59 protein-coding genes (1 of these 59 cut by a window edge) are annotated in these 55,210 nt (G+C 72.4%); 30 read left to right on the forward strand and 29 right to left on the reverse strand.

All coding sequences use genetic code 11. The features are described 5' to 3' along the window. Positions 1-42: 42 nt before the first annotated feature. On the reverse strand, positions 43-414 hold the full coding sequence (locus tag VF330_RS09020; protein WP_330851051.1) for a DoxX family protein: 372 nt from the start codon (positions 412-414) through the stop codon (positions 43-45). 109 nt (positions 415-523) lie between these two features. Here VF330_RS09020 and VF330_RS09025 point away from each other — a divergent pair, with 109 nt between their 5' ends. Beyond that, positions 524-895, forward strand: coding sequence for a helix-turn-helix domain-containing protein (locus VF330_RS09025; RefSeq protein ID WP_330851052.1), 372 nt, complete (start codon positions 524-526; stop codon positions 893-895). Here VF330_RS09025 and VF330_RS09030 read toward each other — a convergent pair. Continuing rightward, positions 892-1,479, reverse strand: a complete 588-nt coding sequence (locus tag VF330_RS09030) for a TetR/AcrR family transcriptional regulator (RefSeq protein WP_330851053.1) — start codon at positions 1,477-1,479, stop codon at positions 892-894. The genes VF330_RS09025 and VF330_RS09030 overlap by 4 nt on opposite strands. A gap of 89 nt (positions 1,480-1,568) precedes the next feature. Between VF330_RS09030 and VF330_RS09035 the strand changes: the two genes are divergently transcribed. Further along, positions 1,569-2,297: an SDR family NAD(P)-dependent oxidoreductase gene (locus tag VF330_RS09035; RefSeq protein ID WP_330851054.1), complete on the forward strand. Its 729-nt coding sequence runs from the start codon at positions 1,569-1,571 to the stop codon at positions 2,295-2,297. Here the strand turns inward: VF330_RS09035 and VF330_RS09040 are convergent. Further along, positions 2,294-2,593, reverse strand: coding sequence for a hypothetical protein (locus VF330_RS09040; protein ID WP_330851055.1), 300 nt, complete (start codon positions 2,591-2,593; stop codon positions 2,294-2,296). The genes VF330_RS09035 and VF330_RS09040 overlap by 4 nt on opposite strands. Positions 2,594-2,781: 188 nt before the next feature. After that, positions 2,782-3,951 (reverse strand): serine/threonine-protein kinase, encoded by a 1,170-nt coding sequence (locus VF330_RS09045; protein WP_330851056.1) that lies wholly within the window; start codon positions 3,949-3,951, stop codon positions 2,782-2,784. A gap of 490 nt (positions 3,952-4,441) precedes the next feature. Here VF330_RS09045 and map point away from each other — a divergent pair, with 490 nt between their 5' ends. Next, positions 4,442-5,221, forward strand: coding sequence for a type I methionyl aminopeptidase (gene map, locus VF330_RS09050; protein ID WP_330851057.1), 780 nt, complete (start codon positions 4,442-4,444; stop codon positions 5,219-5,221). Positions 5,222-5,267: 46 nt separating this feature from the next. Here the strand turns inward: map and VF330_RS09055 are convergent, their stop codons facing one another. Both VF330_RS09055 and VF330_RS09060 read right to left on the reverse strand, forming a co-directional pair. Beyond that, positions 5,268-6,068: a GAF and ANTAR domain-containing protein gene (locus VF330_RS09055; protein ID WP_330851058.1), complete on the reverse strand. Its 801-nt coding sequence runs from the start codon at positions 6,066-6,068 to the stop codon at positions 5,268-5,270. Positions 6,069-6,319: 251 nt separating this feature from the next. After that, complete coding sequence (locus VF330_RS09060) at positions 6,320-7,168, reverse strand: LysR family transcriptional regulator (RefSeq protein ID WP_330851059.1); 849 nt, start codon at positions 7,166-7,168, stop codon at positions 6,320-6,322. Positions 7,169-7,238: 70 nt separating this feature from the next. Between VF330_RS09060 and VF330_RS09065 the strand changes: the two genes are divergently transcribed. Both VF330_RS09065 and VF330_RS09070 read left to right on the forward strand, forming a co-directional pair. Beyond that, a complete protein-coding gene (locus VF330_RS09065; protein WP_330851060.1) occupies positions 7,239-8,012 on the forward strand; it encodes an NADPH-dependent F420 reductase in 774 nt (257 codons plus the stop codon). A 115-nt stretch (positions 8,013-8,127) separates the two neighbouring features. After that, on the forward strand, positions 8,128-9,045 hold the full coding sequence (locus VF330_RS09070) for a TauD/TfdA family dioxygenase (protein WP_330851061.1): 918 nt from the start codon (positions 8,128-8,130) through the stop codon (positions 9,043-9,045). A gap of 58 nt (positions 9,046-9,103) precedes the next feature. Here the strand turns inward: VF330_RS09070 and VF330_RS09075 are convergent, their stop codons facing one another. The 4 genes from VF330_RS09075 to VF330_RS09090 are packed head-to-tail and all read right to left on the reverse strand — an operon-like array spanning position 9,104 to position 11,768. Beyond that, positions 9,104-9,589: a glutathione peroxidase gene (locus tag VF330_RS09075; protein WP_330851062.1), complete on the reverse strand. Its 486-nt coding sequence runs from the start codon at positions 9,587-9,589 to the stop codon at positions 9,104-9,106. A 14-nt stretch (positions 9,590-9,603) separates the two neighbouring features. After that, positions 9,604-10,434, reverse strand: a complete 831-nt coding sequence (locus tag VF330_RS09080; protein WP_330851063.1) for a PaaX family transcriptional regulator C-terminal domain-containing protein — start codon at positions 10,432-10,434, stop codon at positions 9,604-9,606. 8 nt (positions 10,435-10,442) lie between these two features. Continuing rightward, the gene (locus VF330_RS09085; protein WP_330851064.1) at positions 10,443-11,312 is read right to left on the reverse strand and encodes a fumarylacetoacetate hydrolase family protein; all 870 of its coding nucleotides are present in this window, start codon (positions 11,310-11,312) and stop codon (positions 10,443-10,445) included. Positions 11,313-11,345: 33 nt separating this feature from the next. After that, positions 11,346-11,768 (reverse strand): RidA family protein, encoded by a 423-nt coding sequence (locus VF330_RS09090; protein ID WP_330851065.1) that lies wholly within the window; start codon positions 11,766-11,768, stop codon positions 11,346-11,348. A 40-nt stretch (positions 11,769-11,808) separates the two neighbouring features. Here VF330_RS09090 and VF330_RS09095 point away from each other — a divergent pair, with 40 nt between their 5' ends. The 4 genes from VF330_RS09095 to VF330_RS09110 are packed head-to-tail and all read left to right on the forward strand — an operon-like array spanning position 11,809 to position 17,169. After that, positions 11,809-12,291, forward strand: a complete 483-nt coding sequence (locus VF330_RS09095) for a cupin domain-containing protein (protein WP_330851066.1) — start codon at positions 11,809-11,811, stop codon at positions 12,289-12,291. Beyond that, positions 12,288-13,187: an acyl-CoA thioesterase gene (locus VF330_RS09100; protein WP_330851067.1), complete on the forward strand. Its 900-nt coding sequence runs from the start codon at positions 12,288-12,290 to the stop codon at positions 13,185-13,187. The genes VF330_RS09095 and VF330_RS09100 overlap by 4 nt, the downstream gene beginning before the upstream one ends. A gap of 26 nt (positions 13,188-13,213) precedes the next feature. Then, positions 13,214-14,821 (forward strand): AMP-binding protein, encoded by a 1,608-nt coding sequence (locus VF330_RS09105; RefSeq protein WP_330851068.1) that lies wholly within the window; start codon positions 13,214-13,216, stop codon positions 14,819-14,821. Next, positions 14,818-17,169, forward strand: a complete 2,352-nt coding sequence (locus VF330_RS09110; RefSeq protein ID WP_330851069.1) for a bifunctional salicylyl-CoA 5-hydroxylase/oxidoreductase — start codon at positions 14,818-14,820, stop codon at positions 17,167-17,169. Before VF330_RS09105 ends, VF330_RS09110 begins: the two co-directional genes overlap by 4 nt. Positions 17,170-17,183: 14 nt before the next feature. Here the strand turns inward: VF330_RS09110 and VF330_RS09115 are convergent, their stop codons facing one another. Together VF330_RS09115 and ppk2 are read right to left on the reverse strand one after the other, a co-directional pair. Next, on the reverse strand, positions 17,184-17,363 hold the full coding sequence (locus VF330_RS09115) for a hypothetical protein (RefSeq protein WP_330851070.1): 180 nt from the start codon (positions 17,361-17,363) through the stop codon (positions 17,184-17,186). A gap of 37 nt (positions 17,364-17,400) precedes the next feature. Further along, a complete protein-coding gene (ppk2, locus tag VF330_RS09120; RefSeq protein ID WP_330851071.1) occupies positions 17,401-18,366 on the reverse strand; it encodes a polyphosphate kinase 2 in 966 nt (321 codons plus the stop codon). Between the two features lie 75 nt (positions 18,367-18,441). Between ppk2 and VF330_RS09125 the strand changes: the two genes are divergently transcribed. Then, positions 18,442-18,702 carry a DUF3253 domain-containing protein gene (locus VF330_RS09125; protein ID WP_330851072.1) on the forward strand — a complete coding sequence of 87 codons (261 nt, stop codon included), beginning with the start codon at positions 18,442-18,444 and terminating at the stop codon, positions 18,700-18,702. Positions 18,703-18,717: 15 nt separating this feature from the next. Here VF330_RS09125 and VF330_RS09130 read toward each other — a convergent pair whose 3' ends face one another. Beyond that, positions 18,718-20,184 carry a catalase gene (locus VF330_RS09130; protein WP_330851073.1) on the reverse strand — a complete coding sequence of 489 codons (1,467 nt, stop codon included), beginning with the start codon at positions 20,182-20,184 and terminating at the stop codon, positions 18,718-18,720. Continuing rightward, on the reverse strand, positions 20,184-20,618 hold the full coding sequence (locus tag VF330_RS09135) for a Fur family transcriptional regulator (protein ID WP_330851074.1): 435 nt from the start codon (positions 20,616-20,618) through the stop codon (positions 20,184-20,186). The genes VF330_RS09130 and VF330_RS09135 overlap by 1 nt, the downstream gene beginning before the upstream one ends. A gap of 126 nt (positions 20,619-20,744) precedes the next feature. Between VF330_RS09135 and VF330_RS09140 the strand changes: the two genes are divergently transcribed. Both VF330_RS09140 and VF330_RS09145 read left to right on the forward strand, forming a co-directional pair. Continuing rightward, complete coding sequence (locus VF330_RS09140) at positions 20,745-21,419, forward strand: type 1 glutamine amidotransferase (protein ID WP_330851075.1); 675 nt, start codon at positions 20,745-20,747, stop codon at positions 21,417-21,419. After that, entirely contained in the window at positions 21,416-22,093 is a 678-nt protein-coding gene (locus VF330_RS09145) for an MOSC domain-containing protein (protein WP_330851076.1), read from the forward strand. The genes VF330_RS09140 and VF330_RS09145 overlap by 4 nt, the downstream gene beginning before the upstream one ends. Before the next feature lie 10 nt (positions 22,094-22,103). Here VF330_RS09145 and VF330_RS09150 read toward each other — a convergent pair whose 3' ends face one another. Continuing rightward, positions 22,104-22,742, reverse strand: coding sequence for a MarR family winged helix-turn-helix transcriptional regulator (locus VF330_RS09150; RefSeq protein WP_330851077.1), 639 nt, complete (start codon positions 22,740-22,742; stop codon positions 22,104-22,106). Between the two features lie 173 nt (positions 22,743-22,915). On the opposite strand from VF330_RS09150, the gene VF330_RS09155 reads away from it, so the two are divergent. From VF330_RS09155 to VF330_RS09180, 6 genes are all read left to right on the forward strand, one after another. Continuing rightward, the gene (locus VF330_RS09155) at positions 22,916-23,509 is read left to right on the forward strand and encodes a protoglobin domain-containing protein (protein ID WP_330851078.1); all 594 of its coding nucleotides are present in this window, start codon (positions 22,916-22,918) and stop codon (positions 23,507-23,509) included. A 4-nt stretch (positions 23,510-23,513) separates the two neighbouring features. Beyond that, entirely contained in the window at positions 23,514-24,074 is a 561-nt protein-coding gene (locus VF330_RS09160; RefSeq protein ID WP_330851079.1) for a redoxin domain-containing protein, read from the forward strand. A gap of 59 nt (positions 24,075-24,133) precedes the next feature. Then, the gene (locus tag VF330_RS09165) at positions 24,134-24,673 is read left to right on the forward strand and encodes a peroxidase-related enzyme (RefSeq protein WP_330851080.1); all 540 of its coding nucleotides are present in this window, start codon (positions 24,134-24,136) and stop codon (positions 24,671-24,673) included. 129 nt (positions 24,674-24,802) lie between these two features. Continuing rightward, positions 24,803-25,255 (forward strand): hypothetical protein, encoded by a 453-nt coding sequence (locus VF330_RS09170; RefSeq protein ID WP_330851081.1) that lies wholly within the window; start codon positions 24,803-24,805, stop codon positions 25,253-25,255. 14 nt (positions 25,256-25,269) lie between these two features. Next, on the forward strand, positions 25,270-26,442 hold the full coding sequence (locus VF330_RS09175) for a sensor histidine kinase (protein ID WP_330851082.1): 1,173 nt from the start codon (positions 25,270-25,272) through the stop codon (positions 26,440-26,442). Continuing rightward, positions 26,442-27,086 (forward strand): response regulator transcription factor, encoded by a 645-nt coding sequence (locus VF330_RS09180; protein WP_330851083.1) that lies wholly within the window; start codon positions 26,442-26,444, stop codon positions 27,084-27,086. The genes VF330_RS09175 and VF330_RS09180 overlap by 1 nt, the downstream gene beginning before the upstream one ends. On the opposite strand, the gene VF330_RS09185 is transcribed toward VF330_RS09180, so the two are convergent. Next, a complete protein-coding gene (locus tag VF330_RS09185) occupies positions 27,079-27,537 on the reverse strand; it encodes an RDD family protein (protein ID WP_330851084.1) in 459 nt (152 codons plus the stop codon). The two genes, VF330_RS09180 and VF330_RS09185, sit on opposite strands and share 8 nt — an antisense overlap. Before the next feature lie 258 nt (positions 27,538-27,795). Here VF330_RS09185 and VF330_RS09190 point away from each other — a divergent pair, with 258 nt between their 5' ends. The 8 genes from VF330_RS09190 (at position 27,796) to VF330_RS09225 (ending at position 36,356) form a co-directional block, all read left to right on the forward strand. Continuing rightward, the gene (locus VF330_RS09190; protein ID WP_330851085.1) at positions 27,796-30,093 is read left to right on the forward strand and encodes a DUF7617 domain-containing protein; all 2,298 of its coding nucleotides are present in this window, start codon (positions 27,796-27,798) and stop codon (positions 30,091-30,093) included. 141 nt (positions 30,094-30,234) lie between these two features. Beyond that, complete coding sequence (locus tag VF330_RS09195; protein WP_330851086.1) at positions 30,235-31,473, forward strand: MFS transporter; 1,239 nt, start codon at positions 30,235-30,237, stop codon at positions 31,471-31,473. 36 nt (positions 31,474-31,509) lie between these two features. Further along, complete coding sequence (locus VF330_RS09200; RefSeq protein WP_330851087.1) at positions 31,510-31,923, forward strand: hypothetical protein; 414 nt, start codon at positions 31,510-31,512, stop codon at positions 31,921-31,923. Positions 31,924-31,995: 72 nt separating this feature from the next. Further along, a complete protein-coding gene (locus VF330_RS09205) occupies positions 31,996-32,625 on the forward strand; it encodes a DJ-1/PfpI family protein (protein WP_330851088.1) in 630 nt (209 codons plus the stop codon). Between the two features lie 184 nt (positions 32,626-32,809). Next, on the forward strand, positions 32,810-33,262 hold the full coding sequence (locus VF330_RS09210) for a hypothetical protein (protein ID WP_330851089.1): 453 nt from the start codon (positions 32,810-32,812) through the stop codon (positions 33,260-33,262). Positions 33,263-33,298: 36 nt separating this feature from the next. Then, the gene (locus tag VF330_RS09215) at positions 33,299-34,126 is read left to right on the forward strand and encodes an alpha/beta hydrolase (protein WP_330851090.1); all 828 of its coding nucleotides are present in this window, start codon (positions 33,299-33,301) and stop codon (positions 34,124-34,126) included. Further along, positions 34,123-34,836 carry a class I SAM-dependent methyltransferase gene (locus VF330_RS09220; RefSeq protein WP_330851091.1) on the forward strand — a complete coding sequence of 238 codons (714 nt, stop codon included), beginning with the start codon at positions 34,123-34,125 and terminating at the stop codon, positions 34,834-34,836. Before VF330_RS09215 ends, VF330_RS09220 begins: the two co-directional genes overlap by 4 nt. After that, positions 34,833-36,356, forward strand: coding sequence for an FAD-dependent oxidoreductase (locus VF330_RS09225; protein WP_330851092.1), 1,524 nt, complete (start codon positions 34,833-34,835; stop codon positions 36,354-36,356). The genes VF330_RS09220 and VF330_RS09225 overlap by 4 nt, the downstream gene beginning before the upstream one ends. Here the strand turns inward: VF330_RS09225 and VF330_RS09230 are convergent. From VF330_RS09230 to VF330_RS09245, 4 genes are all read right to left on the reverse strand, one after another. After that, the gene (locus tag VF330_RS09230; protein ID WP_330851093.1) at positions 36,353-37,204 is read right to left on the reverse strand and encodes a MerR family transcriptional regulator; all 852 of its coding nucleotides are present in this window, start codon (positions 37,202-37,204) and stop codon (positions 36,353-36,355) included. The genes VF330_RS09225 and VF330_RS09230 overlap by 4 nt on opposite strands. After that, positions 37,201-37,488 (reverse strand): WhiB family transcriptional regulator, encoded by a 288-nt coding sequence (locus VF330_RS09235; RefSeq protein ID WP_330851094.1) that lies wholly within the window; start codon positions 37,486-37,488, stop codon positions 37,201-37,203. The genes VF330_RS09230 and VF330_RS09235 overlap by 4 nt, the downstream gene beginning before the upstream one ends. Positions 37,489-37,617: 129 nt before the next feature. After that, complete coding sequence (locus VF330_RS09240) at positions 37,618-38,604, reverse strand: DUF5914 domain-containing protein (RefSeq protein WP_414675361.1); 987 nt, start codon at positions 38,602-38,604, stop codon at positions 37,618-37,620. Next, positions 38,594-39,520 carry a phytoene/squalene synthase family protein gene (locus VF330_RS09245; RefSeq protein ID WP_330851095.1) on the reverse strand — a complete coding sequence of 309 codons (927 nt, stop codon included), beginning with the start codon at positions 39,518-39,520 and terminating at the stop codon, positions 38,594-38,596. Before VF330_RS09245 ends, VF330_RS09240 begins: the two co-directional genes overlap by 11 nt. Before the next feature lie 144 nt (positions 39,521-39,664). Here VF330_RS09245 and VF330_RS09250 point away from each other — a divergent pair, with 144 nt between their 5' ends. Beyond that, a complete protein-coding gene (locus tag VF330_RS09250) occupies positions 39,665-40,753 on the forward strand; it encodes a polyprenyl synthetase family protein (protein WP_330851096.1) in 1,089 nt (362 codons plus the stop codon). A gap of 19 nt (positions 40,754-40,772) precedes the next feature. Beyond that, positions 40,773-42,233, forward strand: a complete 1,461-nt coding sequence (gene crtI, locus VF330_RS09255) for a phytoene desaturase family protein (protein WP_330851145.1) — start codon at positions 40,773-40,775, stop codon at positions 42,231-42,233. 231 nt (positions 42,234-42,464) lie between these two features. On the opposite strand, the gene VF330_RS09260 is transcribed toward crtI, so the two are convergent. From VF330_RS09260 to VF330_RS09270, 3 genes are read right to left on the reverse strand one after another with little or no spacing between them, the layout of a single operon-like run. Then, the gene (locus VF330_RS09260) at positions 42,465-42,938 is read right to left on the reverse strand and encodes a MarR family winged helix-turn-helix transcriptional regulator (protein ID WP_330851097.1); all 474 of its coding nucleotides are present in this window, start codon (positions 42,936-42,938) and stop codon (positions 42,465-42,467) included. 26 nt (positions 42,939-42,964) lie between these two features. Then, positions 42,965-44,980 (reverse strand): xanthine dehydrogenase family protein molybdopterin-binding subunit, encoded by a 2,016-nt coding sequence (locus VF330_RS09265; protein ID WP_330851098.1) that lies wholly within the window; start codon positions 44,978-44,980, stop codon positions 42,965-42,967. Beyond that, the gene (locus VF330_RS09270; protein WP_330851099.1) at positions 44,977-45,447 is read right to left on the reverse strand and encodes a (2Fe-2S)-binding protein; all 471 of its coding nucleotides are present in this window, start codon (positions 45,445-45,447) and stop codon (positions 44,977-44,979) included. Before VF330_RS09270 ends, VF330_RS09265 begins: the two co-directional genes overlap by 4 nt. Before the next feature lie 100 nt (positions 45,448-45,547). Here VF330_RS09270 and VF330_RS09275 point away from each other — a divergent pair, with 100 nt between their 5' ends. Next, positions 45,548-46,534, forward strand: coding sequence for a hypothetical protein (locus VF330_RS09275; protein WP_330851100.1), 987 nt, complete (start codon positions 45,548-45,550; stop codon positions 46,532-46,534). Then, entirely contained in the window at positions 46,531-47,367 is an 837-nt protein-coding gene (locus VF330_RS09280; protein ID WP_330851101.1) for an alpha/beta hydrolase, read from the forward strand. Before VF330_RS09275 ends, VF330_RS09280 begins: the two co-directional genes overlap by 4 nt. On the opposite strand, the gene VF330_RS09285 is transcribed toward VF330_RS09280, so the two are convergent. The 6 genes from VF330_RS09285 to VF330_RS09310 all read right to left on the reverse strand — a co-directional run. Beyond that, entirely contained in the window at positions 47,348-47,641 is a 294-nt protein-coding gene (locus VF330_RS09285) for an STAS domain-containing protein (RefSeq protein ID WP_330851102.1), read from the reverse strand. The two genes, VF330_RS09280 and VF330_RS09285, sit on opposite strands and share 20 nt — an antisense overlap. Next, complete coding sequence (locus tag VF330_RS09290; protein ID WP_330851103.1) at positions 47,571-51,785, reverse strand: SpoIIE family protein phosphatase; 4,215 nt, start codon at positions 51,783-51,785, stop codon at positions 47,571-47,573. Before VF330_RS09290 ends, VF330_RS09285 begins: the two co-directional genes overlap by 71 nt. A gap of 123 nt (positions 51,786-51,908) precedes the next feature. Further along, complete coding sequence (locus tag VF330_RS09295) at positions 51,909-52,805, reverse strand: alpha/beta hydrolase family protein (protein ID WP_330851104.1); 897 nt, start codon at positions 52,803-52,805, stop codon at positions 51,909-51,911. Positions 52,806-52,887: 82 nt separating this feature from the next. Then, a complete protein-coding gene (locus tag VF330_RS09300) occupies positions 52,888-53,448 on the reverse strand; it encodes an acetoacetate decarboxylase family protein (RefSeq protein WP_330851105.1) in 561 nt (186 codons plus the stop codon). A 46-nt stretch (positions 53,449-53,494) separates the two neighbouring features. Then, a complete protein-coding gene (locus VF330_RS09305; protein ID WP_330851106.1) occupies positions 53,495-55,144 on the reverse strand; it encodes a GMC family oxidoreductase in 1,650 nt (549 codons plus the stop codon). After that, positions 55,141-55,210, reverse strand: the final stretch of a protein-coding gene (locus VF330_RS09310; RefSeq protein WP_330851107.1) for an NAD(P)/FAD-dependent oxidoreductase. 1,337 nt of this gene lie beyond the right edge of the window; the window shows 70 of its 1,407 coding nt (coding positions 1,338-1,407); its start codon lies off the right edge, out of view — the gene reads right to left on this strand; the stop codon is at positions 55,141-55,143. The genes VF330_RS09305 and VF330_RS09310 overlap by 4 nt, the downstream gene beginning before the upstream one ends.

The following is a 55,210-nucleotide window of genomic DNA, read 5'->3' on the forward strand; positions in this document are numbered from 1 at the left end:
GCTACCCGCCGCTCACCTGCTCCCCGGTGCCGCGGCGCGTCGTCAGAGGTCGAGGAAACGGCCCACCGCGACGAAGGCGGCGAGGAGCAGCAGGACCACGTTGACGGGCAGGGACTTCGTCTCGCCGTGCTTGACGTGCACGCGCGCGGCGAGCACCTGCACGACCACCAGCCCGGCCGCGGCGATCGGCGTGAGGACCGGGGCGATGCCGGTGAGCCACGGCAGCACCAGGCCGAGCGCGCCGAGGACCTCGACGGCGCCGATCGCCTTGACGCCGGCGTCGGTCGTGTCCTTCGCCCAGTCGAAGCGGCCGGACGCGACCATCTGCTCGCGGGGCCGCACGAGCTTCATCCCGCCGGCCGCCAGGTAGACGGCCGCGAGCAGTCCCTGCACGACCCACAGTGCGATGTTCACCGAGCTCTCCAATCCTTACCCTTTGTAAGTAGCCTCATGATGTGTTCGCACGGGAGGTGCCGCAAAAGGCACACGGATGTATGTGTCCAGGACGGGAGATGCTGCTGTGATGGGGTTCACGCGCGGTCAGCCGTGCCCGCCGCCGATGGACGACGGCGGTGCCGTCCGCGAGGTGCTGGACCGCATCGGCGACAAGTGGAGCCTGCTGGTCGTCGGGGCGCTCCAGGACGGCCCGCTGCGGTTCGGGGAGCTGGAGAGGAAGGTCACCGGCGTCTCGCAGCGCATGCTCACGCTGACGTTGAAGCACCTCGTCGAGGACGGCCTGGTCAGCCGCACCGCCTACGCCGAGGTGCCGCCGCGGGTCGAGTACGCGGTGACCGGCCTGGGCAGGACGCTGGTGCCGTTGGTGATCGCGCTGGCCGAGTGGGCGCTGGAGCACAGCGAGGAGATCAACGCGAACCGGTCGGGCACGGGGTTCTAGGAGACGGGCCAGGTGCGCAGGGCCGTGTCGGCGATCCCCTGGAGGTCGGCGCGGCCCACCCCGCTCGCGGCCTGCACCGCGATGCCGAACCCGATCGTCATGACGTAGAGGGCGAGCTGCGCGGCGTCGGTCCCGGCCGGCAGGTCGCCCTCGTCGACGGCGCGCCGGAACCGCGTCTCCAGCAGGCGGCGGCCGTTGTTGCGCCACTCGGAGAGGATCTCGCGGGCGGGTTCGGCGGACTCGCCCGCCACCAGCGACCCCTGCACGCCCAGGCACCCGGCGGGGCTGTCGGGCTGCGTCGTGGTGCGCACGGCGCCGTCGAGGAACGCCCTCGCCACCTCGAACGCCGTCGGCTGCTCGACCGCGCGCAACCCGTAGGAGGCGGGGCCCTCGTCGTAGCGGGCGAGCGCCTTGCGGAAGAGCTCCTCCTTGTTGCCGAACGCCGCGTACATGCTGGTCTTGGTTATGCCCATCGCACCGGTCAGGTCGGCGAGGCTCGCGCCCTCGTAGCCCTGGCGCCAGAACACGAGCATGGCGGCGTGCAACGCCTCGTCCGCGTCGAAGCCCCTGGGTCTGCCGGTCACCCCGTTAGCCTACCCTTTCGGTACCGATCGGTCCGGAAGTGCTACGGTCGACTTCGGTACCGATCGGTACGGAAGTCGTGGAGGACACAGTGGATCGGTTCGAGGGCAAGACGGTGGTCGTGACCGGCGGCAGCAGCGGCATCGGCCTGGCCGCCGCCCGGCGCTTCGCGAAGGAGGGTGCGCACGTGTTCGTCACCGGCCGGCGCCAGGACGAGCTGGACGCGGCGGTGGAGCTGATCGGCGACGCCACCGCCGTGCGGGGCGACGTGGCGAGCCCGGCCGACCTGGACCGGCTCTACGACGCGGTCCGCGCCAGGGGCAGGGGAGTGGACGTGCTGTTCGCGAACGCCGGCGTGGGCGGGTTCGCGACGCTGGAGGACACGACCGAGGAGCACTTCGACCAGATCTTCGGCATCAACGTCCGCGGCACGCTGTTCAGCGTGCAGAAGGCGCTGCCGCTGCTCAACGACGGCGGCGCGGTGGTCGTGAACCTCTCGGTCCGCGGCGACGACGGCGTGGCGGCGTTCGGCACCTACTCGGCGACCAAGGCCGCGCTGCGCTCGTACGTCCGCACCTGGGCCAACGAGCTCAAGGACCGGGGCGTCCGCGTGAACGCGATCTCACCCGGCACGATCGGCACGCCCGCGTTCGACGGGCTGTCCGACGAGGCCAAGGCCGGCTTCACCGCGAAGGTGCCGATCGGCCGGATCGGGACGGCCGAGGAGGTCGCGGACGTGGTGGTGTTCCTCGCCTCGGACCAGAGCAGCTTCGTGCTCGGCGCCAACATCCACGTGGACGGCGGCGAGAAGCAGTTCTAGCCCTTCGCGAGCTCCTCGCGGATCGCGGCGGCGAACGAGTCCACATCGGACTCGGTGGTGTCCCACGAGGTCATCCACCGCACCTCGCCCGTGGCGGTGTTCCAGTCGTGGAAGCGGACCCGCTCGCGGATGCGGTCGGCGGCGTCCGGCGGCACCGTCGCGAAGATCGCGTTCGCGGCGGTGTGCTGGGTGAAGGCGAGGCCGGGCACCGGCTCCGCCTCCAGCGCGGCGCGCAGCCGGGCCGCCATCGCGTTCGCGCGGGTGGCGGTGCGCACGCCGAGGTCGTCGTCGAACAACGCCGGCAGCTGCGCCGAGACGAACCGTCACGTGGCCGTGGCCTGCTTCGAGAGCACGCTGGTGCTGGTGCTGGTGCTGGTGCTGGAGCTGGTGCTGGTGCTGGAGCGGCTGCCGGCGGCCTGGGGAACGCGCAGGCCTGACGCGGCCCGGCGGATCCTGCGCGTGGGCCTCGCCGTGCCGCCGCGGGTCAGCGCCCGTGCGGTCCCTTGCCCTGCGCCGGTCCCTTCCCGGGGTTCGGCCCCTTCGCCGGCTCCGGCGCCTTCGGCTTCTCGGCCTCGGCCTGCGGGTCGTCAGCGGCCTTCCGCAGGGCCTCGACGGGGACGGTGACGACCTGCGTCTGGATCTCGACCCTGGTCTCCGTCTGCGTCTGGGGTGAGTTCACCACCTGCACCGGCGTCTCGGTGGCCGTGGTGGTGGCCGGAGTGGTCGCCGCCGGCGCCGACTCGGCGGGTGGCGGGTTCGGCAGGGCGACGGCGGCGATGCCCACCGCGGCGAACGCGGCCAGCACGACCGGCCCGACCATCGCGCGCCGCTTGCGCAACGCCGCGACGATCTGCGTGGGCGGCTCGTCCGGCTCGCGCAACGCCCGCGCGCACTCCTCGGCACTCGGCCGGCGGCGCGGCGACAGCGACGTCATCGTCGTGAGCAGGCGCCGCAGGTTCGGCGGCAGCTCCGCGGGGATGGCGGGCCTGCGGTGCAGCCGCGCGACGGCGGCCTCGATCTCGCTGCCCTGGTACTCGCGGTGCCCGGTCAGGCACTCCAGCAGCACCAGCCCGAGCGCGTAGACGTCCACCGCGCCCGTGAGCTCCTCGCCGCGCACCTGCTCCGGCGACAGGTAGGCGGCCGTGCCGACCACCTGGTCCGGTCGCGTGAGCCGGGTCGTGTCGACGACCCTGGCCAGCCCGAAGTCGGCGAGGTGCGTGTTGCCCTCCTGGTCGAGCAGCACGTTGGACGGCTTCACGTCCCGGTGCACGACCCCCATCGCGTGCACGTAGGCGAGCGCGTCCGCGAGATCCGCGCCGATCCGCTTGACGTCCTCGACCTCCAGCGGACCCTCGACGATCCGGTGGCGCAACGTGCACCCGTCGACGAGCTGCAGGACGACGAACGGCGTGCCGCCACACGTCCCCGCGTCGTGCACCTGCACGAGCCGCGGGTGCGACAGCGACGCGAGCGTCTTGATCTCGTTGTCGAAGCGGCGCTCGTGGGAGAGCTCGGTGCCCGCCTGGAAGAGCTTGACCGCGACGTGCCGGTGGAGCCGCTTGTCCCAGGCGCGGCGCACCTCGGCCATGCCGCCTGTGCCCAGTACGTCGGCGAGCTCGTACCGGTCTGCGAGCACGAGGTCTTGGGCGGGCATGGCGGCCTTTCCGTCGTTGATCAGCTGTATGCCGTGTTCCCCTGGATCAAGATCATCAATCTTCGGCCGTTGGGGTGACAGGAGGTTTCGGTCACTGTGGTTCGCGCGTTGGGCCGGGTGGGTTGTCGGTGTGGTCCTTTTGTCGTCGGGCAGTTCCAGCGTGGGCGTGCATCGCCGGACGAGAGAAGGGCGTGCATCGCCGCTGCGCGACGATCCGCGATCGGGGCTTGGCTTCGGGGCCCTTGCGAGGCGCTGGGTCGGGCGGAAAAGGGCGGATGCTTCGCGCCCGCCCGAGCCCGAGGGGGGTAGCACCTCGCACCCAAAGTCAAGCCTCATCGCACAAGAACGGGTGGGTTCACCGGCTCTGATCGGCGTCAGGGGTGACTGCTCGCCTTCGGTGTCGCCTGGAAGTGCGGTGGTGGTATTTCTATACCGGTCCCGCTAGTGTGGCCCGGTATAGAAATACCGGTTCTGGTGAGTGGGGTTGACAGTGATCGAACTGAAGTCGCCTGCGGAGATCGAGCGCATGCACGTCACGGGGCGCTTCGTGGCCGAGGTGCTGACGGAGGTGGAGCGGATCGCGGACGTCGGGGTGAACCTGCTCGACCTGGAGCACCACGTGCGCGGCATGATCGAGCGGCGCGGTGCTGTGTCGTGCTACTGGGACTACGCGCCGTCGTTCGGTGAAGGTCCCTTCCGGAACGTCATCTGCCTGTCGGTCAACGACGCCGTGCTGCACGGGTTGCCGCACGACTACGCGTTGCGGGACGGGGACGTGCTGTCGGCGGACTTCGCGGTGATGATCGACGGGTGGGCCGCCGACTCGGCGCGGACGTTCGTCGTCGGGACTGCCGCCGAGGAGGATCTGAGGTTGATCCGGGCCACCGAGGAGGCGCTGGAAGCGGCGATCGACGCTGCGCGGCCCGGTAACCGGGTGGGGGACATCTCCGCGGCGGTGTGGGGAGTCGCGCAGGCGTACGGGTATCCGGTCAGCACCGAGTTCGGCGGGCACGGGATCGGGCGGACCATGCACGAGGACGTGCACGTGTCGAACAAGGGGAAGGCCGGGCGCGGGCTCACGCTCCGGACCGGGCTCACGCTGGCGTTGGAGCCGTGGTTCTGCCGCACCACCGACCGGATCGTGTACGACGAGGACGGGTGGACCATCCGGTCGGCCGACGGGTCGCGGACCGCGCATTCCGAGCACACGGTGGCCATCACCGACGACGGGCCCGTGGTGCTCACCCGCCGGGAGTCGGAGGGCGTGTGAGCGAGCGGCGGTGAGGTGGAGCAGGTCCACCCGTGGGCGGGCGCGGTCAGGAGCTCCTGACCGACTCCAGCAGTTTCGCCGCCACGTCGCGGAGCTTCGTGTTCGCCCGCTGGGACTGCTCCACCAGCATCTTGAACGCCTCGTCGGCGGTGCAGGCGTGCACCGCCATCAGCACGCCCTTGGCCTGTTCGATCGCGGCGCGGGACTCGATGGCGCGTTCCAGGTGCATGACCTGGCCGCGGGAGTGCGCCCAGCGCTGGGCGTTGGTGATCGTCGCGGAGGCGGACGCGGTGAACAGGCGCATCAGGCCCTCGTCGAACGGGTCGAAGGCCGTCGCGGTGTAGCTGTAGATCGTCAGGGTGCCGATGTGCTCGGCCTCGGCGTCGTCCGACGCGGGGAGGACCACCGGCACGGACAGGTACGCGCAGACGCCGGCGGCGAGGGCGGCGGCCTCGAACTCGGGCCACTCGTCGCGGTGCTCGCCGATCACCGCGCGCACGGGCGTCAGCTTGGTCGCCGACTCCAGCGACGGGCCGCGGCCGGCCTCGTGCTGGACCTCCTCGACCCGGATGAGGTCCCGGTCGGTCGCCGCCGCCATGCGCGGCCGGTCCGAGGTCTTCTCCGAGACCGTCACGGCGTCGGCGTCGGCCATGGCCCTCAACGCGGTGTCCGCGACTCGCTGCAGGGCCTCGTCGAGGGACTCCTCGCCGGTGACCGCCTCGTGCAGGTGGGCCAGCGCCTCGGCGGTCTCGTCGAGGCGTGCCAACGGATCCGGTCGATCGCCGTCCAACGACCGCACGGATCCTGCCTGCACGTAGTCCGCCATACCGCGGTGCTCCTCAGTCATGGGTGGAGTCCACGGCGCCGACTTCTTGACGCTCGCACAGCGCATAGTACGGCCACCGGCGTCCCGGGCCCGAGTCCGGCGGGCGGAAACCGGTGAGGAACCGGAGCCGGCGACGGGTTGCTGGAGTGTTCAACTTCCCGCGCCGGCACCGGCCGGTCCGCCCGAGGGCGGGCCTCCAATTGCGTACACGCGCGTGCACGACGTCCCTTCAATACCCAGGCCGCACCGAACTCAAGCCACGTGATCAACGGTCAGCGCCAGTCGGCGAACGCGGCGACGTAGGAGGCCACGCACGCGTCCGGTGTTGCGAGCGACGTCACGACGTGACCTTCGACCACGAGCGGCGGATCGAGCGGCAGCTGCCGCAGGCGGGGCGAGTCGCCGGCGAGCTGTTCGGCCGGCAGGAGCGTCCACGTCCGCGGGTCGTTCCCCACCTCGTACAGCACGGTGAGGAAGTCGCCGGACGGCGGCCGCGCCGGCGCCGCGGGGAGGGCGGCGACGATCGCGTCGAACAGCGGCGGGTCGACCTCGCGGGCGGGCAACCGGAGGCCGTCCGGGTCGAGGTCGGCGAGCGTGATCGCCGGACCGGCGAACGAATGCCGGCGGGACACCACGACGTGCAGCGGCTCGGACCACGCGGGCGTCGCCGTGACGGTCGTGCCGGTGAACGCGCCGCGGACGAGAGCCACGTCGAGCTCGCCGTTGCGGACGGCGTCGACGCGGGCGCCCACCGGGAGGTCGACCAGCTCCGGTTCGACGACGCGGTCACCCTCGCGCAGCCGGGCCAGGGCGCGGTCGAGCCGGGGCGTGACGCAGGTGGCGACGCCGATCCGCACGCTCGTGTCCAGCTCGCCCGCGACGAGCCGCACCCTGGCCGCGGCCGAGAGGGTGTCCCTGGCCGCCGCGAGCACCCGCTCGCCCGCCGGGGTCAGCCGCACGGTCCGGGACGTGCGGTCGAGCAGCCGCACGCCCAGCTCGCGCTCGAACCGCGCGATCTGCTGGCTCACGGCGGACTGCACGATCCGCAGCCGCTTCGCCGCGTTGCCGAAGTGCAGCTCCTCTGCGACCGTCACGAAGTACTGCAGCGTCCTCAGCTCCACACCCCACACCTATCACACGACGTGATCGCTGCGTTCTCGTCCTGCTCGTTGTTCGCCCACCTCACCGCCGGTGGGATGGAGGCAGAACAGCGAACGGAGAACAGACATGAGCACGTCCACCCTGGGCATCATCGGCACCGGGCCCGTCGGGGCGGGGGTCGCCCGGCGCGCCGTCGACGCGGGCCTCGCCGTCGTGCTGAGCAACTCGCGCGGCCCTGAAACGCTGACCGACCTGGTCGCGTCGTTGGGCGCCAACGCCCGTGCGGCCACTCCCGCCGAAGTCGCGCGCACGACCGAGGTGATCCTCGCCGCCGTGCCGTTCGCCGTGCACGAGCGGCTCTCCCGCGCCGAGCTCGACGGCAAGATCGTCATCGACCCGATGAACTACGTCGTGACCGAGGAGTGGCGCCGTCCCGAGCTCGACCGCGACGAGCTGACCTCCAGCGAGCTGGTGCAGCGGCACCTCTCCGGCTCGAAGGTCGTGAAGGCGTTCCACTCGATCGGCTCGCCGCAGATCAACCAGCTCCACCGCGCCCGTGGCGCCGCCGACCGCACCGCGCTCCCGCTGCACGGCGACGACCCCGTGGCCAGGAAGGAGGTCGCCGGCCTCCTCGACGCGCTCGGCTTCGACGCGGTGGACCTCGGCCCACTGGCCGGGAGCTGGCGCACCGAGCCCGGCACGCCCCTGTACGCGTCGCCCTACGTGGGCGCGCCGCCGGCGGAGCTCACCCCGGCCGAGTGGGTCGCCTGGGTGCAGGCCGCGCCGGGCGTGCCGCTGTCCGCGGCCCGGCTCGAGGAGCTGGCTGCGGCGACCGTGCGCGGGCCCGCCGGCTTCCGCTGGTGATCGGACGCCGATCCGGCTGGTCGTCCAGCAGCTGGGAAGAACCACCGCGCCGTTGCGGCGGCCGGGCGGACGTCAGCAGGGTGGGGGTGAGGCCCTTCTGCGAAAGGAATCCGCGATGACCGCACAACTCTCGGACACCGTCACCGTTCAGAAGCTGGGAGCGGGGATCGGTGCGCGGATCGACGGCGTCCGCCTCGGCGGCGACCTGTCCGCGGGCACCGTCGCCGAGGTGCGGGCGGCGTTGCTGGCCAACAAGGTCGTCTTCTTCCCCGGCCAGCACCACCTCGACGACGACGGCCAGCTCGCCTTCGCCCGCCTGCTCGGTCAGCCGACGCTCGCGCACCCGACCGTGAAGGGCGAGCAGCACGCCAACGTCCTGGCGATCGACTCGCAGCACGGCAAGGCCAACAGCTGGCACACCGACGTCACGTTCGTCGACCGCGTCCCGGCCATCAGCATCCTGCGCGCCGTGGAGCTCCCGCCCTACGGCGGCAACACGGTGTGGGCCAACACGGCCCGCGCCTACGACGAACTGCCCGAGGCGTTGAAGGCACTGGCCGACCGGCTGTGGGCGTTGCACACCAACCTCTACGACTACGCCGCCCAGGTCGACGAGACCCGCGTCGGCGGCGTCGACGTGAAGGAGCAGACCTACCGCGACGAGTTCGAGTCGCTGCGCTACGAGACCGAGCACCCGGTGGTGCACGTGCACCCGGAGACCGGCGAGCGCGCGTTGCTGCTGGGGCACTTCGTGAAGCGGATCGTGGGTGTGGGCACGACCGAGTCGCGGGCGATCTTCGACCTGCTGCAGGCCCGCATCACGCGGCTGGAGAACACCGTGCGCTGGCAGTGGTCGGACGGCGACGTGGCGATCTGGGACAACCGCGCCACCCAGCACTACGGGGTGGCGGACTACGACGACGTGCGGCGGCGGCTGAACCGGATCACGATCGCCGGGGAGGTGCCGGTGAGCGTCGAGGGAGTGGCGAGCACGACGGTCGTGGGGGACGCGGCGCACTTCTCCGCGATCTGACGGGACGCGCCCGGTGGTCCGGCTCCGCGAGGAACCGGACCACCAGGCAGCCGATCCTCTAGCGGAGCGCGGCCTCGATCGCCTCGACCACCGCGGCGTCCTCGGGCTCCGTGCGCGGCCGGAACCGGGCGAGCACCTCGCCGTCGCGCGACACGAGGAACTTCTCGAAGTTCCACTGCACGTCGCCCGCGGTGCCGTCGGCGTCGGGGTGGCCGACCAGCTCCCGGTAGACGGCGTGCCGGCCGGGGCCGTTGACCTCGACCTTCTCGTACAGCGGGAACGACACGCCGTACGTGGCCGAGCAGAACTCGGCGATCTCCTCGGAGGTGCCCGGCTCCTGGCCCTTGAACTGGTTGCAGGGGAAGCCGGCCACGGTGAAGCCCTGCGCGCCGTACTTCTCCTGGAGCCGCTCCAGGCCGGCGTACTGCGGGGTGTAGCCGCAGCGCGAGGCCACGTTCACCACGAGCGCCACCTTGCCGCGCAACGCGCTCAGGTCGCCGGGTTCGCCCGCGAGAGTGCTGACCGGGATGTCGTGGATCGCCATGGCACCAACGTACGTCACCGCCCGTGGATCACGGCCAGCGCGTGCTCGCGGGCCGGGGCGCTCAGCGTGGAGTTGAGCTCCTCGAACAGCGCCTCCGCCGTCACGCCGTTCCAGCCCGGCGGCAGCAGCGCCAGCGGGAGGCCGGGATCGCTGTAGGGCAGGCGCCGCCACCGGGTCAGCATCGGCACGTAGGTCCGGAACGCGTGCGCGGGGGAGGCGGGGGCGGAGCTGGCGTCGGGACGGTGGCGGCGCAGGAAGTCCGCGTACAGGTCGGCCAGCTCGTCGAGGTCCCACCACGCGCGCACCTTCGAGCGCAGGTCGCCGAACCCGAAGTGCCGGCCGGTGAACAGGTCGACGTACTCGGCCAGGCCGCGGCGTTCCAGGGTGCGGCGGGCCTCGCCCGCCAGGTTGCCCGGCGCCACCCACACGCCCGGTGCCGCCGTGCCGAAGCCGAGCTGGGTCAGGCCGGTGCGCAACGCGTGGCGCTTCTCGCGTTCGGACTCCGGCACCGAGAACACGACCATCAGCCAGCCGTCCTCGACGGTCGCGCGGCGGCGTTCGAAGATCCGCGTGTCGCCCTCGGCGAGGGTCTCCAGGGTGGACTCCGCGAGCGCGTACCCGGCGGCGCCGTCGCGGCGGTCGGCCACGACCACGCCCCGGCGCTTCAGGCGCGAGATCGACGACCGGACGGCCTGGCCCTCCACGCCCAGCTCCGCCATCAGCTGCACGACGGACGCGACGGACAGCCAGTTGTCCTCGCCGCGCGCGTAGAGGCCGAAGAGCGTGGTGATGAGCGGGCCGAGCCGGTCGCGCCCGGACTGGGCGACCTCCACGTCAGCGTTCACCGCGAGGTTCAGCGCCCTCTCCCTTCCCCGGCGAGATCCGTCAGGGTGACAGTGTTGCGCAGCTCGCCGAGCCCGCTGACGCGAGTCACCACCAGGTCGCCGTCGCGCAGGAAGACCTGCGGCTCGCGGGCGTTGCCGACGCCGCTCGGGGTGCCGGTGAGGACCACGTCCCCGGCGCGCAGGGTCATGCCGGAGCTCAGCTCGGCGATGATCCGGGCGAACGAGAACGCCATCTGCGCGCTCGACGCGTCCTGCAGCAGCACGCCGTTGACCTCGCACCGCACCCGCAGATCCGCCGGGTCGACCGAGTCGGCGGTCGTGATCCACGGACCGAGCGGCATGGTGCCGTCGATGCTCTTGCCCTTGAGCCACTGCCCGCCGTGCGCGCGTTGCAGGTCGCGCTGCGAGACGTCGTTGGCGACGAGGAACCCGAACACGTGGTCCAGGGCCTTCTCCTCGGGGATCGACCGGCCGTCCCGCCCGATGACCAGGGCGATCTCGGCCTCGTAGTCCCACTTCTGCGACAACGACGGGTCGTAGGAGATGTCGTCGAACGGGCCGATGACCGTGTCCGGGCCCTTGGTGAAGAACGTCGGGCGTTCCGGCAGCGACGCCGGCTCCTGTCCGCCGCGCCTGCCCTTGAGCTCCTCGAAGTGGTCGAGGTAGTTCCAGCCGGTGCACAAAACGTCGCGGTTGAACCGCCGCAGCGGCGACTCCAGCCGGACCTCCGCCAACGGCAGGACCTCGCCGGGTTCCCCGGCCGGTCCGCCGCGCACGACGTCGTCGACGGTCGTGGACAGCAGCGCGACCGTCTCCTCGGCGGAGTCCACGACACCGGCCCGGCGCACGCCGCCGACCGTCACAGAGGCGAGCTTCACTATTGCGCCCTCATTTCGCAGATCATGAAAACGCTAGTTCTGAATCGGTGTGACCAGCCGGTCGTCCGGGATGACGGCGACGCCGAGGATCTCGATCAGCGCCTCCGGCTGCCACAGCGCGGTGCAGCCGATGCCCGCCATGGCCGGGTAGACGGGGCCGGCGAGCTCGCGCCACACCTTCCCGATCTCCCTGCCGTGCGCCTGGTAGTCCGGGATGTCGGTGAGGTAGATCGTGATGCTGACCAGGTCTTCCGGCACGCCACCAGCCGTGCGCAACGTCGTCAGCACGTTGCCGAACGCCTGGCGGAACTGCTCGACGATGCCGCCGGGAACGATCTTCATGTCGGCGTCGAGGGCGGTCTGGCCGCCCAGGTGCAGCGTGGTGCCCGCGAGCGTGCCGTGAGAGTAGCCGCTCGGGGCGGGCAGGCTGGCGGGGTTCACCGCTAGAGGCCTCATGCGTATTGACAATATCTGACGGCAGTGAAGAATGCGATATATGGAGCCTGACCTCAGCAAGTACCGGCTCGAAGGCGACAACTCGGTGTACCGGCTGCCCAGCGGGATCGTCGCCCCGGTCGTGACGCGCGGCGGCGCCGAGAACCCGGACACCGCGGACTCCGGCGGCGCGGTCCGGATCTCGGGCGTGAGCATCCAGCACACCCCGGCCACCCGGCTGTGGTTCGGCAAGGTCACCAACGAGCCGGGCTACCGCTCGGTGACCCACCACCACGGCGAGGCCGAGACCGGCGGCTACGTGCTGTCCGGCCGGGCGCGGATCTACTTCGGCGAGAAGTTCGAGGACTACGTCGACATGGAGGAGGGCGACTGGGTGTTCGTGCCGCCGTTCATGCCGCACATCGAGTGCAACCTCGACCGGAACAGGTCGCTCACGTGGATGACCACGCGGACTCCGGAGAACATCGTCGTGAACCTCGACGACGTGCCGGACTCCGACCTGCGCGACTGGCTGACCCGATGACGGCCGGGACGGTCACCTCCGAGGTCTTCACGGCGGCCGTCACCCTGACGCCCACGGCGCCGCAGCACTTCGACCTGGCCTTCACCGCCGTCACCCAGCCCTGCCCGTGGCCCAAGGCGTACGGGGGAGACCTGGTCGCCGCGGCGGCGGCCGCGGCGATGCGTTCGGTGACCGACGGCAAGACGCTGCACTCCATGCACAGCTACTTCCTGCGCCCGGCCGACATCGGCGCCGAGGTGCGCTACGAGGTGGAGGTGCTGCGCGACGGCCGCGGTTACAGCACCCGGCAGGTCCGCGGCTACCAGAACGGCAAGCCCCTCTACGCCTGCCTCGCCAACTTCGCCGCCGGGGAACCGGGCGGCAGCTTCCAGACCCTCGCCGAGTCCGTGCCGGACCCGGAATCCCTGCCCAGCACGGCGGAGCACCTCGCCGGGCGCACCGGCGGCACGATGACCGGGGAGTCGAAGGCCTACTGGTCCGGCGGCCGCGGCTTCGACATGCGGCACGTGCCCGGTCCCGTGTACCTGGCGGTCGACGGCGGGAAGGTCCCGCACCAGGCGGTGTGGATCAAGCCGTTCGACCCGCTGCGCCCCGTCGAGGGCCTGACCGACGCGCAACGCGACCTCGCCGCGCTGGCCTACGTCTGCGACTACACGATCCTCGAACCCGTCCTGCGCGTGCTCGACCTGCCGTGGGCGCGCCCCGGCCTGGTCACCGCGAGCCTCGACCACGCCATGTGGTTCCACCGCGCGGGCCCGGTCGGCGACTGGCTGCTCTACGCGCAGGACGCGGTCGCCGCCGACGCGGGCCGCGGACTGGGACACGGTCGCTTCTTCACCCGCGACGGCGTCCACCTCGCCACCGCCGCCCAGGAGGGCATGATCCGCGCTTCCTGACCCGCCGCCCGCGGAAGGACTCACCGATGGACACCTTCGCCCGCGACCACCTGCCCCCCGCCGCGCTGTGGCCGGCGATCGAGTTCACCACGCCGGAGCTGACCTACCCGGACCGCCTCAACGCCGCCGTGGAGCTGGTCGACGTCCCGGCGGCGGCGTTCGGCGCCGACCGCCCCGCCCTGCGGACACCGGCCGGGGAGGTCTGGTCCTACGGCGAGCTGCGGACCCGGTCGAACCAGGTGGCGCGGGTGCTGGTCGAGGACCTCGGTCTCGTTCCGGGGCACCGGGTCCTGCTGCGCTCGCCCAACAACCCGTGGACCGTCGCCGCGTGGCTCGGCGTGCTGAAGGCGGGCGGGATCGTCGTGACGACGATGGCCGCGCTGCGGGCCCGCGAGCTCACGCCGGTCCTGGAACGGACCCGTCCGGCGCTGGCGTTGGCGGACCGGCGCTTCACGGCGGACGTCCGCGCGTTCCCCGCGCTGACGGTGGTGGACTACGAGGACCTCGCCGTCCGCGCCTTGCTGAAGCCGGGGGAGTTCACCGCCGTCGACACGGCCGCGGACGACGTGGCGCTGCTGGCGCCCACGTCCGGCAGCACCGGAGCGCCGAAGATCACCGCGCACTTCCACCGCGACGTCCTGTCGATCGACAACACGTTCGGCCGGCACGTGCTGAAGCTGACGCCGGACGACCTGGTGGCCTGCACTGCGCCGTTCGCGTTCACGTTCGGGCTGGGCATGCTCGTCGTCTTCCCGTTGCGGGCCGGTGCCTGCTCGCTGCTGACCGAGGCCGCGACGCCGTTGCAGCTCGCGGACCTCGTGGCGGAGCACGGGGTCACGGTGCTGGCGACGGCGCCGACCGCGTACAAGGCGATCCTGCGCGCCGGCGTGGAGGAGAAGCTGCGCGGGCTGCGCGGCGCGGTGTCGGCCGGCGAGCACATCCCGCGCGAGACCTGGGAACGGCTGCACGACCGGCTCGGGCTGCGGGTGATCGACGGCATCGGCGCCACGGAGCTGCTGCACATCTTCATCTCCGCCGCCGGTGACGACATCCGCCCCGGCGCCACGGGAAAGCCGGTGCCGGGCTACCGCGCCACGATCCTCGACCCCGACGGTGTCGAGCTCGGGCCGGGTGAGCCGGGACGGCTCGGCGTGATCGGCCCGGTCGGCTGCCGCTACCTCGACGACGAGCGGCAGGAGGACTACGTGGTGAGCGGCTGGAACGTCACCGGCGACGTCTTCCACCGCGACGAGGACGGCTACTTCCACTACCACGCCCGCAGCGACCACATGATCGTCTCGTCCGGCTACAACATCGGCGGGCCCGAGGTCGAGGAGGCCGTCGACACGCACCCCGACGTGCTGGAGTCCGCCGTCGTCGCGAAGCCCGACGACGAACGCGGGTCGGTCGTGTGCGCGTTCGTGGTGCTGCGCGAGGGCGTTGTCGGCGACGCGGCCAAGGCGAAGGAGATCCAGGACCACGTGAAGCGGACCATCGCGCCCTACAAGTACCCGCGCGAGGTCCGGTTCCTGACCTCGTTGCCGCGCAACGCGAGCGGCAAGCTGCAGCGGTTCGCGCTCCGCGAGGTCGTGCGGGACGAAGGCGTCCGGAACGAGGGCGGGGTGACCGCGTGAGGATCGCGATCGTCGGCGGTGGCCCGGGAGGCCTCTACCTCGCCGCGTTGATGAAGCAGCTCGACCCCGCGCACGACGTGACCGTCTGGGAGCGGGACGCGCCGGACGTCACGTTCGGGTTCGGCGTGGTGTTCTCCGACGAGACCCTCGGCGGCATCGAGAACGCCGACCCGGAGTTCGCCGCGGCGATGTCGCGCCGGTTCGCGCGGTGGACGGACATCGACATCCACCACCGCGGCGAGACGCACACCGTGGGCGGGCAGGGGTTCGCGGCGATGAGCCGCAAGGAGCTGCTCGGCCTGCTGCAGCAGCGGTGCCACGACCTCGGCGTGACCGTGCACTTCTCCACCGCGGCACCTCCGGTGGACCTGCTGCGCTCGTCGCACGACCTGGTCGTCGGCGCGGACGGCGTCAACTCGGTGGTCCGGCAGTCCTGCCAGGACGTCTTCCGGCCGGCGCTCGACCGCCGGCACAACAAGTACATGTGGCTCGGTACCGACCTCGTGTTCGAGGCGTTCCAGTTCTTCGTCAAGGACACCGAGTGGGGGACCGTGCAGGTGCACGGCTATCCCTACTCCGACACCGGGTCCACGTTCATCGTCGAGATGCACGAGGACGTCTGGCGGCGCGCCGGCTTCGACACCGCCGGGGAGTTCCCGCCGGGCGCGTCCGACGAGTCCGCCGTCGCGCGGATCCGCACGCTGTTCGCGGACGAGCTGGCCGGGCACGAGGTGTTCGCCAACAACTCCAAGTGGCTCAGCTTCACGACCGTGCGCAACGAGCGCTGGCACCACGGCAACCTCGTGCTCGTCGGCGACGCCGCGCACACCGCGCACTTCTCGATCGGCTCCGGCACCAAGCTCGCGATGGAGGACTCGCTCGCCCTCGCCGCGTGCCTGCACGAGCACCGCGACGTCGAGGCCGCCCTGACCGCCTACGAGGCGGAACGCCGTCCCGTCGTCGAGTCGACGCAACGGGCCGCGCAGGCGTCGCTGGAGTGGTTCGAGAACATCGGCATGTACTCGGGCCAGGAGCCGACCCGGTTCTGCTTCAACCTGCTGACCCGGTCGCGCCGCATCACCTACGACAACCTCCGCACCCGGGACGCGGAGTTCGCCGACCGCGTCGACGCCGCTTTCGCGTCCTCGCAGGGACTTCCGGACGTCGTCCCGGCGATGTTCCAGCCGTTCCGGCTCGGCGGGCTGGAGCTGAAGAACCGGGTGGTCGTCTCGCCGATGGACATGTACTCGGCGGTCGACGGCGTGCCGGGCGACTTCCACCTCGTGCACCTGGGGTCCAAGGCGATGGGCGGCGCGGGCCTGGTGATGACCGAGATGGTGTGCGTGTCGCCCGAGGGCCGCATCACACCCGGCTGCACCGGCCTGTGGAACGACGGACAGCGCGACTCGTGGGAACGCATCGTGTCGTTCGTGCACTCGCGCAGCACCGCCCGGATCGGGTTGCAGCTGGGGCATTCCGGCCGCAAGGGGTCGACGCGGCTGATGTGGGAGGGCATGGACGAGCCGCTGCCGACCGGCGGCTGGGACGTCGTGGGCCCGTCCGCCCTGCCGTACGGGCCGGGTTCTCCCGTGCCGGCGGAGCTCGACCGCGCGTCGCTGGACCGGATCACCGCCGAGTTCACCGCCGCCGCCCGGCGCGGTGCCCAGGCGGGGTTCGACCTGCTCGAACTGCACTGCGCGCACGGGTACCTGCTGTCGTCGTTCCTCTCGCCGGTCGCCAACCGGCGGACCGACTCCTACGGCGGCTCGGTGGAGAACAGGGTGCGGTTCCCGTTGGAGGTCTTCGACGCCGTGCGCGCCGTGTGGCCCGCTGAACGGCCGATGATCGTGCGCATCTCCGCGACCGACTGGGTGCCCGACGGCAACACCGGGCACGACGCCGTGGAGATCGCCCGTGCCTTCACCGCCCACGGCGCGGACGCGATCGACGTCTCCACCGGCCAGGTGACGGCGGCGGAACGCCCGGCGTACGGCCGCTCGTACCAGACGCCGTTCGCCGACCGGATCCGCCACGAGGTGCCGGGCGCGGCCGTCATCGCCGTCGGGGCCATCGCCTCCTACGACGACGTGAACTCGATCCTGCTGGCGGGCCGCGCCGACCTGTGCGCGCTCGGCCGCACGCACCTCTACGACCCGCACTGGACCCTGCACGCCGCCGCCGACCAGGGTTTCGCGGCCGCGGAGTGGCCCGTGCAGTACCGGGCGGGCAGCCGCAAACCGCCGTCGTCGCGCACGGACGCGATCCGGCCTCGGTTGTCGTTGCTGCGGGCGGAGGAGCCGGACCAGGCGGTGCACGTGCGCTGGAAGCCCGGCACCGCACCGGTGTGAGTCCCGGCCGGACCTCAGTGAGGGCCGGCCGCCGAGGAGTTGTCGTAGGTGCCGGGGCCGGGGCGGTACGGGTAGCGGCCTCGCTTCCTGCCGCGCCGGACCCGGCGGCCCAGCAGCGTTCCGACCGCGAGGAGCACCAGGACGGCCAGGAGCAGTCCGCCGCCGAGGAGGAGAAGAACCGTTCCCATCGTCATCAGGCGAGCTTAGCCACCAGGACCGGTTCGACACCGCTCAGTCGTCCGGGTGCAGGCCGGGTCCGTGCTCGGCGTGCGGCGCGATCGGCGTGGGGCTCAACGCGGTCTCGTCCTCGCCCTCCTCCAGCAACGTCGCCGCGGGACCGACGACCCGCACGTCCGGGTTCCCGACCACCGCGTGGTCCTTGTCGTCGTAGGCGAAACGGGCCAGCACGCTGCGCATCGCCTCGATCCGGGCCCGCTTCTTGTCGTTGCTCTTCACCACCGTCCACGGCGCGATCCCGGTGTCCGTGGCGCGCAGCATCGCGACCTTCGCCTCGGTGTAGTCGTCCCAGCGGTCGAGCGACTTGATGTCGTTGGGGCTGAGCTTCCACTGGCGCACCGGGTCGATCTGCCGGATGACGAACCGGGTGCGCTGTTCGTTGCGGGACACCGAGAACCAGAACTTCACGAGCAGCACGCCGTCGTCGACGAGCATCCGCTCGAACACCGGCGCCTGCCGCATGAACAGGTCGTACTGGTCCTGCGTGCAGTAGCCCATGACGTGCTCGACGACGGCGCGGTTGTACCAGGAGCGGTCGAACAGCACGATCTCGCCGGCGGTCGGCAGTTCGCGGACGTAGCGCTGGAAGTACCACTCGCCGAGCTCGCGTTCGCTCGGCTTCTCCAGGGCGACGGTCCGCGCGCCGCGCGGGTCGAGGTTCTCGGTGAACCTCTTGATGGTGCCGCCCTTGCCGGCGGCGTCGCGGCCCTCGAACAGGATGACGAGCCGTTGCCCGGTGTCGCGCACCCAGTGCTGGAGCTTGAGCAGCTCGATCTGGAGCAGGCGCTTGAGCCGGTCGTACTCGGGGCGGGACATCCGTTCGGTGAACGGGTAGTTCTCCCGCCAGGTGGTCACTTCCCGGCCCTCGGCGTCGAGCAGCACCGGCTCGTCGTTGTCCGGGAACCTGGCGGTGTAGCCCTCGACGAGCAGGTCAGGGGAATCGAGAGTCACGTCGGTCACGAAATCGTACATACCCGACGTAACGGTGGGAAAAACCGAGTTCGTGCCGACGGCTCGCGGGGTATTCCTCCGTGGATGAGCGCGGTGGAAGAACGCCTGGGGAGGGCGATCCTGGAACTGGCCGGGGCACGGGGTCCGGCCAAGTCGATCTGCCCGTCGGAGGCCGCCCGCGCCGTGGGGGACGACGACTGGCGCGACCTGATGGAACCGGCACGCGCCATCGCCCGTGAGCTCGCCGCGCAGGGCCGTGTCGTGGTGACGAGCGGGGGAGAAGTGCTGTCGCCGCGGCAGGAGTGGCGCGGGCCGATCCGGATCAGTGCGGCGCCCACGGGGTGAGCGCCGCACCGGGGGTCACAGCGCGCCGATCGCCTCGCACGCCTTGCGCACGCCCTCGCCGTAGGCCGGGTCCGCCTGGCCGCAGTGGAAGACGTGCTTCTCGACGGTCTCCCTGCGCGCGCCCTTGATGGCCCGCGCGGTGTTCTCGAACAACGCCTGCTGCTGCTCGCCCGTCATCAGCCGGAAGAGGTTGCCGGGCTGTTCGAAGTAGTTGTCGTCGTCCTCGCGGAAGTCGAACCGGTCCGCCACCGCGCCGACGGCCTGCGCGGGCTCGGCGTGCGCGGGTTGCTCGGCCCAGCGGCCGAAGTTGTTCGGCTGGATGCCCGGGACACCGCCCTGGTTGCCGTCGACGCGCATCGCGCCGTCGCGGTGGTAGGAGTTGACCTGCCGCGCGCCGTTCGGGTGGTTGACCGGGATCTGGTGGTGGTTCACGCCGAGGCGGTAGCGGGCCGCGTCACCGTAGGAGAAGAGCCTGCCCTGCAACATCTTGTCCGGGCTCAGCGAGATGCCCGGCACGACGTTCGCCGGGGTGAACGCCACCTGCTCGACGTCGGCGAAGTAGTTGTCCGGGTTGCGGTCGAGCCGCATCTCGCCGGCCTCGACGAGCGGGTAGTCCTCCTTGCTCCACACCTTCGTGAGGTCGAACGGGTGGAAGCGGTACCCGGCGGCGTCGGCCTCGGGCATCACCTGGAGGTAGAGCGTCCACGCGGGGTGCTCGCCGCGTTCGATCGCGTCGTAGAGGTCGCGCTGGTGCGACTCGCGGTCGCGGCCGATCAGCTCGCCGGCCTGCTCGTCGGTCAGGTTCTCGATGCCCTGCCGGGTGCGGAAGTGGAACTTGACCCAGTGCCGCACGCCAGCGGCGTTGATCATGCTGTAGGTGTGCGAGCCGAACCCGTGCATGTGCCGGTACGAGCGCGGGATGCCCCGGTCGCTCATCACGATCGTCACCTGGTGCAGCGCCTCCGGCAGGTTCGTCCAGAAGCCCCAGTTGTTCTCCGGGTCGCGCAGGTTGGTGCGGGGGTCGCGCTTCACGGCGTGCGCGAGGTCGGGGAACTTCAGCGGGTCGCGGAAGAAGAAGACCGGCGTGTTGTTGCCGACCACGTCCCAGTTGCCCTCGCTCGTGTAGAAGCGGGTCGCGAAGCCGCGGATGTCCCGCTCGGCGTCGGCGGCACCGCGTTCGCCCGCCACCGTCGAGAAGCGCGTGAACATCTCGCACTGGTTGCCGGCCGCGCTGAACAACGCGGCACTCGTGTACGCCGTGAGGTCGCCGGTGACGGTGAACGTGCCGAACGCGCCGGAGCCCTTCGCGTGCATCCGCCGCTCGGGGATGACCTCGCGGTCGAAGTGGGCGAGCTTCTCCAGCAGCCACAGGTCCTGGAGCAGCACCGGGCCGCGGGCGCCCGCGGTGAGGCTGTTCTGGTTGTCGGCGACCGGGGCGCCGGCGGCCGTGGTCAGCGGCTTGGTGTTGTCTTCGAACGACATCAGGTGAACTTCTCCGATCGGTGAACGCCGGACCTGCACTCCGGGCACAGCCCCCAGTGCAGGACCTCGGACTCGTCGACGCGGAAGCCGTGCGTCCGCGGGTACGTCGGTGGTGCCGGGTCGCCCGCCCGCTCGACGTCGGCCACCGCGCCACAACCCCGGCACACCAGGTGGTCGTGGTCGTGGCGGCGCAGCTCGAAGCGGGCCCGCTGGCCGGTCTCGAGCCTGCGCACCAGCCGGGCCTGCGCCAGCGCGGTCAGCACGTCGTAGAGCGCCTGCGTGGAGACGGACCCGAGCTCCTCGCGGACGACCCGGCCGAGCTGCTCGACGTCGGCGTGCGGGTGGAGCTCCAGGGCCGCCAGCACGGCGACCCGCTGCTTGGTGACCCTCAGCGAGGCGCCGCGCAGGGCGGCGACCGCGTCGTCGGCGGGCAAGTGCGCCTCCTCGGGGGCGGGTTTTCCTTCGGCACCAGATAGTTAGGACTCCTAGCGAGACTGTGTCATGCTGGGCGCGTTCGGGGCAAGTAGTCCGGATCAGTTCAAGAAAACGAGGGTCTTCCGGTGCGCTCGGTGGTCATCCAGCACGTTGCGTTCGAAGGGCCGGGTCTCGTCACGCCGGCGTTGTTCGCGGTGGGGAGCACGGTGTCCGTGGTCCGCGCCGACCTCGGCGACGAGCTGCCCGCGGCCGCGCAGCTCGACGTGCTCGTCGTGATGGGCGGGCCGATGGGCGCACTCGACGACGACGAGCACCCGCACCTGGCCGCGGAGCGGGAGCTGATCGCGGACTGCGTGCGGCTCGGCAAACCGGTCCTCGGGATCTGCCTGGGCGCCCAGCTGCTCGCCGCCGCGCTCGGGGCGGCCGTGCACCGCGGTCCGGTCGCGGAGATCGGCGCCGGCACGGTGGAGATCATCGCGGCCGACGACCCGGTGTTCTCGCCGTCGGGGCCGCGGATCCCGGTGGTGCACTGGCACGAGGACACGTTCGACCTGCCCGCCGGGGCGCGGCTGCTGGCCCGGTCCGGCCTCTACGCGCACCAGGCCTTCCGGGTGGGCGCCGCCTACGGGCTCCAGTTCCACGTCGAGATCGGCGCGCAGGAGCTGTGGGAGATCACGCCGCACCTCCCGCCCGACCACAAGATCGCGCTCGCCGAGGTCGACGAGGTGGAGTCCGAGGGCGTGCGCGTGCTGGCGCGGTGGGCCGCCTTCGCGGCCGCCGTGGTGGAGGGGAACCGATGAGCGGCGGACGCGTGCTGACGGTGTCCACCGGCGCGGTGCGGCAGCTGTCGTGGCGCGGACGCACCGTGCCGACGGCCATCGCGAAGACGCCCGTGCTGGGACGGGTCGACGTCGGCGCGCTCGGGCTCGCCGGGGACGAGCAGGGCGACCGGGACAACCACGGCGGGCCGGACAAGGCGGTCCTGCTCTACGCGAGCGAGCACTACGCGGCCTGGGCCGACGAGGTCGGCGAGCTGGCCACGCCCGCGTTCGGCGAGAACCTGACCACGTCAGGACTCCTGGAGACCGATCTCGTGATCGGCGCCGTCTACGCCGTGGGGTCGGCGCTGCTCCAGGTGAGCCAGCCGCGGCGGCCCTGCTACAAGCTCGCCGCCCGGCACGACGTCGCGGACCTGGCCGTGCGGACCCAGCGCACCGGCCGCACGGGCGTCTACCTCCGGGTGCTCAAGCCGGGGCGGCTCGGCGCGGGCGACGAGATCGTCCTCGCCCGCAGGCCCCTGCACGGCATCACCGCCGCCGAGGTGCACCGCGTGGTCAACCTCGACCGCGACGACCTCCCCGCGGCCCGGCGCCTGCTCGACCACCCCGGCGTGCTGCCCGAGTCGTGGGCGAGGACGCTGGGCCGTCGCTTCGACGGCCACTTGGAGGACCAGGCAGCGCGCCTGCACGGCTGAGAGCCGGGGGTCAGGGGGCGGCGCGCTGCCTGCGCCGGCCGGCGGGGGCGTCCGCCGGTTCGTGCTCGGGGCAGTCCGTCCGCAGCTGCGCCAGCGGCAGCGGTATGCGCAGCAGGTGGCAGTGGTGCGGCACGGCCGGGTCCGGGTGCTCGTCGCGGCCGAAGAACCGGCACGTCGTGCACGTGTGCGTCACGCTCACCACGCCCGTGCGGTGCAGGTCCCCGATCACCCGCAGCAGGGTGTGCAGCGTCGTCGCCCGGTCCGCCTCGGGGATCCCGGCGAGCGCGGACGTCAGCGGATCGTCCCAAGAGGACAGTCCGCGGGCGACCTCCGCGCCCGTGGCGGTGAGTGAGAGCACCCGGCGGCGGCCGTCCGTGCCGGGGGAGCGGGTCACGAGTCCCTTGCGCTCCAACGCCGTCACGGCGTCGGACATCGTCGGCGTCGTCACGTCGAACTCCGCGGCGAGCGCGGCCACCTCGTGCCGCGCCTGCGGGTGCAGCGCGAGCGCCAGCACCGCCTGCTGCTGCAACGGCGACAGCCCGTGCTCCCTCGCTGTGCGCTGCGCCAGTGACCGCATGCCGTGCCCGAGCCGCTCGAGCGCGTCGGCCAGCCGCCGGTCGAGACCGGCCGTGCCGTCGGTGTCAGTCATGCGATCCGCCTCGCCAGTAAGGACTCCCCACGGTGATGGTACGTCCTCGCGGCGATGAGACGTGGGTCACCAGTCGAAAAAGTTGGTAGGAGTCCTACCTAATTTGTGGCAGACTCGAACTCGCCCCGCCGGGGAGATCCCCTCGGCAGTCCTCCCCGATCGAAGGAAGCGACATGACCTCTCCCGAACAGCCGCCACCGGGCTACACCCACGACGACCCGGACCTGGCGCCGTCGCCCGTCACGACCGGCGACCTCGAGGGCCTGCTCGCGAGCGTCCTCTTCGGACCGGCCGACCAGGAGGCGCTGCGCACCGCCGGTGAGATCCTCAGTGGACAGATCGACGCGATCCTCGACGTCTGGTACGGCTTCGTCGGCTCGCACCCGCACCTGGTGGCGTACTTCTCCACCCCGGACGGCGCGCCGATCGCCGACTACCTCGCACGGGTCCGCGCCCGCTTCGGCCGCTGGATCGTCGACACCTGCACCCGCCCGTACGACGAGCGGTGGCTGGCCTACCAGCACGAGATCGCGCTGCGGCACACCGAGCCGCACAAGAACGAGACCGACGACGCCGACTCGGTGCCGCACATCCCGCTGCGCCACATCATCGCGTTCATCTACCCGATCACCGCGACGATCCGGCCGTTCCTGGCCGCCGGCGGGCACTCCGACGAGGAGGTGGACGCCATGCACCAGGCCTGGTTCAAGGCGGTCACCCTCCAGGTCGCGCTGTGGTCGCAGCCCTACGCCGGACGGGCGTGGTGACGTCGTGAGCCCGCTGCTGTCCCCGCCGAGCGGCCTGCTGTCGCCCGCGCCGCCCTGGGAGACGACGGCCTGGTTCAACAGCGACCCGCTGGACCTCGGCCGGCTCCGCGGCCGCGTGGTCGTGCTGGAGGCGTTCCAGATGCTGTGCCCCGGCTGCGTGACCCACGCCCTCCCGCAGGCCACGCGCCTCGCGCGGACGTTCGGCGACGAGCTCGCCGTCGTCGGCCTGCACACGGTGTTCGAACACCACAAGGCGATGACCCCGGTCAGCCTCAAGGCGTTCCTGCACGAGTACCGCATCACCTTCCCGGTCGGTGTCGACGCCCCCGGTGACGAGCACCCGACGCCGGTCACGTTCGGCCGCTACCGCATGCGGGGCACGCCCACCACGGTGCTCATCGACCGCGACGGCGTGCTGCGCGCCCAGAAGTTCGGCGCCGTCGACGACATGGCACTCGCCTCCGCCGTCACCAGGCTGCTGGACGGCACGGCGCCCTCGCCCGTGGACGCGATCGGCGGCACCGCGGCTGCGGGCGCGTGCTCGATCGACGGCACCTGCGCCTGATCCACACCCCCGCCCAAGACCCGCAACACCCCTCATCACCAAGGAAGAAGAGAACAACCATGTCCCGCATCGACCTCACCAACCCCGACCAGGTCACCGACGAGCGCGCCGAGACCCTCGCCGAGATCAAGGGCGCCTTCGGCCTGGTGCCGAACATGTTCAAGGCGGTCGCGAACTCCCCGGCCGCGCTGCGCAGCATGTGGGCCCAGTTCGGCGCCCTCGGCGGCGGCGCGCTCGGCGCCAAGGTCGGCGAGCAGATCGCGGTGGCCGTCGCGGACCGGAACCGCTGCGACTACTGCCTGTCCGCGCACACCATGCTCGGCAAGAAGGCCGGTGCCACGGCCGAGGAGATGAGCAACGCGCAGAGCGGCAGGTCGGACGACCCGCGCACCGCCGCGATCCTCACCCTGGCCACCGCTCTCGTCGAGCACCGCGGCCAGATCGGCGACGCCGAGGTCCAGGCGGCCAAGGACGCCGGGCTGACCCAGGAGGAGATCGTCGAGACGGTCGCGCACGTGGCGCTCAACGTGTTCACGAACTACATCAACGTGGCGCTCGACGTCCCGGTGGACTTCACCCGCGTGTCGCTCACCCGCTGAGCCGTCCGGACGAGGGGCCCGGCATGCTGGCGGTCCGGCAGGACTGCCGCAACCGGGCTCTCGGCCGAAAGTACGAGATGCGCTCCTGGGCTTTCCCGCCCGCTCCGACCCGGTCCTACCGTCGTGATCATGACTACTGCAACGGGCAGGGCCCTGCCGCCGAAGACCGTCAACGCCGCGTTCGCGGGGTTCCTCGTGTCCTGCGTCTTCGCGGTGACGTCCATCGGTGTCCTGGTGGGCACGCGCGACGAGCTCGTCGACGCCCTGCGGGCGTCGGGCACGCGGATGACCGAGGAGCAGCTGCAGAGCGCCGCCACCATCACCCAGTACACGTTCGCCGGCATCGCGCTGGTGATCGCGCTGGTGCAGCTGTGGCTCGCGTTCAAGCTCCGCTCGGGCCGCAACTGGGCGCGGATCCTGCTGAGCGCGTTCACCGCTCTCCAGATCGTCAGCCTGTTCGTCGGCGAGGGAACCGCGACGCTGCCCGCGTACGGCGGCGCCCTGGTGGCCGGGCTGGCGGTGGTGGCGAGCTGGCTCCCGGCGTCCAACGCCTACTTCGAGACCGTCAAGAAGGCGCGGTAGCGGAGAATGCCCGCATGACCGCAGAGGGAACGACGGCGCGGCGCGGCGTGTTCGTCGCCGAGGTCGCGGTGCTCGTCGTCGCGGTCGTCGTGGACCTGGTGCTGGCGACCCGCGGGGACGCGCCGCGGGGTGTGCTGGGGCCGTTGCTCACCACCATCGTCCCGTACGCGGGCGAGGCGACGGCGGTCCTGGCGGTGCTGCGCCGCCGGTTCCCGCGCCGGATCGAGCTGCTCGGTGGCGCGGTCGTCGCCCTCTCCCTGCTCGGCACGGCCGTCGCCGGCCTGGTCGACCGGGTTCCCGCGCAGCCGCCGGTGACGGAGGTGCTGGCGGTGCTCCTGGTGGCCGCCGCGGGGTGCCGCCGGCTCCCCGCGGTGCGGGCCGCGGTGCTCGCCGTCACCGCCTGCGCCACCGTCGTGCTCGCGCCGGTCGTGCGGTACGGGCTGGGCTTCCCGGCCGCGCTGTTCCCCGTGGCCGCCGCGCTGGCGTGGGGCGCCGCGGTCGCGCTCGGCCTGATCCTGCGCGACGCCGACGCCCGGCACCGCCGGGAGCTGGACCGCATCCGCACCGAGGACCGGCTCCAGCTCGCCCGCGACCTGCACGACCTGGTGGCGCACCACGTCACCGGCATCGTGGTGCGCACCCGCGCGGCCCAGGCGCTGGCCGGGAACCCGGCGGCACCGCCCCAGGACCCCCTCGACGTCTACGACCAGATCGAACAGGCCGCGGCGGAGGCCCTGACGGCGACGCGCGGGCTCGTCGGCGTGCTGCGCAGCGACGAACCGCTGCCGTCGCCGAGCCTCGTGCTGGGCGACGTCGTGCGCGCCGCCGTGGGGGAGGAGGCGTCCGTGCAGATGACCGGCGACGTCGACACGCTCACGCTCCCGGCGCAGGTGTCCGTCGCGCTGCACCGGGTCCTGCTGGAGGCGTTGACGAACACGCGCCGCCACGCCCGTGCCTCCGAGGTGCTGGTCACGGCCAGGACCGACGGGGACGAGCTCGTGCTGGAGATCGACAACGACGGCGCGCCGGCCGGTCCTCCCGCGCAGGGCGGGCACGGCGTCGTCGGCATGGGGGAGCGGATGGACGCGCTGGGCGGCGAGCTGACCGCGGGACCGCACGGCGACGGGGGCTGGCGCGTCACCGCGAGGCTGCCGCTGGAGCCCGGCACCCTGCCGAGGGGCATCTGATGACCATCCGCGTGCTGATCGCCGACGACCAGACCCTCGTGCGCACCGGCTTCCGGCTGATCCTCGACGCCGAACCGGGCATCACGGTGATCAGCGAGGCCGCCGACGGCGAGTCGGCCGTGCGGCTGGCGCGGCAGCTGCGCCCCGACGTGACGCTGATGGACATCCGCATGCCGAAGCTCGACGGCCTGCGGGCGACCGAGCTGCTGGCCGGGCCCGGCGTCGAGGACCCGTTGCGGGTGCTCGTGGTCACGACCTACGACGTCGACGAGAACGTCTACGCCGCGCTGCTCGCCGGCGCGTGCGGGTTCCTGCTCAAGGACGCCCGGCCGCGGCTGCTGGTCGAGGCGGTGCACGCCGCGGTCAGGGGAGAGGCGCTGGTCTCACCCGCCGTCACGGTGCGGCTGCTCGCGCACTTCACCGGCGGCGGCGGGCGCGAGCAGCCGGGCAGCCCGCTGACCGGCCGTGAGCTCGACGTCGTGCTGGCGGTCGCCCGCGGCTGGACCAACGCCGAGATCGCCGACCGCCTGCGCGTGTCGCTGTCCACGGTGAAGTCGCACCTGGCGCACGTGCAGGAGAAGATCGGCGCCCGCAACCGCACCGAGACGGCGATCTGGGCCTGGCGCACCGGCCTGCTCAGGTGACGCGGCGGACGACGACCGTGCCCGCGACCATGTCCCCGAGCCGCTGGTGGCGCGGCGTCACGGCGATCAGCACCGCGCCGACCACGCCGAGGAACAGCCCGTCCACGACCATCAGCAGCCAGCGCACGAAGTAGTCGCGCAACGACGGCTCGCCGCCGCGCAGCGTCGTGATCCGGATGCCCAGCCACCGCATCGCCGGTGTCGCGCCGCCGTGCCGGTACGGGTACCAGATCTCGATCCACACCACGCCGAGCAGCGACACCACCGGGATCGAGCTCACCGCGACGAGGGCGAAGCGCTCGGGCGGCATGCCGATCTTGACCAGCAGCAGCGACAGGAAGAACCCGGGGACGAGGCTCAGCACCGCGACGACCATCAGCAGGACCAGCTCGATCACGTGCTGGGAGTACCGGCGCAGGACGATCGACCTGGCTTCGGCGTCGAGGGCCACGCGCCCATCCTGGTGGTGCGCCCATCGGATTGTCCAATGGGCACTTCGGAGGGCGTTCGGGTGATTTTCCATTCGCGTCCGATGTGGAAAGCACTTGCCGCGACACCCGTGCCACGGCGCCGCACTGCTCTGATGGGGCGGACATCGTGTGCACGCGGGTGAGGGGAGGTGTCGGCATTCGGCGCAATCCCTAGCGTCAGCGCTCTGTTCCACTCCCACCGCCGAAGGGATCTGCTCGTGCGAAGACGCTTGCCGGCAATGGCGCTAGCGACCGTGCTCGCGGGCAGCGCACTCACCGCCGCCGCCCCCGTCGTGGCCGCTCAGCCACCCGTCTCCTCGCTCACCAAGTCCGTGCAGGGCGTGTCCGACCCCGCCTCCCACGGAGACACGGCCACCTGGGTCGTGTCCTACGACAGCGGCGCCAACGGTGCCGCCACCATCACCGACACCGTGGGCGCGGGCCAGTCGCTGGTGTCCGGCTCGCTGCAGGTCCCGCCGGGCTGGACCGGCACGGAGGGCGCGACGGTCACCGCCACGAACCCCAACGTGCGCAACGGTGGCACCGCTCTCACCAACCTGATGCCGCCGCCCGTCCAGGCCGGCGCGAGCTCCACCGGCGGCGACGGCTTCACCCCGATCGTGCACCGCACGCCGGACGGCACCCTGCAGTCGTGGAACGTCTACCACCACGCGGCCGCGGCGGCCCCGAAGCTGGTGTGCAAGAACCTGACGACCAACGCGCCGTGCGACGGCGGCCCGTGGCCGAGACCGCTCAACACGACACCCGGCCCGCTCGGCGCCGGCAACACCGGTGACATCCAGAGCCCGCTCGAACCGCAGTACGTCCGCGACCCGGAGAACCCGTCGCGCGTCTACTACTCGGCGACCACCGCGGGCTCGATCGGCGTCGGCTGCCTCGACCTCGACGCCCGGACCAACTGCGGCTACTGGCCGCTGATGAACCGCAGCGCGCAGACGTTCGAGATGGCCGGACTGGTCCAGGTCGGCGGAAACGCCTACGGCGTCGCGACTTCCGGCCACGTGCTGTGCTGGACGATCTCGTCGCAGAGCGCGTGCGCGAACCAGCCGTACGCGCCGATCGTGCCGCTCAGCAACAACGGCGGCTACTACCTCGGCGCGCTCACCGTCGCCGCGGGCAAGCTGTTCGCGTCGTCGTCGACGCCCGGCGGCTCCGTGCCCACCCTCGGCTGCTTCGACCCGGCCACCGCGACCGCCTGCGCCGGCTGGGCCACCGCCAAGCCGGTCGGACCGCTCGGCAACTACACCTACAACGCCTACACCGCCTACAGCACAACGGGTGCGGAGACCGGCGTCTGCGTCAGCACGACCGGCGCGAACGTCACCACGTGCTACGCGGTCGACGGGTCGGCGCTGCCCGCGCCCGTCTCCCCGGCCGGGCTGGAGAACGGTGTGCTGGTGTTCAACCCGGAGGTCGTCCGCACCGGCAACCGCGTGCGCAGCTACCTGCCGATCTGGGGCGGCCCGTACGCGGGCGCGGCGGTGTGCCACGACTGGAGCACCGGTGCCTCGTGCGCCGGGGTGCCGGCCCGCATCACGCACCCCAGTGCCAACAACGGCGTGACGAGGGACTACGGCTACGCCTACGACCCGCCCACCGGCTGTCTGATCGGCCTGGGCGACGCGGGCGTGCTGTTCTCGATGGATCCTGACACGGGGGCGTCGCCCTGCGTGCGCAGCGGCGCCTCCGTGTCGCTCACCCCCGGCCGGTTCTACTGCGACGGCAAGCCGCACGCGACGACGTACGGCAAGGCGCGCCTGGTCGGCGTCACGCCGGCGAACGTGAACTTCGGCGCGTCCACCGTCACGGTCGTCGACCAGGGCGGGAACCCCGTCGCCACACCGGGTTTCGCCCCGGACGGCACGGTCGACCTGAGTGGTGCCTCGGCCACGACGCTGACCGTGACGGCGACGCTCGTGCTGAACAACGCCTCCGACTTCGGCGGCGGCAACCAGCCGTCGCTGGTGGTGGAGTTCAACGGTGACGCGCCGCAGGTGTGCTTCCGCACCACGATCTCCGCGGACTGCCCGGTCACCTCGGTCGCGAACACCGCGGGTGCGACCGACCCGACGGGCACCCTCACGTCCAACACCGTGACGCGACAGGTGGCGCCGGGCTCGGCCTGCCTGCCGGACGTGGTGGTGAACAAGGAGATCTGCGGTTCGTACACGCCGGCGAACTGCAAGGCGGGCGGCACCGGGCCGTGGGCGAAGCAAGCCCCCGTGGGTGTGCTCGGCGTGCTGTTCGCGACCGCGTACTGGCGCGTCACCGTCACCAACAACGGCCCGATCGCGATCACGGACGCCGCCGTGGTCGACGACTTCGAACCGTCCTGCCAGACCGGGCCGTTCGCGCTGCAGCCCGGTGAGTCGAAGGTGGTGTACTGCTCGACTTACGCGTTGCTGTCGCTGTTCCCCCTGACCAACAAGGCGAAGGCGAAGTACACGCCGGTCGGCGCGACCCGGATGTACACCGACTGGTCGTCCGCGAAGGCCTGCTCGCTGCTCGCGTGCTGACCTGACGGACCCGAACGCGGCTGGGCCGGCCTGTCCCCGGTCCAGCCGCGTTCTTCCCTGTTCCTTCAGTGTCGGTCGAAATGCATTCGTTTCCGTTGATATGACAACTCGGGTCCACCGCCACCGACTTACGCTCACGGCATGGGGGACACCGACGAGCGCAACGCGACCGATCGCGACTTCACCCGGTACCTGAACGCGAGAGTGCTGTCCGTCTTCGGTGCCGTGGTGTCCGCCGTGACGCTGCCCGTGCTCGTCTACCGGTTGACCGGCTCCGCGGGGTGGACGTCGGCGGTCACGGCGGCGGAAGCGTTGCCGTACCTGGTGTTCGGACTGCCGGCCGGCGCGCTGGCCGACCGGCTGGACCGGCAGAGGATGATGGTCGCGCTGGACTTCGCCGTCGCCGGCGCGCTGCTGACCGTGCCGCTCGCGTGGCTGGCGGGTGCGTTGACGGCGCCGCACGTCGTGGTGGTGGCGTTCGCGACGCAGACGGCGTTCGTGTTCTTCGACGCCGCCAACTTCGGGGCGTTGCCCGCGTTGGTCGGCAAGGACCGGCTGACCGACGCCTATTCCAGGCTGTGGGGACGTACGACGGTGCTGGAGCTCGTCGTACCCGGTCTGACCGGACTGCTCGTCGCGGTCGTCGCTCCCGCCGCGCTGCTCGCGGTCAACGCGTTGACCGGCGTGGGCTCGGCGTTGTTGTTGCGGGCGATCACGCGGAGCCTGGCGAACCCGCGGCCGGTGCAGGGGGCCGGTGAGCTCGTCGCGGACGTGCGGGAAGGTCTGCGGTTCCTCTGGCGCGAGCCGGTGATCCGCACGTTGACGCTGGTAGGAGTGACGCACTCGGCGGCCAGCGGGGCGTGGGTGGCGGTGGTCGTGCCGTTCGCCGACCGGGTGCTGGGGGTCGCGCCGAGCGGGGACGTGCGGCTGGCCGCGTTGTTCAGCTGCTGGGGCGTGGGCGCGATCATCGCGTCGCGGTCGCTGCCGCGGCTCACGCGGAGGTGGGGCAACGCGCGGGTGGCGTTGGGGGCGTTGCCGCTGTCGTTGCTCGGAGGGGTGCTGGTGCTGGTCGGCGGGCATTGGCTGGTGGTGTGCGCGGCGGCGGTCTGCTGGGGCTGGGCGGGGGCGACCGTGGTGATCAACGGCATCACCTACCGGCAGCAGGTCTGTCCGGAGGAGCTCCAGTCGCGGGTGAACACGACGGGCCGGATGGTGGCGTGGGGACTCGGGCAGCCGCTCGGCGCCGTGCTGGCGGGCGGCGTGTCGGTGGCGGCCGGTGACCCGCGGGCCGGGCTCGCCGCCGGGCTGGTGGTGCTGGCGCTCGGCGTCGCGACGGCTTGGGTGACACCGGAGCTGCGCCGGGCGGCGCGACCGTCGTGACTGTCACGAATGGACCGGTGTTCTCGTCCACAGGGCATGAAACTGCTCCTGGACCGGATCAGCCTCGCCGTCATCGGGCTCACGTCGGTGTACGTGGGGATCTTCGCCTACTTCGCGACCGCGGCCTGGTACGCGGACTTCCCCGGCTTCGGGCTGCGGTGGCTGCCGCGGCTGGGCCCCTACAACGAGCACCTGGGCAAGGACGTCGGTGCCGCCTACCTGGCGTTCGCGGTGCTGAGCCTGGTGGCGCTGGGGTACGCGCGCAACCAGGTCGTGGTGCGGCTGGCGGGTGCGGCGCTGCTGACGTTCACCCTGCTGCACTTCGTCTACCACCTGACGATGCTGCACGTGTACGAGCCGCGCGACCAGGTGCTGAACGCGCTGGCGCTGGGCCTCGTCCTCGTGCTGTCGGTCGTGCTCGTCCTCCCGTCGCGGCAGGCGGCGGACTGAGCGCGGCCCCCATCTCGCCGAGACCTACGCTGACACCCGTCGCAACGCTCGAAGGGACATGGGGAAGTACTGGTGGAACAAGGATTTCACGCCTCGGCGGACAGTCCGTTGCGAGTGCAGGTCGTGGTGTTCGGCGGGGTCGAGGAACTGGACTTCGTCGCACCCGTCGAGGTGCTGGGGCTGGCGGGCCGGCTGTCCGGCGGCGCGATAGAGACGACGCTGGTGACGACCGGGGAGCCGGGCAGGGTCCGGTGCGCCTACGGCACGGAGCTCGACGTCGCGCACGGCTGGTCCCCGCACGGCGCCGACGTCATCGTGGTGCCCGGCGGCGGCTACAACCGCGGTGACGGGTCGGGCGTGCGGAAGGTCATGGCGGACGCGGACTTCCTGGCGAGGCTCGCCGCCGCCGAGGCGCTGCCGGTGGGCATCTGCACGGGGACGATGGCGTTGGCGGCGGCCGGCATCACGAAGGACCGCAACGCGACCACGCACCACGCCGCGAAGGCCGATCTCGCCGCGCACGGCGCGACGGTGGTCGACGCGCGCGTGGTCGACGACGGCGACCTGATCACCGGCGGCGGGATCACGTCGGGCCTGGACGTCGCGGTGTGGCTCGTCGAGCGGTTCCTCGGGGTGGGCGTCGCCCACCGGGTCGAGTCGCAGATGGAGTACGAGCGCCGGGGCACCGTCTGGCGCAGGTGACGGCCTGAGCTCCGCCCCCGCGGGACCGTGGTTCACCCGTGTCCGTTGCTGCGGACGGGTGAACTGCGTTCCGGTCGTCATGCACACCCCGGCGGGTCGTTTGACCATGGACGTTGTTGTAGCAACACAGACGCGCGGGGGCGCGGTCCGGTCGGGGGACGACTGGAGAGGAGACAGGCCGTCGATGGAGCGGCTCGACGACGTGCAGGCCAGGAACCTGACCCTGGCCGCGATAGGGGCGGTGAACCGCCGCGACCGGCAGTGGGCCGCGACGGCCGTGCAGGCCTTGGCCGCGCAGGACCAGGCGCGGATGGTCGCGATCGACACGTGTTCGGCGATCCTGCTGCGGGGCATCCCGTGCGGCTCGCTGGACCCGTCGGCGCGCATCCCGGTGACCGTCCCGGACGCGCCGGCCGACGAGCGCGCGGTCGCCGCGGCCTCGGAGCTGCTGAGCGGGCTGGCCTGCGCGGACGACCGGCGGGTCGTGTCCGTGCTGCGGGCGCTGGCGCAGGGGCAGGGGTTCGACGTGCTGCACGTGCTGGTGCGCGCGTCGGCCGCGTGGGTCGACGCGTACGTGGGCATCGACGGTGACACCGTCGACTCCTACTACGCGATCTCGAAGGAGGAAGGCGTCTGACGGTTTCGGTGCCCGGTGCCGGGGGACTCCTCCCGCGTGCCCAGCAGTGGACCGACTCCTCAGACGTGGACTCGTGGGAATGAGAACGGCGCGGCGGTCGTGTTCACGCACGGGACCATGGACGCCCACGAGACCTTCGACCCGTTGGTGCCGTTCTTCGTGGACGCCGGCTATCGCACGGTGACGTGGGACCTGCCGGGACACGGCGCCAGTTCGTCCGGCGGACTGGACTTCAGCGTTCCCGGCGCGGCGGCCGACCTGCTCGCGCTGCTCGACGGGCTGGGGGTGGAGCGGGCTGTGCTGGTCGGGCACTCGCTGGGCGGGTACGTCAGCCAGAAGGCCGCGATCCGGGCACCCGGACGGGTCCTCGCGCTGGCGTTGATCGGCGCCACCAGCCTGACGCTCAAACCGCCGGTCCTGCCGATGGCGGTCATGCGGTTGTCCGCGCCACTGCTGCGGCTCGTGCCGAAGCGGCTGGTGCGGCGCCGGGTGCCGGTCCACAGCACCTGCTCGTCGGGAGCGCGCGACCACCTGCGGCAGGCCGGCCGGCACGTCAGCGACGGCACCCTGGTGCACGCGTGGGGAGCGGTGGTCGACGCCGTCCGGCACATCGACCCGCGCCGGCGGCTGCGGGTGCCGACGCTGGTCTGCCGCGGTGAGCACGACACCACCGGCATCATCGCGACGGCAGCGCCGGACTGGGCGCGGCTGCACCGGCTGGTCCGCTACCACGTGATCCCCGGCGCCGGGCACCTCGCGCACCGCGACAACCCCGCAGGCACGGCGAGGGCGTTGCCGGCGTTCCTGCGGGATCCGCGCGCCGTCGTGCAGACTCGCCGCCCCGCCCATACGGTCGTCCTGTGAGGTCGGTTGATGCGAACGTGAACAAGTTCGAGGTGCCGGGGAAGTTCGACCGAGCCGCGCGCGGCTACGACTTCCTCGTCGGCCTCAACCCCGGTTACCACCAGGCGTTGCGGCGCTCCGCCGGTGCGTTGCGGCTCAAGCCCGGCATGCGGGTGCTCGACCTCGGGTGCGGCACCGGCGCGTCGACGGCGGCGCTCGTCGCGGCCGCGCCCGGCGTGGAGATCGTCGCCGTGGACGCGTCGGAGGGCATGCTCGCCCAGGCGCGGCAGAAGCGGTGGCCGCCGACGGTGAAGTTCGTGCACAGCCGCGCCGAGGACGTCGACGAGGGGCAGTTCGACGCGGTGTTCGCGGCGTACCTGGTGCGCAACCTGCCCGAGCCGGACGCCACCCTGCGCCGCGTGCGCGACTTCCTCAAGCCCGGCGGGCGGCTGGTGCTGCACGAGTACTCGGTGCGCGACTCGCTGGCGAGCACGGCGGTGTGGACGGCGCTGTGCGGGTTCATCGTGCCCGCGGGGTGGATCGCCACGGGTGACCGCTCGCTCTACACCTACCTGTGGCGCAGCGTGATGGACTTCGACGGCGCGACGGCTCTGCGGGACCGGTTGCGGCGCAACGGTTTCGTCGGCGTGCGCAGCGCACCGGTGCCGGGTCTGCAGCTCGGTGTCGTGCACACGTTCCTCGGTCAGGCCCCGGAGCGGGAGCAGCGGTGAAGGATCGCAAGGCCGTGCGGATCCCGGCTCCGGCCGGGCGGGCGCACTTCGACGGGAACGCGCCCGTGGTCGCCGTGGTGGGCGGTGGCATCGCCGGACTCTCCGCCGCGACGCTGCTGGCCGAGCGCGGGGCGCGGGTCGTGCTGTGCGAGCGGGAGGACTACCTCGGCGGCCGGGTCGGCGGCTGGAGCACCCGGCTCGCCGACGGCAGCGAGGCCACGATGACGCGCGGCTTCCACGCGTTCTTCCGCCAGTACTACAACCTGCGGTCGTTGCTCAAGCGCGTCGACCCCGCGGGACGCGCGCTGGTCCCGCTGCCGGACTACCCGCTGCAGCACGCCTCCGGCCACCGCGACAGCTTCGCCGGACTGCCGACGACCGTGCCGTGGAACGCGCTCGCGTTCCTGCGCAGCAGCCCGACGTTCAGGTGGAGCGACCTGCCGCGGGTCAACGCGCGCGCCGCGCTGTCGTTGCTGGACGTGTCGGTGCCGCGGACCTACGAGGAGCTCGACGGCATCGACGCGGCGACCTACATCGAGCGGATCCGCTTCCCGGAGGCCGCGCACGCCCTCGCGTTCGAGGTGTTCTCCCGCAGCTTCTTCGCCCACCCCACGCGGATGTCGGCCGCCGAGCTCGCGGTGATGTTCCACATCTACTTCCTCGGTTCCAGCGAGGGACTGCTGTTCGACGTGGCCGCGGACCCGTTCCCGCACGGCCTGTGGGAGCCGCTGGGCCGGCACCTCGCGTCGCTGGGCGCGACGGTGTGCACGGGCGTCGAGGTGAAGTCCGTGCTGCCGGGGGAGGACAAGCGGTTCTCCGTCACCATCGGCGACGGCGCGATCGAGGCGGACGCCGTCGTGCTCGCCGCGGACGTCCCCGGCCTGCGGGCGCTGGTCGGCGCGTCCCCGTCCCTCGCCGACGACGCGTGGCGCGAGCAGGTCGGCGGTCTGCGGACGGCGCCGCGGTTCCTCGTGTCGCGGTACTGGCTCGACACCCCGGTCGACGCGGACCGGCCCGGTTTCCTCGGCACGGGCGGGCACGACCTGCTCGACAACATCAGCGTGCTCGACCACTACGAGCACGAGGCACGGGCCTGGGCCGCGCGCACCGGCGGTTCGGTGGTGGAGCTGCACGGCTACGCGCTGCCGTCCGATGTGGACGAGAAGTCCGCGCGGGACCGGTTGTGGCAGCAGCTCACCGAGGTCTACCCGGAGACCAAGCGGGCGGGGATCGTCGACGAACGGCACGAGCTGCGCGAGGACTGCCCGCTGTTCCCGGCGGGCGGCTACGCGGGGCGGCCCGCGGTGACGACGCCCGACGAGTTCCTCGTGGTGGCCGGCGACCTGGTCCGCATCGACCTGCCGGTGGCGCTGATGGAACGCGCGGCCACCACCGGCTTCGCGGCCGCCAACCACCTGCTGGGCCGGTGGGGCGTGGCGGGCACCGAGCTGTGGAGCGTGCCGACGGAGGGCCGCGTGTCGCTGCTGAGGTCCGCCTCCCGGCGCTGGGGGACTACCTAGACCCGGCTCATCACCAGTTCGACCGCTTCGGCGAGGCCGGCCGGCCGCCGCACCGACGAGGGCAGCGTCATCCCGGCCCACCCCGGACCGGCGACCGCGACCAGCGCGGTCGTCCGCCGGCCGAGCTCGGCCAGCGGCACCAGTTCGGCGAGGTCGGCCCGGTGCGCCCAGACCAGCACCACGGACGGGCGCAACCGGACGACCGCGTCGCACAGCGCCTCCGGGGGCACCCGCGCCCCGAGGCTGCGCCACTGGCCGCCCTGCTCGGACAACGCCGCGCCCAGCGCCTCCAGGGCCAGCACGTGCTGCTCCTCCGGCGCGCACGCCAGCAGCGCGGCGAGCACGCCGGGGCCGTTGGCGCGCGGGACCTCCCGCAGCGCCTGCAGAACACTGCCGCTCGCCATGTGCTCGATCTCGACGCCCGACCCGCGGTCGGCGATGAGCTCGCCCAGTTCCACCAGGCACGGCACGAACACCGACTCCCACACCGAGACGACACCGTGGTCGGCGAGGAGCTTCGCGGCGAGGTCGAGCATCAGCGGTTCGTCGAGCCGTTTCGCGGCGGTCAGGAAACCGCGCTGGGCCTTGAGCGCCTTGTCCGCCCCGATCGGGGCGCTGGTCCTGGTGGCGGGCTCCTGACGGGCGAGCACGGCGGCCGACGCCGGCGAGACGCCCTGCCCGATGAGCACGACCATCCTGCGCAGCACGTCGACGTCCGCCTCGTCGTAGCGGCGGTGGCCGCCCTCGGTGCGCTCGGACGGCCCGAGCCCGTACCGCTGGTCCCAGGTCCGCAGCGTGGTGGGGGCGATGCCGAGCATGCCCGCCACGGCGCGGGGCGTGTAGGTCACGACCGGCGGGCTCGCTTCGCGAGGATCGCCCGCAGCTCGCTCTCACCGAGCCCTCCCCAGATGCCGAAGGTCTCGTGGACCTCCAGGGCGTGGGAACGGCAGCGCTCCATGACGGGGCAGCGCTGGCAGATCGCCTTGGCCGCGGCTTCGCGCTGCTCGCGCGCGGATCCGCGTTCGTTGGGCGTGTGGAAGAAGTAGGCGCTGTCCATGCCGCGGCAGAGACCGGCCAGCTGCCAGTCCCACTCTTCCGCGACCGGTTGGGGCAGACGGGACAATTCAGGCATGACTTACGTCCTCTGCTGAGACGACCACGGTGGAAAGCCCATCGTAAAATCGACTCAGAAACGACGCAACTCGGGGGTCGGCGTGTCGCGTGAAACAGGGCGGCCGCGTGTCAGCCGCCCTGACGTGGACTAGTCCGGGAACTTCCCCGCCTTCCGCAGCGCGTACCGGCGCTCCGCGTAGTCCAGGTCGTCGCGCCACAGCCGCGCCGCCGCCCACTTCATCATCGGCCGCAACGCCCCCGCGACCGGCTTGGCCAGCGCGAACCCCGGCCGGTCGGAGTGCGCGATGGTCGCCTCGACCACCGCGGTCCTGCCGTCGCGGATCGGGGTGGCGTGCGTCTCGACGACGCTGCCCTCGCCCTCGCCCTCGACGATGTGCATCACGATCGTGCGCGGCTCGGGGCAGCTGAACGCGGCGATCACCGGCACGCCCACGCGCCCGGCCAGCCGGAACGTCACCTCGACCAGGAAGCGGTCGTCCGTCTCGGTCGGGGTCTCCAGGACGTGCAGGTTCGCGAACGAGTACGGGTGGAACCACGCGCCGTGCCACGGGTCCAGCCGGTTGGCGATGACGTCTTCCGGGTCGCAGCGGCCGATGAGCGTCGCCACCGCGTCGATCGACCCGGCGGGCGGGCGTTCGGGCAGGATCGGCGCGTCGAGCGGTTCCTCACCGCCCACCTGGTCCAGGCGGACCCACACGAGCACGCCGTCGTCGAAAGCCGGGTACGGGGTCCACGCGCCGAATCGCTTGCCCTCCAGCGCGAGGCCGTGCCACCGGCAGATGAGCTTGCCCTCGGCCACGGCACCGTCGCACAGCGGTGCGCCCAGGTGCGGACAGGAGCCCGAACCGGCCATCAGGACGCCGTGGGGGCCGCGCCAGAGCACCACCTCCTGGCCCGCGATGGTGCGGCCGTACGGCTTGCCCTTCACCACGTCCCTGCTCGTGCCCGCGACGAACCAGTTGCCGGACGGGCGGGCCGTCGCGCGCTTCAGGGCCGACTCGATCAGTGCCGGTTTCGCGTCCTGCCACGTCGGCCGCTGCTCGCGCCACGGCGGGCTCGAGTAGATCCGCAGCGGGATCCGGTCGCGGATGGCCTTCTTCGCCTCAGGCCGCACGGGCGAACACCGCCCTCGCCAGCGCCGGCAGCGCGACGGCGAGCCGCCTGCCGTTGGAGACGACGACGCGGCGCGACAGCACGTCGCAGTCCGCGCCCTCGACCAGGTCGAGGATCCGGCCGTAGAGCCGGTAGGCCGTCAGGACGCACGGGCGCGAACGCGGTGCGAGCATGCCGATGCCCGGCCATGCCCGCGTGTACACCTCTCGCGCGCGCCGGACCTGGTCGCGCAACGCGGCACGCACCTGCGGGTCGGCGTGACCTTGCGCACGCGCGTGCATCAGCCGCTCGCGGTCGACACCGAACTCCGCGAGCTCGTCGGCCGGCAGGTAGACGCGGCCGCGGTCGAGGTCCTCGCCGACGTCGCGGATGAAGTTCGTGAGCTGGAAGGCGATGCCGAGCGCCGCCGCCGCGGGCTCCGCCTCCTCCCTGGGCACGCTGGTGCCGAGCACCGGCAGCACCTGCAGGCCGATCACCGCGGCGGAGCCGTGCACGTACCGTTCGAGGTCGGCGTACGTGGCGTAGTCGGTGACCGTGAGGTCCATCCGCATCGAATGCATGAAGTCCTGGAAGTGCTGGACGGGGATGTCGTAGCGCCGCACGGTGTCGACCAGCGCGGCGAGCACCGGGTCGTCGGTCGACTCCTCCCGCAGCGCGGACTGCACGCGGGCGTCGATCGCCAGCAGCGCCTCGGCCTTCTCGTCGGGTCCACTGTGGACGTCGTCGACCACGTCGTCCACCCAGCGGGCGAACCCGTACAGGGCGTGCACGGCGGGCCGTTGCTCGGCGCTCAGCAACCTCGTTGCCAGGTAATAGGTACGGCCGTGCAGTGCGTTGAGCTCACGGCAGCGCCGGTACGCGTCGCGCAACGCCGGTGCGGTCACACCCGCGGCGTCCAGTTCGCGCTCAGCCGACATCAGCGGTCCTTTCACGGGGAACGTACCCCCAACGCTAAGACCACACGTTTAACTCCGCACAACGGCGGCATTCATCATGCGAACCCCGGACCCCGCTGCTTAGCTCGAACCACCGAACTCCCGCCGACTCCCGAGGGAACGCCGATGTCGCTGCTGACCAGCGTGGACGCTCGCACGTCGCACGTGGACGACTTCCGGGTCCTCCTCGACGACGCGCTGCACGACTTCCTGCGAGCCAGGCAGGACCTCGCCCCCGAGCTCACAGCCGAGCTGCGCGACCTGATCCTGGCCGGGGGCAAGAGGATCAGGCCCACGTTCGCGTGGTGGGGCTGGCGCGCGGCCGGCGGCTCCGCGCACACCTCCGAGCTCACCGACGCCGTCGTGCGGGCCATGGTCGCCCTGGAGATGCTCCAGTGCTGCGCACTCGTGCACGACGACGTGATGGACCGTTCGGCCACCAGGCGCGGCAAGCCCGCCGTGCACGAGTCGTTCGCGGCGCTGCACCGGCACCAGCGGTGGTCGGGCAGCGCGCGCCAGTACGGCGACTCGGCGGCGATCCTGGTCGGCGACCTCGCGCTGGCGTGGGCCGACGACGCCCTCGTGACCGCCGGGCTGCCCTCCGACGCGCTCGGCCGCGCCTGGGGGCCGTGGCAGGCCATGCGGACCGAGATGATCATGGGCCAGCACCTCGACATCCTGGCGGTCGCCCGCCGCGAGGAGTCGCTGGAGCACGCCGTGCGCGTGGCGGCGTTGAAGACCGCCGCTTACACCGTCGAACGGCCGCTGCACCTCGGCGCCGCCCTCGCCGGAGCCGACGAGAACGTCGTGGACTGCCTGCGCGCGTACGGACACGACATCGGCGTGGCGTTCCAGCTGCGCGACGACCTCATCGGGGTGTTCGGGGACTCGTCGGTCACCGGCAAGCCCGTGGGAGAGGATCTGCGGGAGGGCAAGCGGACGCCGTTGATGTCGATCGCGCTGTCTCGCGCCCAGGACCGGCCCGCGGCGCAACGGCTGCTGCGGCGGTGCCTGGAGAGCGGCGCCGTCAGCGACCGGACCGTCGACGAGGTGCGGGCGCTGCTGGTGGAGCTCGGCGCCGTCGCCGCCGTCGAGAAGCACATCGACAGCCTGGCGGTGTCCGGGCTCGCGGCGCTGGACCGCGCCGTGATCGACGACGAGGCGCGCCACGAGCTGGTGCGCCTCGCCAACCGCGCCGTCGCGCGCACGACCTGACTGGGAGAGTTCTTCAGTGGTGCACGTGGTGAAGGGCCGCACGGACCGTGTGGTCGTGGTCGGAGCGGGTCTCTCGGGGTTGTCGGCGGCGCTGCACCTGCGCGGCGCCGGGCACGAGGTGACCGTCCTCGAACGACTCCCGCACCCCGGCGGGCTCGCGGGCCGCCGGGACATCGACGGCCATCGCATCGACACGGGCCCGACCGTGCTGACGATGCCGGAACTGCTGGACGACGCGTTCGCCGCCGTCGGCGCGCGGCGCTCCGACTTCCTGGAGCTGCTGCCGTTGCACCCCGCCTACCGCGCGACGTTCGCCGACGGCAGCGCGTTGGACGTGCACACCGACGGCGACCGCATGGAGCAGGCGGTGTACGACTTCGCGGGCAGCCGGGAGGCGCAGGGCTACCGCGACCTGCGGGAGTGGCTGTCGAAGCTCTACGAGGTGGAGCGCGACAAGTTCATCGGCGCGAGCTTCGACTCACCGCTGGACCTGGTCGGCGGCGACCTGCTGAAGCTCACCCGGCTCGGCGGCTTCGGCTCGCTCGGCCGCGCCGTGGGCAAGTTCCTGCACGACGACCGGCTGCGGCGCGTGTTCACGTTCCAGGCGCTTTACGCCGGTGTCGCCCCGCGTGACGCCCTCGCCGCGTACGCCGTCATCGCTTACATGGACACCATTGCGGGCGTGTGGTTCCCGCGCGGCGGCATGCGCGCCGTGCCGCAGTCGCTGGCCGACGCCGCCGCGGCCGCGGGAGTGGAGTTCGTCTACGGCGCCGAAGTCTCGTCGCTCGAACGCGTCGGCAACCGCGTCAACGCCGTGCACACCGACGCCGGCCGCTTCCCGTGCGACGCGGTCGTCCTGGCCACCGGCCCGGCGCAGAGCACGCGCCTGCTGCGCGGACAGCCCAGGCGCGTCGTGCCGCTGCGGTGGTCGCCGTCCGCGGTCGTCGTGCACCTCAGCTCGAAGCACGTGGTGGACGACCTGGCGCACCACACGATCTCGTTCGGCGACAAGTGGGACGGCACGTTCGACGAGATCATCCGGCGCGGCGAGCTGATGAGCGACCCGTCGCTGCTGCTCACCACGCCCACCCTCACCGACCCGGAGCTGGCGCCGGAGGGCAGGCACCTGCAGTACCTGCTGGCGCCGTGCCCGAACCTCGACGTCGCGCCGCTGCGCTGGGACACCTTCGCCGAGCGGTACGCCGAGCAGCTGGTGGAGGAGATGTCGGCGCGCAAGCTCCTGGTGGACGCCGAACCGCTCGCGGTCGTGACGCCGGACGACTGGGCGCGCGACGGGCAGGCGGCGGGGACGCCGTTCTCGGCCGCGCACACGTTCGGGCAGACCGGCCCGTTCCGGCCGGGGAACCTCCCGTTCCGGGACGGGAACGTGGTGCTGGCGGGGAGCGGGACGACGCCGGGGGTGGGAATTCCGCCGGTGCTGATCTCCGGGCGGCTGGCCGCGGAACGGCTGCGGGGGTAGCGGGCCCTGGGCGGGCTGCCGGCGGGGCGGTCTCGCCGGCCCGCCGGCAGAGGACCGCGGGGAGTGGCGGCGGGTGCAGGGGCTGTGATTCCCCTCCGGCGCGCGAGAGGCGGACGCGTGACGGCAGGCTGTCACCGGCACCCCGACACTATCTGACCGCTCGCGCAAGCCCTCCGCGCAAGCGCCTCACGCGAGCCGCCGACCCTCTCGCGGTCCCGCGGCCTCGCCGCGTCAGGCCTCGGGGTTCGTCGCCGCCGCGATCAGCGCGATCAGCTGCCGGCGGAAGTGCTCGTAGTCGTCCACCGCGCCGAGCAGCGTGTCCGACTCGCGTTCCTCGCGGCGGGCGGCGGCCAGGGCGCGGCGGCCCGCCGGGGTGATCTTCACGGAGATGCGCCTGCGGTCCTTCGGGTCCTGGTTGCGCACGACGTGGCCGCCGCGGTCGAGGTGGTCGATGGTGCGGCTCATCGTCTGGTCGGTCACGCGGCACAGCAGGGCCAGCTCGCGCTGGGAGCGCGGGCCGTCGGCCAGGTGGTGCAGCGTGATCATGCCGGCGTGCGTGAGGCCGCGGCCCGCCAGGAAGTCCTCGAAGCGCTTCTCGACGACGCGGGCCGCGACCGACAGGAGCCTGCCGGTCGGCCAGGAGGCGACGTCCGCGCCCACCTGGTCCGGGCGGTGCGCCACCGCCAGTTCGTCTCCCTCGGCCACGGCCCCATCATCCCAGACCGGGACGGTCACCCCACGTCGGTCCCGAACGGCATGCCGGAGACTCCTCCGGCGCCGGCCAGCGCGGAGGCGATCGCCGCGGCCGCCGGGGGGTAGGAGAGCTCGCCCAGGCCGCCGAGAGGCTCGTTGGACTGCACGATTCTCACGTCGATGTCCGGTATCTGCCCGATCCGCGCCCAGCGGTAGTCGCCGAACGACGACTCCACGACACGTCCTTCCCGGACGGTGATCTGCGCACCGAGCACAGTGGACACCGCGTCGACCACGCAGCCCTCCACCTGGGCGCGCACGCCGGACGGGTGCAGCGCCACGCCGACGTCCACGGCCGCGTGCACGCTCAGCACCTCGCGGGCCGCGGGGTCGACGGACGCGACCACCGCGATCGCCGAGCCGTAGTCCTCGTGGCACGCCACGCCGCGAGCGGTGCCGCGCAGGTCGCGCCACGGTCCGGCGACGGTGTCGAGCAGCCGGTGCAGGCGCGAGCCGGCGGGCAGCAGCGACTTGCGCAGCGCGATCTGGTCGAGGCCCGCCCGCGCGCCGATCTCGCTGAGGAAGCACTCCTCGGCGTAGACGAACTGGCCCGCGTAGACGGCCCGCCAGAACCCCGTCCGCAACGGCGCGGGCCGCACGGTGACCGTCACGTCGCCGGGCACCGTGTAGGGGAAGTGGTCGCCGCTCGCCTTGATCAGCGCCGGGTTGCCGAAGAACGGCAGCACGGTCAGCGGCCACGTGACCACCTCGTGCGCCCGTCGCACGGGCAGGCCGCCGGAACCGATCTCCGCGCTCAGCCGGTGCACGGACATCGGCCGGTACGAGTCGTTGCGCGTGTCGTCGGCCCGCGTCCACAACACCTGAACGGGCGCTCCCACCTTCCGTGAGCACGCCACCGCCTCCAGCACGGGGTCGGGCTCGATGCGACGCCCGAACGCACCACCCGACGCCGTCGGCTCCACCCGCACGGCCGTGGCGGGCACACCGAGCTGACGCGCCAACTGCGTGCGCAACCCACCGGGGTCCTGCGTCGGCGCCCACACCGTCAGACCGTCGGCGCGCACGTGCGCGGTCGCGTTCATGGGTTCCATCGGCGCGTGCGCGAGCAACGGCATCTGGAAGACCCGCTGAAGACCGTCGATCGGTGCCAGCACGGGCAACGCGGCGTTCAGGTCCGCGAGCCACGTGCGGCTGTCGGCGGCGGGAGTCCCGCCTTCCCAGGTCACCCGCAGCGCGTCCCGCCCCTTCAACGCCTGGTGCGTCGACCGGGCGATCACCGCCACGCCGCCCTGGCCGTCGGCGGGCGCGGTGAGCTTCAGGACGTCCACCACCCCGGGCAGCGCCCGCGCGGCGGTGTCGTCGATCGTCGCGGGCACCGCGCCGATCCACGGCGGCCGCGCCACGACCGCGACGAGCCCACCGGCCGGCCGCGAGTCGATGCCGTAGCGCGTGCGACCGGTGACGATGTCCCGCGCGTCGACGCGTCCGCCGCGCGTCTTGCCCAGCAGCCGCCACTTCTCCGGGGGCGTGAGCTCGACGGGCACGGTCGCGGGGTCGAGCGCCGCCGCACCCCGCACGAGCGCCCGGTACGGCAGCCTGCCGCGGCGGGGATGGCACACGGCGCCGTCTCTCGCAGCGCACTCGGCGGCCGGTACGCCCCAACGTTGCGCGGCCGCGGCGACGAGAAGGCAGCGCGCGGTCGCGGCGGCCGTGCGGATCGGGGTGGCGAGCTGCCGCACCGACGACGAGTTGCTCACCGACTGCGACCCGAACCGCTCGGTGTCGCCGAAAGCCTGTTCCAGGGCCACGTCCGAGGTCTCGACCGCCAGCTCTTCGGCCACCATCAGCGCCACGACCGTGCGCACGCCCTGGCCTGTGTCGGGACGCGGGACGGTCGCGGTGATCCGCCCCTTGTCGTCCAGCCGCACGAAGACGTTCGGCGTGAAGCCGTCGGCGGCGAGGGCGGGCACGGGGACCGCGACGACGAGCGCGCCGATCCCGGCACCGCGCAACAACGTCCTGCGGCTGATCATCGGCCCTCCCGCATGATCCGGCTCGCCCTGCGGACGGCCTCGCGGATGCGCGGGTACGAGCCGCACCGGCACACGTTGTCCCGCAACGCTTCCTCGATCGCCGCGTCGTCGGGGTCCGGGTCGCGCGCCAGCAACGCGGCCGCGGCCATCACCTGACCTGGCTGGCAGTAGCCGCACTGCGCCACGTCGAGCTCGCGCCACGCCCGCTGCACCGGGTGGTTCCCGTCGCGCGACAGGCCCTCGATCGTCGTGATCCGGTTCCGGGCGCTGTCGGCCGTCGTGCGCACGCAGGGCCGCGCCGCCGCACCGTCCACATGGGACGTGCACGCCCCGCACAGGCCGACTCCGCACCCGTACTTGACGCCCGTCAGGCCGAGCTCGTCGCGCAACACCCACAGCAGGGGAGTGTCGCCGTCGACGTCCACCTCGTGTCGTTCACCGTTGACGCGCAACAGATATCGGGCCACCGCGGGTCCTCCTGAAATCGTTCAGTCGACTGAACGTAGCGGGGCGGGCGGCACGCGGCAAGGTTTGTTCAGCAAGCTGAACATCTGCATAATGCTCAGCGTGCTGAATGATGCGAAGCGGCCCGCGCCCGCCGTCCTGCTGTGGGGAGTGGCGGCGAGCGCGCTGCTCACCGGCCTGGTGTGGCTGCTGGGGCAACGGCTGAGCGTCAGCCTGCTGCCCGACCAGGGCGCGTCCTGGTACTACTGGAAGCTGCCCGACCCCACCTTCTGGACCAGGGCGTCCGCCTGGGTGGGCTACGCGGCGCACCAACTCGTGTCGTGGGGCCTGATCTACCACGGGCAGAAGTACGTCCGCCGCTACACGACCGGGCTGCACCGCCTCAACGTCGTCGCGCTCGCCGCGAACGCCGCGTTCATCGGGCTGCACGCGGTGCAGACGCAGGTGTTCTACGACGGCCTGGCGCAGGACGTCTCCATCTTCAGCTCCCAGGGCTCGGTCGTCCTGCTGCTCGTGGTGGTCCTGCTGATGGAGAACCGCCGCCGCGGCCTGGTCCTGACCTGGTCGGCGCCGATCTCCGCGCAGGTCGTCGCGTTCGCCCGGCGCTACCACGGCTACCTGTTCAGCTGGGCCGCCATCTACACGTTCTGGTACCACCCGATGGAGTCGACCAGCGGCCACCTGATCGGGTTCTTCTACATGTTCCTGCTGCTGGTGCAGAGCAGCCTGATGTTCACCACCGCGCACACGAACCGCTGGTGGACGCTCACCCTCGAACTGCTGGTCGCGGTGCACGGAACCCTCGTCGCCGTGATGAACTCCGGCCCGGACGGCATCTGGCCCATGTTCCTGTTCGGGTTCGTGGCGATCTTCGTCCTCACCCAGATGCACGGCGTCGGGCTGAGTGCCGCGGCGAGGTGGTGGATCGGCGGCACCTTCGTGGTGGCGGCGCTCGCGGTCTACTCGTGGCGCGGGTTCGGCAGGCTGGACGAGGTGGTGCGGATTCCGGTGATCGAGTACCTGCTGGTGGCGGTCCTCGCCCTGCTGATCTGGGCCGGCGTCCGGATCGCGAACCTGGTGCGCTCGTGAGGCGCGTCCCCCCGCTGGTGCGGCGCATCCCCGCGGCGGTCTGCGTCCTGGTCCCGGTCGTCCTGCTCGGCGCCGGCTGGGGACCGCTGGTCCACGGCCACCCCGCCCATCTCGTCCTGCTCGGCGCCGTCGTGCTGATCGGCATCGCCGCCTTCCGCGCGCCGACGTGGCTCGCGGTGGTGCTGGCCGTCGTCCTCACCGCGCCGCTGGTGTACCTCCAGCCGTTCGCCGCCACGAACCCGCCGAGCGGCGCGACGGTGCTGCGGCCGCCGGGTGAACCCAGGGCCGGTCTGGTGTTCCACCCCGGCGCCCGCGTCGACTACCGCGCCTACCTGGGACTGCTCGACCGCGTGGCGCAGCAGGGGTTCCTGGTGGTCGTCGTGAGGGAACCGCTCAACATCGCACTGCTGGGCTCCGGCACGGCCGACCTCCGGGCCGAGCACCCCGAGGTGAGGACCTGGGCGGTCGGCGGGCACTCGCTGGGAGGGGTGGCCGCCGCGAAGGAAGCCTTGGAGGGCAACGACGTCCGGGGGCTCGTGCTGTGGGCGTCGTACCCGGTCGACGACCTCTCCGGCCGCGCCGACCTCACCGCGTGGTCGATCCACGGCGAGAAGGACGGCTTCACCACGCCGCAGGACGTCGAGGACTCGAAGAAGCTGCTGCCGGCGACCACCAGGTTCGAAGAGGTCCCCGGCGCGGTGCACGCGTTCTTCGGCGACTACGGCGACCAGCCCGGCGACGGCGAGCCGACGGTGCCCAGGGCGCAGGCCCAGGACCGGATCGTCGCGCTCACAGCGCGGGCGCTGGCCGCGCTCAGCCCTCCATCCCCCTGATCGTCGCCATCGACGTCAGCCCGGACACCTCGATGATCGGGGCGAGCAGCGGGGTCGCGATGATCTCCGCCCGCTCCGCGTGCGCGAAGAGCACGCTCATCCCGGCGCTGTCGATGTAGAGCACCTCGGTGAGATCCACGACGAGCGGGCCCGTGACGTCGTCGAGGGCGGCGGCGAAGGAGTCGGTGTTGCTGAGGTCGATCTCACCGGCCACCTTGACCACAGACCTGCCCTGCGGGTCGGTGGTGCTGGTCAGCGTCAGCGGCGTCGTCATCGGGAATCATCACCTGCATCGTCACGGTCGTACCGGTCGGGTGGGGGAGGATGGCGACTTCGTCCATCATCGTGAGCATGATCGTCGTTCCGCGGCCGCGCCGCGCGTCCGGGTCGTCCTCGGGGGCCTTCCAGGTGCCGGTGTCCGCCACCGTGGCCAGCAGCGCGGCGTCGCCGGCCGTCTCCAGCCGGATGCGCACGCCCCCGCGTTCCGTGTCGCGGTAGGCGTGCTCGATGGCGTTCGCGCACGCTTCGCCGACGGCCAGCAGGACGCTCTGGGCGCGTCCCGTCGAGAACCCGCACTGCCGCAGCCAGCCGCGCAACGTCCGGCGGGCGCCCTGCAGCTGGCCGGGTTCCGCCGGGAAGGTCATGTCCAGCGGCGCGGGGTGCCGGTACATCAGCAACGCGACGTCGTCGTCGTAGCCGCCGGCGGGGGAGAGCGCGGTCATGATCTGCCCCGCGAGCTCCTCCAGCCCGTTCGCCCGCCCCTCCTGGACGGCGAGGGCGGCCTTCTCGATGCCCTCGGTCAACGAGCTGCGGCGGCGTTCGACGAGGCCGTCGGTGTAGGTGAGCAGCGTCGAGCGCGGCGGCAGCGTGCACTCCGCCTCGGTGCGCCGCACGCCCAGCTTGACCGCGAGCGGGATGGACCGGCCGCCCTCCAGCAGCTGCGTGGTGCCGTCGGCCAGCGCCAGGATCGCGGGCGGGTGCCCGGCGCTCGAGTAGACGAGGTGACCGGTCTGCGGGTCGAGGACACCGCAGAACACCGTGGTGCACAGGGCGCCGGGCACCCCGGCGGCGAACTGGTCCAGCGTCATGAGCGCCCGCGCGGGCCCGATCTCCTGGAGCATCAGGGCGCGGCAGGCACTGCGCAGCTGGCCCATCACGGCGGCGGCGGTGAGGCCGCGGCCCACGCAGTCGCCGACGACGATGCCGATCCGCCCGTCGGGCAGCGGGAACGTGTCGTACCAGTCGCCGCCGACCTCCAGCGGCCGCGCCGCCGGTTCGTAGCGCACCGCGAACCCGCCCGGCAGGTTCGACGGGCCGAGGATGGCGCGCTGCAGGGCCAGTGCCGTCTCGCGCTGCTGGTCGATCTGGCGGGCGCGGGACAGGCCCTGGGCCAGGTGGCCCGCCAGCAGGGACAGCAGCAGCTCGTCCTGCTCGGTGAACAGGTGCCGCTCGTCGAGGCGCAGCCAGAGCACCATCGGCCCGTCCGGGTGCTCGACCGTGACGGCCGTGCTGCCGTCGCCGACGAAGACCGGGATGAGCGCGGGGTGTTCCGTCAGCGCGGTCAGCGTCGCGCGCTGGCCCTCCGGCAGGTCGTCCCACGCCACGTCGCCCGCGGAGCTGCTGACCCGCGGCGTCTCGTGCACGGCGAAGACGACGGCCATGACCTCGGCGCGCCACAGCGCCTGGAGCTGGTCGAGCGCGCCGGACAGCGACTCGGACGTGCTGGTCGCCCTGGACAGCCGCACGCTCATCTCCGCGAGCGCGGTCTCCCGCCTGCGGGCGTGGTGCTCGGCCGTGACGTCGCGGAACGTGCCCACCGTCATCGTCCGGCCGCTGTCCGGGTCGTGCGCCGGGTTCATCAGGGCGCTGACCCACAGCCGCCTGCCGTCCCGGTGGGTCACCGGCACGGTCTGCGGGATCTGGTCACGCCCCGACCGCGCCTCGAACGCCTCCGCGAACTGCCTGCGCGCCTCGGGGTCGGTCCGCTCGTCCGGCCACCACGGCTGCGGGGCGGGCAGCGGCAGGTCCTCCGGCCCGTAGCCGAGGATGTCGGTGAACGAGGCGTTGATCTCGACCACCGTGCCGTCGTCGTCGCAGACGAAGAACGCCTCCTGCAACGAGTCGATGATCGCGTCCCGCCAGCGGGCGTGCTGGCCGCGCAACCGGAAGAGGTCGACGTTCGCCCGCACCCGCGCCAGCAGGTCCGCGGCCGCGAACGGCTTGACCAGGTAGTCGTCCGCACCCGCCCGCAGGCCCTCGCCCGAGGCCTCCTGCCCGGCCCGCGCGGACAGCAGCAGCACCGGCACGGCCATCGTGCGCGGATCCGCGCGCAACGCCGTGACCAGCGACAGGCCGTCCATGCGGGGCATCATCACGTCGCTCACGACCAGGTCCGGCGGGGTGCCGCGGGCCGCCTCCAGCGCCGCCACGCCGTCGGTCACCGCGCGGACCTCGTACCCGGCCCTGACCAGCAGGCGGGTGAGGTACTCCCGCATGTCGGCGTTGTCGTCGGCGACCAGCACGGTGGCGGGCACCTCCGGCGCGGCACCGGCGGCCGAGCTGAGCAGCAGGTCGTCGACGGTGAGGCCGGGGTCCGGCAGCCACCGCAGCGCCTCCTGCACGTACGGGGCGGCGATGTCCGACGGCGCGGGCAGCACGGGCTCCTGCGACACGGCGTCGGCCGGCAGGTGCTCGGTGCCGTACGGCAGCTCGATCGTGAAGGTGGTGCCCTCGCCCTCCGTGCTGGTCGCCCGGATGGTGCCGCCGTGCAGGCCCACCAGCTCCTGCACGAGCGCGAGCCCGATGCCGCTGCCCTCCTTGGACCGCGACCACGTGTGCTCGATGCGGTGGAAGCGCTCGAACAACCGCGGGATCTCGTCCTCCGACACGCCGACACCGGTGTCGGAGACCGTCACGACGGCCTTGCCCTCACCGGCGCGCACCGAGACGCCGACCGCACCGTCCACGGTGAACTTGAGCGCGTTGCTCAGCAGGTTCAGGACGACCTTCTCCCACAGCCCCAGGTCGACGTGCACCGGCCGGGGCAGCGGTGCGCAGTCGATCTCGAACCGCAGCCCCGCCTTCTCCACCGCCGAGCGGAAGACGCTGGCGAGCTCCGCGGTGACCGCCGCGAGGTCGACGGGCTGGTAGAGCGCCTGCATGCGGCCCGCCTCGAGCCGCGAGAAGTCGAGCAGGGTGTTGACGAGCTTGCCGAGCCGCAGGCCGTTGCGGTGGATGACCTCCAGCTCCTGCTCGACGTGCGGGTCCGCCTGCGCGAGCTGCTCGCGCAGGTCCTGCACCGGGCCCATGATCAGCGTCAGCGGCGTGCGGAACTCGTGGCTGATGTTGGAGAAGAACGCGGTCTTCGCGCGGTCGAGCTCGGCGAGCTCCTCCGCGCGGCGCTGCTGGGCGCGGAACCCGCGCGCTCCCGCGATGCCGGAGGCGATGTTGCCCGCCACGAGCTCGACGAACCCGCGGTAGCCGTCGTCGAACGGCCGGTGCCGGTTCAGGGCCGCCACCAGGAACCCGTAGGGCGTGCCGCCGGGCCGTTGCAGCGGAGCGACGAGAGCGCTGACCGGCGGGCTGCTCCACGAGCCGGTGGGCAGCCCCGCGACGCCGTCCAGGTCGACCAGGACCGACTCACCGCGCTTCGCGGCCTCCACCGGCCAGGGGCAGTCGTCTCCCGGTGAGACGACCTCGGGCGCGGCCGGATGACCGCGGCCGATGCCCGAGGCCTCCGCCAGGCGCGCGTGACCGTCCTCGAAGAGGTAGGCGAGGGTGAACGGGAGGTCGCGCTGGTTGCGCTGCAGCTGCGCGCAGGCGAACGCCAGCACCTCGTCCTCCTCGCGCGCCATGCTGGGGTCGGAGCCGAGGTCGCGCAGCGTGGCCATCCGCCGGTCGCCGACGACGCGGTCGGTCTCCTCGCTGACGACGCACAGCATCCCCGCCACCGCGCCGGTCTCGTCGCGCAGCGGGCTGTAGGAGAAGGTGTGGTAGCTCTCCTCCAGGTACCCGGACCGCTCCACGAACAGCTGGAGCGCCTCGTCCCAGGTCGCCTGCCCGGTCGTGAGCACGCTCTCGACCCTGGGCCCGATGTCCTCCCAGATCTCCGCCCACACCTCGGCCGTCGGACGGCCCAGCGCCCACGGGTACTTGTGGCTCAGGGTGTTGAGCCGGTAGGCGTTGTTGCAGAAGAACGTGAGCTCCGGTCCCCACGCCATCCACATGGCGAACCGCGAGGACAGCAGGATGCCGACCGCGGTCTGCAGACTCTGCGGCCAGCTCTCCGGCGGACCCAGCGGGGTGGCCGCCCAGTCGACGGCGGCCAGGTCGCGGCCGACCTCCGGGTCCTCGGCGAACACGCCGGCGAGACCGGGTCCGTCCGGTCTGGACCCGGTGCTGTCTTCGGAGCGCGTCACCGACCGTTCCTCCACTCCTGGACGAAGTTGACCTGTCCAGGGTGCCCACTTTCGACGGCGGTCGCACAACCAGTGGCGAGCGGCGCGCTGTGACGCCGCTCGCCCGGCCGGTCCGGCCGCCGGTTACTCGGTGCCCTCGAACACGACGGCCGCGTCGGTGCGCGCGGGTTGTCCCCACACGAGGTCGCGTGCCGCGGTGTCACCGGCGAGGTAGTGGCGGAACCACGACGTCATCACCCGTTTCGCCGCGGTGAGCTGGGCGGCGCGGGTGATGGACCCGGTGTCGCAGAACAGGCCGGAGGAGTCCATGAAGCCGCAGTGCGAGCCGCCGGTGATCGTGCGGAGCTGCCGCGACGGCGGCTTGGCGGCGAAGATCGGCCGCTGGTGGCCGACGACCGGCGCGATGGTGTCCTGCGACCCGGCGAGGAACTGCGCGGGCGCGGCGAGGCCGGCCGCCGCGGCCTTGGCCGACGGCGTGGTCTCGGCGGCCGCGTAGGTGGAGATCGCCGTGATCTTCGGGTTGCGGGCGGCGGCGAGCACCGCGGCGCCGCCGCCCATCGAGTGCCCGGACGCCCCGAGCTTGCCCGTGTCGACGTGCTCGCGGAACCGGGAGCCCGCGGTGCCGTCCTGGGCGGTGAGCCAGGCCAGTCCGGCGTTGAGGTCGTCGGCGAACCCGCCGTGGCTCGGGCTCAGACCGCCCTGGGTGGTCGGCACGATCACGACGAACCCCCATGACGCGAGGTGGTTGCTCGTGCTCGTGTACTGGGAGGTGGCCTGGAAGAAGCCGTGGCCGAACGCGATCGCGGGGAACCGCCCGGCGGCGACCGGCTGGTTCGTCCCGGCGGCGGTGGCGGGGTAGTGGACGCGGGCGGGGACGGACCTGCCGTTCGCGACGGCGGTGACATCGCTGTACGCCACCGGGTACGAGCCGGGGAGCCCGTAGTCCGGTGGCGCGGCTAACGCGGTCGGGGCGGCCAGGGTCGTGGCCACCAGGGCAAGGGTCATGGCGAGTGCTCGCATGAACCGCTCCTCGATGTGTGGGTGGAACTGCAGGGGACGAGGACGGCCGCACCTCGTGTGCGGGGACGAGGTTCCGGCCGGGTCAGGGGGAGCCGAACCGCATGCGCAGGTCCGTGACGGCGAGGTGCAGGAACGGCCTGGTCGCGGTGAGCCAGGTGAGCGGGCTGTCCGGGGTGACGCGCCAGCGCAGGCGGGTCAGGCGGACGCGGGCGGCGGTGCCCAGCTCGGTGCGGACCGCGGCGCCGGCCAGGGACTGCCAGACCGCGGTGGTGAGGCGGACGGGCAGGGCGGGCGACCGGCGGGGGAGCTCCTCCGCCGAGGCGAGCACCCGTCCCGCGGACGAGGCCGTGGCGTTCAGGCGCGGGTCGGCGACCAGCCGGAAGTCCGCCATCTCCTTGGGGATGCCCCACATCGCCCGCGCGCCCCGCCGCGACGTCGCGTCGTCCACCCAGATGTCCGTGATGGACAGTCCGGGCCGCAACCCCTTGCGCACCACGACGCCCACCATCAGCTCGCGGTAGGCGAGCAGGCCGGTCTCGTCGTAGTCCACGAACGCCGACACCACGAGCACGCGGCCGAACAGGGACAGCGGCACCACGCCCGGCGCGTGCGGGGAGATCGCCGGGCGTGGTGCCGTGGACACCGTGAGCCAACCTTTGCCGCAAAGGTTCCACGGTGCCGGAGGGTGGTCAGCGGACATCGGTCGCCTCATGTCGCAGGGCTGCCGGCGCGTGGGCCGGGACAGCGGGCCGGTGGGGTGCCACGGCGCGCAGCCGGGCGTAGGGCGCGCCCTGGGACGGGCGGAGGTCCGGTTCGCCCTTGTTGGGCCACAAGGACATCGCGCGTTCGGCGAGGGCCGTGATGGTCAGGGCCGGGTTGACGCCGAGGTTGGCGGGGATCGTCGAACCGTCCACGACGTGCAGGCCGGGGTGGCCGTGGACGCGGTGGTACGGGTCGATCACGCCGGTCTCGGAGGAGCCGCCGATCACGCAGCCGCCGATGAGGTGCCCGGTCAGCGGGATGTCGGCCAGGTCGTTCCACGCGCCCCTGGCGACGCCGCCCGCGCGCCGGGCCAGGGCACGGGCCACCTCGTGCCCGGCCGGGATCCACGACGGGTTCGGCGCGCCCTCGCCCTGCCGCGTGGTCAGGCGGCCGTGGCGCAGCGACGTGGTGAGCGAGTTGTCCAGGCTCTGCATCACCAGCAACGCGATGGTCTCCTCCGACCACCGGCGCGGCGTGTGCATGCGCAGCGCCGTGCGGTACTCGGAGCGCAGCTGCGCCAGGCCGCGCCGCAACCGGCCGGGGCCGCCGTCCACGAGCGTGGTCATGAGCAGGCCCAGCAGGTTGCTGCCGCGCCCGTACCGGACGACCTCCACGTGCGTGTCCGGGTTCGGGTGGATCGACGACGTGATCGCGAGCCCGCGCGTGTTGTCGATCTGCCCGCCCGGCACCCGCACCGCCACCACGGCCTCGGAGTTGGTGCGGCACAACGCCCCGACCCGCGGGGACAGCCCGCGCAGGCTGCCGCCGTCGCGCAGCCGGTGCAGCAGCCGCTGCGTGCCGAGCGACGCCGCCGCGAACACCACCTGCCCCGCGGTGAACACGCGTTCCGCGCGCCCGCCGGTCCGCCGGGTCCGCACCGCGTACCCGTCGGCCGTGGGCCGCACGTCGGTCACCGTGGTCAACGGCCACACCACGGCACCGGCCCGTTCGGCGAGGTGCAGGTAGTTCTTCGGCAGCGTGTTCTTGGCGTTGTGCCGGCACCCGGTCATGCACGCGCCGCAGGCGACGCACCCGTTGCGGCGAGGACCGGCACCGCCGAAGAACGGGTCCTCGCCGTCCGGTCCGAAGTGGACGCCGACGCGGACGGGGCGGAACGTCGGCTCCACCCCGAGGTCGACGGCCACCTCGCGGAGCAGCCGGTCGGCCTCGGTGCGGCACGGGTTCTCCACGACGCCGAGCATGCGGCTCGCCTGGTCGTAGTGCGGGGAGAGCTCGGCGCGCCAGTCGGTGACGTGCGCCCACCGCGGGTCGCGGAAGAACGCCTCCGGCGGCTCGTACAGGGTGTTGGCGTACACCAGCGAACCGCCGCCGACCCCGGCGCCGCTCAGCACCAGCACGTCGCGCAGCGGGGTGATCCGCTGAATGCCCGTGCAGCCGATCCCCGGCGCGAACAGGTAGTCGCGCAGCTGCCAGGACGTGCGCGGGAGCTCGTCGTCGGCGAACCGGCGGCCCGCCTCCAGCACGCCGACGCGGTAGCCCTTCTCGCTCAGCCGCAGGGCGGTCACCGCGCCGCCGAACCCCGAGCCGACCACCAGCACGTCGTAGTCCGCGGTCATCGCACTCCCTCCAGCCGCGCGGTGCGGCGCAGGTACTCCCGGGTGCTGCCGGGCCAGTTCGTCGTC

It is taken from the genome of Lentzea sp., from assembly GCF_036380075.1.
GTDB lineage: Bacteria > Actinomycetota > Actinomycetes > Mycobacteriales > Pseudonocardiaceae > Lentzea.

Excerpts from the sequence above, each read along its gene's own strand:
- VF330_RS09100 (WP_330851067.1), top strand. The coding sequence starts at position 12,288 with ATGACGGCCGGGACGGTCACCTCCGAGGTCTTCACGGCGGCCGTCACC.
- VF330_RS09130 (WP_330851073.1), bottom strand. The coding sequence starts at position 20,184 with ATGTCGTTCGAAGACAACACCAAGCCGCTGACCACGGCCGCCGGCGCC.
- VF330_RS09190 (WP_330851085.1), top strand. The coding sequence starts at position 27,796 with ATGGCGCTAGCGACCGTGCTCGCGGGCAGCGCACTCACCGCCGCCGCC.
- VF330_RS09070 (WP_330851061.1), top strand. The coding sequence starts at position 8,128 with ATGACCGCACAACTCTCGGACACCGTCACCGTTCAGAAGCTGGGAGCG.
- VF330_RS09195 (WP_330851086.1), top strand. The coding sequence starts at position 30,235 with ATGGGGGACACCGACGAGCGCAACGCGACCGATCGCGACTTCACCCGG.
- VF330_RS09075 (WP_330851062.1), bottom strand. The coding sequence starts at position 9,589 with ATGGCGATCCACGACATCCCGGTCAGCACTCTCGCGGGCGAACCCGGC.
- VF330_RS09055 (WP_330851058.1), bottom strand. The coding sequence starts at position 6,068 with ATGACTGAGGAGCACCGCGGTATGGCGGACTACGTGCAGGCAGGATCC.
- VF330_RS09105 (WP_330851068.1), top strand. The coding sequence starts at position 13,214 with ATGGACACCTTCGCCCGCGACCACCTGCCCCCCGCCGCGCTGTGGCCG.
- VF330_RS09090 (WP_330851065.1), bottom strand. The coding sequence starts at position 11,768 with ATGAGGCCTCTAGCGGTGAACCCCGCCAGCCTGCCCGCCCCGAGCGGC.
- VF330_RS09305 (WP_330851106.1), bottom strand. The coding sequence starts at position 55,144 with ATGACCGCGGACTACGACGTGCTGGTGGTCGGCTCGGGGTTCGGCGGC.
- VF330_RS09235 (WP_330851094.1), bottom strand. The coding sequence starts at position 37,488 with ATGCCTGAATTGTCCCGTCTGCCCCAACCGGTCGCGGAAGAGTGGGAC.
- VF330_RS09125 (WP_330851072.1), top strand. The coding sequence starts at position 18,442 with ATGAGCGCGGTGGAAGAACGCCTGGGGAGGGCGATCCTGGAACTGGCC.
- VF330_RS09180 (WP_330851083.1), top strand. The coding sequence starts at position 26,442 with ATGACCATCCGCGTGCTGATCGCCGACGACCAGACCCTCGTGCGCACC.
- VF330_RS09285 (WP_330851102.1), bottom strand. The coding sequence starts at position 47,641 with ATGACGACGCCGCTGACGCTGACCAGCACCACCGACCCGCAGGGCAGG.
- VF330_RS09045 (WP_330851056.1), bottom strand. The coding sequence starts at position 3,951 with ATGCCCGCCCAAGACCTCGTGCTCGCAGACCGGTACGAGCTCGCCGAC.
- VF330_RS09170 (WP_330851081.1), top strand. The coding sequence starts at position 24,803 with ATGACTACTGCAACGGGCAGGGCCCTGCCGCCGAAGACCGTCAACGCC.
- VF330_RS09210 (WP_330851089.1), top strand. The coding sequence starts at position 32,810 with ATGGAGCGGCTCGACGACGTGCAGGCCAGGAACCTGACCCTGGCCGCG.
- VF330_RS09250 (WP_330851096.1), top strand. The coding sequence starts at position 39,665 with ATGTCGCTGCTGACCAGCGTGGACGCTCGCACGTCGCACGTGGACGAC.
- VF330_RS09095 (WP_330851066.1), top strand. The coding sequence starts at position 11,809 with ATGGAGCCTGACCTCAGCAAGTACCGGCTCGAAGGCGACAACTCGGTG.
- VF330_RS09295 (WP_330851104.1), bottom strand. The coding sequence starts at position 52,805 with ATGCGAGCACTCGCCATGACCCTTGCCCTGGTGGCCACGACCCTGGCC.
- VF330_RS09200 (WP_330851087.1), top strand. The coding sequence starts at position 31,510 with ATGAAACTGCTCCTGGACCGGATCAGCCTCGCCGTCATCGGGCTCACG.
- VF330_RS09175 (WP_330851082.1), top strand. The coding sequence starts at position 25,270 with ATGACCGCAGAGGGAACGACGGCGCGGCGCGGCGTGTTCGTCGCCGAG.
- VF330_RS09150 (WP_330851077.1), bottom strand. The coding sequence starts at position 22,742 with ATGACTGACACCGACGGCACGGCCGGTCTCGACCGGCGGCTGGCCGAC.
- VF330_RS09145 (WP_330851076.1), top strand. The coding sequence starts at position 21,416 with ATGAGCGGCGGACGCGTGCTGACGGTGTCCACCGGCGCGGTGCGGCAG.
- VF330_RS09155 (WP_330851078.1), top strand. The coding sequence starts at position 22,916 with ATGACCTCTCCCGAACAGCCGCCACCGGGCTACACCCACGACGACCCG.
- VF330_RS09165 (WP_330851080.1), top strand. The coding sequence starts at position 24,134 with ATGTCCCGCATCGACCTCACCAACCCCGACCAGGTCACCGACGAGCGC.
- VF330_RS09265 (WP_330851098.1), bottom strand. The coding sequence starts at position 44,980 with ATGATCAGCCGCAGGACGTTGTTGCGCGGTGCCGGGATCGGCGCGCTC.
- VF330_RS09115 (WP_330851070.1), bottom strand. The coding sequence starts at position 17,363 with ATGACGATGGGAACGGTTCTTCTCCTCCTCGGCGGCGGACTGCTCCTG.
- VF330_RS09245 (WP_330851095.1), bottom strand. The coding sequence starts at position 39,520 with ATGTCGGCTGAGCGCGAACTGGACGCCGCGGGTGTGACCGCACCGGCG.
- VF330_RS09025 (WP_330851052.1), top strand. The coding sequence starts at position 524 with ATGGGGTTCACGCGCGGTCAGCCGTGCCCGCCGCCGATGGACGACGGC.